The following is a 44,121-nucleotide window of genomic DNA, read 5'->3' as shown; positions in this document are numbered from 1 at the left end:
GCTGGCGATCGGCGCGGATCCGCAGCGGCGACCCCTTCCGCGGGCGTTGGCGGCGCATGACGCCGTGCTCGTGCGCTGGATGACCTATGAGACCGATCCCGTTCTGCTGCTCGCCTATCCGACGATGCGGGATGCGGGGGATCCATCGACGCACGCCTTCCTGACCGCGATGGCCGAGGCGCGTGACGCACGGCCCTCGCCGACCGCCCGGGTCACGCCGGCGGAATTCGGCGCCTACCGCGACGCCGTCGAGCGGCTCCGCCGCACCTTCGGCACGGCAGAGGCCGACGCGCGGGCACGGGCTGAGGGACGGGATCCGCTCAGCGAGCGCGAACGGGAGGCACGCGCGGGCGGATGGCGGGACGCGGCGCAGCAGATGATCGGGCTGTCGGCGGATGCGCTGGACCGGGCGACCGACGCGGCCGTCTCGTGGGTCGCCACGTGGAATGCACGCGGTCGCAGCCCGAAGCGGCGCGACGAGCGCGATTGAGATCCGGGCGGCGAGGAACCGCCGGTCCTTCGATCAGCGGCTCCGACCGAGGAGCGCGACGGAGCGCAGGGCGGCGACGTCCGCTTCGCCTGCTCCAGGGAGAGAGGACGACGGGGCTTCGATGGGGGAGGGGATTCGAAACCCCGCCGCCGATCACAGCGTACGCGTGTCGGGGGCGCGTCGGGGTGCAGAACCGGGCGTGCCGGTGCTCAGAAGCGGATCTCCGCGATGACCTCGGCGTACTCGGTCTCGCCGACCGGCGTGAAACCGACCCGCTGGAAGAACGCCTCAGGGCCGCCGGTGCCCGCCTCGTAGATCACGTTCAGGTGCTCGAAGCCGCGCGCGCGGGCCTCGGTGATCAGGCTCTCCACGGCGAAACGGCCGACGCCGCGTCCCTGGTCGTCGGCATCCACGTTGATGCGCCACAGGACGGAGCGGAAGTGCTCCTCGGGGGCATCGGGGTCGAAGTTCGCACTGACGAAGCCGACGACCTCGTCGCCGTCCAGGACGACGCGCTGCCAGCTGGTCTGCGGATTCATGACGGTCGCCGCGATCCCGTACGAGACGGGCGCGAGGTACTGCTCCTGCCCGGGCTTGAGGGAGAGGTTGTTGACGGCGACGATCGTCGCCGCGGACAGTTCGACCAGTCGCAGTTCCGTCATGGACAACAGGCTAAACCCTGGATGGGCCCCGTGACGGCTGGAGCCGAAACGTGGGGATAAGTTCATCTGCGCGGCACGCATCGCGGGGCCGGGCCGCGGCGGAGCCGCGCAGGAACCCGCGAACCTCGCTCGGGAAGCGCACGAAGGGCAGGTATCTTGGTATCGAGACAAATTCGCGCGATGCCCCGCGTGCGCATCCGCGCGAGGCCGCTGTCTGAAACCCTTCCTGCGTGAAACGGAGACCCCGGTGACCGACGACGCCATCATCTACACCTACACGGACGAGGCGCCGGCGCTGGCCACCGCCTCGCTGCTGCCGATCGTCCAGGCCTACGCCCACCAGGCGGGCGTCGACATCGAGACCCGCGACATCTCGCTCGCGGGCCGGATCCTCGCGACCTTCCCGGAGCGTCTGAGCTCCGGCCAGGCCGTGGGCGATGCGCTCGCAGAGCTCGGCGGCCTCGCCACGACACCCGAGGCGAACATCATCAAGCTGCCGAACATCTCGGCCTCCATCCCGCAGCTGAAGGCCGCCATCGCGGAACTGCAGCAGCAGGGCTTCGACGTCCCGGACTATCCGGACGACGCGTCCACGGTCGAGGAGAAGGACATCCGCGCCCGGTACGATCGCATCAAGGGCTCCGCCGTGAACCCGGTGCTGCGCGAGGGCAACAGCGACCGCCGTGCCCCACTCGCGGTGAAGAACTACGCGAAGAAGCACCCGCACCGCAACAAGGCTTTCGCCGCCGGGTCCAAGACCCGTGTCGCCACCCTCGGACACGACGACTTCAAGGCGAACGAGCGCAGCTGGGTCTCCCCGGGCGATGACGTGCTCACGATCCGGCACGTCTCCGCGGACGGGCAGGTCACCGTCCTGAAGGAGAACCTCAAGGTGCTCCCGGGTGAGATCGTCGACGCGACCTTCCTGAACGCCGCGGCCCTCGACACGTTCCTCGCCGAGACCCTCGCGGAGGCGAAGGCGGAGGACGTGCTGTACTCCGTGCACCTCAAGGCCACGATGATGAAGGTCTCGGATCCGATCATCTTCGGACACGTCGTGCGCGCCTACTTCGCCGATGTCTTCGCCCAGTACGGCGACAAGCTCGCCGCGGCCGGCCTCACCGCGAACGACGGACTCGGCTCCATCCTCGCCGGGCTCGCCGATCTCGAGGGCGGTGAGGAGATCGCCGAGGCGTTCTTCCGGGCCATGGAGAGCGGTCCGCGCCTCAGCTACGTGAACTCGGACAAGGGCATCACCAACCTGCACGTGCCGAGCGACGTGATCGTCGACGCCTCGATGCCCGCGCTGGTCCGCAACGGCGGCAAGCTCTGGGGCAAGGACGGCGGAGAGGACGACACTCTCGCCGTCATCCCGGACTCGTCGTACGCCGGCGTCTACCAGGCCACGATCGAGGACGTCATCGCGAACGGTCCGCTGGATCCGGCGACCATCGGCACCGTGCCGAACGTCGGCCTCATGGCCCAGGCGGCCGAGGAGTACGGCAGCCACGACAAGACCTTCGAGATCGCCGCCGACGGCCGCGTACAGGTCCTCACCTCGGCGGGCGAGGTCGTCCTGGAGCACGAGGTGCACGCCGGTGACATCTGGCGCGCCACGCAGACCAAGGACGTCCCGGTCCGCGACTGGGTGAAGCTGGCCGTGAGCCGCGCCCGCGCCACCGGCGCGCCCGCGGTGTTCTGGCTGAACCCGGCCCGCTCCCACGACGCCGCGCTGATCGCCAAGGTGACCGAGTACCTCAAGGACTACGACACCGACGGCCTCACGATCGAGATCCTCACCCCCGAGGAGGCGACCCGCTACTCCCTCGCGCGCATGCGCGCGGGCGAGGACACGATCTCGGTCACCGGCAACGTGCTGCGCGACTACCTCACCGACCTGTTCCCGATCCTCGAGGTCGGCACCAGCGCGAAGATGCTGAGCATCGTCCCGCTGCTCGCCGGCGGAGGCCTGTTCGAGACGGGCGCGGGCGGATCCGCCCCGAAGCACGTGCAGCAGCTCGTCGAGGAGAACTACCTGCGCTGGGACTCGCTGGGCGAGTTCTTCGCCCTGGCCGCGTCGTTCGAGCACTTCGCCGACCGCACCGGCAATGCGAAGGCCGCGATCCTGGCGAAGACGCTCGACGCCGCGACGGGGACGTTCCTGGAGAACGACCGCTCGCCGGGCCGAGCCCTCGGCACGATCGACAACCGCGGCAGCCACTTCTACCTCGCCTTGTACTGGGCGCAGGAGCTGGCCGCGCAGACCGAGGACGCCGAGCTCGCAGCGGCCTTCGCCCCGGTCGCCGCCGCGCTGGCCGCGGATGAGGAGCGCATCGTCTCCGAGCTCACCGCGGTGCAGGGCAAGCCCGTCGAGATCGGCGGCTACTACCGCCCCGACGGTGCCCTCGTGGCGAAGATCATGCGTCCGTCGGCCACGCTGAACGCGGTCATCGACGGCCTGAGCTGATCGGATCCACGAAGGGGCGGACGCGAGCTGCGTCCGCCCCTTCGTCGTCCCTCCGGAGAGAGGGGTATCGCGTCGGCACGCACGTCCGGACAGACGAAGAGGCCCGCCGCACGATGCGACGGGCCTCTCCGAAGCGGATCCTGTGAGATCCCTCGTTCAGTAGTGGACGTTGACCTCGGTGCCCTGCGGAGTCCAGTCGAACAGCCACTCGGCGCGCCACTCCGGCATGCCGACGCAGCCGTGGCTCATCGGGGTGCCCCAGTTGTCGTGCCAGTACACGCCGTGCAGCGCCTCGTCCCCGTTGAAGTACATGACCCACTTCACGTCGGGCTGGTAGTAGTACGGCGCCTTGGTGAGGTCGGTGTTGCCCATGTTCTGGCTGTCGAGCTTCCAGTTCACGGTGAAGGATCCGGTGTGCGTCGCGAAGTCGCCGCGGCCCGAGGAGATCAGCCACGAGTCGACGACGTTGCCGTTCTCGGTGACGGTCAGCGTCTCGGTGCTGAGGTTCACGTCGACCTTGCGCAGCAGCGAGGTCGAGGCGAAGGGGGTGTCCTTGACCGGCAGGGCGAAGGTGCCGTTGCCCTTCGCGATCTGTGCGGCGAACGCCGCCGCGGCTCCGGAGACGTCGCCGAGCTGACGGCCCGTGACGCCCGGAGTGATGTCGTCGAGCACCTCGCCCGAGGAGTTCACGACCGTCGTCGCGTTGACCGGTGCGCGGTTGACCGTCGCCGCGAGCGCGTCGACGCTCTTCTGGATCGCGGCCTGGTTCGCCGTGATCGCGAGCTTGCCGTCCTCGGGCGTGAGGGTGAGCCATCCGGCGGCCGTCGCCGCGTCCACGGGCACCGTGCGCTCGGCGCCGACGTAGAAGCCGATCGTGGAGAGCATGGTGTTGAGCTCGGTCACAGTGGCCGCGGCGGTCTTGTCGCTGATGGCCGGGGCCACCGGGGCCGCCTTCGCCTCGAACGTGAGGGAGCTCCGCCCCTTCTCCGCGGCAGACGCGATCGCCGCCGTGAGGGCCTTGAGGTCGATGCCGGATCCGTCCTTCGCGGGCGTCGCCGTGTAGCCGGTGCCATGGAAGGCGACGGTGGCGTCGGTCGCGTCCTGGTAGACCGTGGGCACCTGCGCGCGCAGCGCGTGTTCGGCGGCGCGGTCGTCGAGGGTGATCGTGCCGGCGATCGGGGCGGACATCCAGCTGGTGATGTTCCACATCGGCCGCTCGGCGAAGGCCTTGTCGGCGAGCTTCGTCGCGTCCACGTGCGCACCCAGGTCGGATCCGGTGACGCGCTTGCCGTCGCCCTCGCCCGCGAGCGTGATCTGCATGGCGCCGATGTGGTTGCTGACCGCCTCTGCCGCGGCGCCGGGCGTCATTCCGCCGACCGGCACTCCGGCGATCGTGGTGCCGGGCGCGATGAGGATCATCGACGCGGCGCCGAGTCCCAGCACGAGCGCGCCGAGGCCGATGCCCACCCAGCGCCCGACGTGGCGCTTCTTGCGCGCAGGCTCATCGGCGGGCGCCCACTCCACGGGTCGGTCGCCCGCGCCGTCTCCGGTCGCGGCCTCCGTGGTCGCGTCCGTGCCGTCGACGATCGTGTTCTCCTCGGTCGGAGCCCCCGCTGCCGTCACCAGATCCGTCACGTGCACACCCCCCTTGCCCTTGAGCGCTGTCAGTCTTTCAAGGATACGGGATGCCATATCACAAAACGGCAACGGAAGCACAAGGGCGGGCGGGCATGTGCGGGATCGGCGGTCCTCCCGCGCGGCCGTACGGCGCCGCGCGCGGGAAACACGCGGTGCTCGAACCCGGATCCGGTAACGTTCGGGTAACCCCGACTCGCGCCACGCGCGATAGGGCTTGATTTTCACCCCGTTCGTAAGGTGTACTAACAAACATGGTCCCACGGATGAGCAGCGTCGCCCGATGAACGCGGAGAGCGGCGAGAGCAGCCCGCACCGCTTCGGGTCCGCGGGCAAGCTGCGCACGAGCACCAAGGTGCTTCCCGAGCACGCCCGCGGGCACAATCGCGCGCTGGTGCTGCAGACGCTCTATCACTCCGGGGCGATGAGCCGGGCCGACCTCTCCCGGGAGACGGGCCTCACCCGCGTGACGATCTCCGACCTGGTCGGCGAGTTCATCCATGACGGCATCGTCGTGGAGAAGGGCATCCGCGAGACCACCGGTCCGGGGAAGCCGCCCATCCTCATCGACATCGATCGCGACGGCCACCGCATCGTCGGTCTCGACCTGTCCGGCCCCGGCGACTTCGAGGGGGCGCTCATGAGCCTGGACGGCGTGGTGCTCGAGCGCCGCGACCTGCCTCGTCCGAGCGGCGGTGCGGCCGCGTACGAAGCGGTCCGCTCCCTTGCCGCGGAGCTGGTCGAGCTGTCCACTGTGCCGGTGCTCGGCATCGGCGTCGGCGCTCCCGGGATCGTCCGCCCGGACGGGATGGTGCTGAACTCGCCCAACCTGGACTGGAGCGACTTCCCGCTCGAGCGCCTGCTCAGCGCAGCCCTGGATCTGCCGGTGCTGGTGCGCAACGACGCGAACGCCGCGGTGCTCGCCGAGTACACCTTCGGTCAGGCCCGTCCCGACATGCTGCTGATCAAGATCGGCCGCGGCGTGGGCGCAGGGCTGATCTCCGACAGTCAGCCCCTCGTGGGGAGCCGCTTCGCGGCGGGGGAGATCGGCCACGTCGTCGTCGGCACCGACGGCGGGCCGCGCTGCGCGTGCGGCAAGGACGGATGCCTGGAGGCCTGGCTGAGCGCGTCGCGGCTGCGCGCGCGCATCGCCGAGGACCCGGCATCCGAGGAGCAGGTGCTGCGTGAGGCCGGAACGCGGCTCGGCGTCGCCATCGCGCCCATCGTCGCCGCGCTCGACCTCTCGGAGATCGTGCTGTCCGGTCCGGCCGACCTGCTCGCCGGCACGCTCATCGAGGCCGCCACGCGCACCCTCACCGAGCGCACACTGGAGGGCGTGTTCGACGACGTCGCGATCCGGCTCACCGCACAGGATGACATCGTGCTGCGCGGGGCAGCGGTGATGGTCCTGTCCGGCCAGCTGGGCGTCTCGTGAGTGCGATCCGGGTCGGCCTCGACGTCGGCGGAACCAAGATCGACGCGCTCGCCCTCGCCTCGGACGGCGAGATCCTCGCCCGCACCCGCATTCCGACGGGGTGGGGCGATCACGCCGTCGTCGCCGCCGTGCACGACGCCGTCGCCGCTCTCGCCGACGCGGGTGGCTTCCCGGTCTCGGACGTGGCATCGGTCGGCATCGGGATCCCGGGCCTCATCGACGCCGATGCCGGCCGGGTGCTGCATGCGGTCAACCTCGGCGTGACCGAGCTGGACCTCGCCGACGCCGTGCGCGTCCGCCTGCCCGTCCCCGTCTCCGTGGAGAACGATGTGAAGGCCGCGGCGCTCGGCGCCGGATCGCTGCGCGGCGACGCGCACTCGATGGCCTACCTGAACCTCGGCACCGGGGTCGCCGCGGGGATCGTCATCGACGGGGCGCTGTGGCGCGGCGCGCGAGGCACGGCCGGCGAGGTCGGGCATCTTTCCGTCGACCCTCGCGGGCGCGTGTGCGGCTGCGGGCAGCGCGGCTGCATCGAGACCTTCTGCGGCGGCGGCGCCGTGAGCAAGGCCTGGGGGAGAGGCGGCGAGCTGCCCCTCCGCGACATCTTCGACCTCGCCGAGGACGGCGACGCGTTCGCCCTGGAGCTGCGCGAGGGCATCGCGTTCGGTGCGGCCTCCGCGGTCCGCAGCCTCGTGCTCGGGGCCGACATCGAGACGGTCGTGATCGGCGGCGGGGTCACCGCCCTCGGTGAACGCCTGCTGGACGACATCGTGCGACGGCTGCGCCAGGAGAGCGCGGAGTCGCCGTTCATCGGCTCGCTGCGGCTGGATGAGAGGATCGAGCTGCTGCCGATCGGATCCCCTGCCGCCGCGCTCGGAGCCGCGCTGGTGGGAGCCGCGCGGCTGCCCGCCGAACTCGTCTGAGCACGGCGTCAGGTCGACCCGCACTCAGAATCCACGCCACCGACACCTACGAGGGAGCACCCCATGGCCGAAGTCGTCATCGTCGAGAACTCCGCCGCTGCCGGCGAACTGGTCGCCGCCGAGATCGCACGGCTCATCGCCCGCCGCTCGGACGCGGTGCTCGGGCTCGCAACCGGATCCACCCCGCTGCCGGTCTACTCGGCCCTGCGCGCTCGGCTCGCCGACGCCGACGTCTCGCGCGTGCGCGGTTTCGCCCTGGACGAGTACGTCGGCATCGACCCCTCCCACCCGGAGAGCTACCGGTCCGTGATCACGCGCGAGGTCGTCGAGCCGCTCGGCCTGACTCCGGCGCTGGTCCATGTGCCGGACGGATCCGAGGATGGGATCGAGCACGCCGGCGCCGAGTACGACGCCAAGATCCGGGCGGCAGGCGGAGTCGACCTGCAGCTGCTCGGCATCGGCACCGACGGCCACATCGGGTTCAACGAGCCCGGCAGCTCGTTCGCGTCGCGCACCAGGGTCAAGACCCTCACGGAGCAGACCCGCGAGGACAACGCGCGCTTCTTCGACTCGCTCGCGCAGGTGCCGCGGCACTGCATCACCCAGGGCCTCGGCACGATCCTGGAGGCCCGCCACCTCGTGCTGCTCGCTTACGGCGAGGGCAAGGCGCAGGCCATCGCGGATGCCGTCGAGGGGCCGCTCTCCGCCTTCATGCCGGCCTCGGCGATCCAGCTGCATCCGCATGCGACGGTGGTCGTGGACGAGGCCGCGGCGTCGAAGCTGAAGCTCGCCGACTACTACCGCTACACCTTCGCGAACAAGCCGGCCTGGCAGGGGATCTGACCGGATCCGGCACGTCGACGCTCAGCGATCGGGGAGAAGCCCCGGCCAGGCCAGGGGGAGCAGGTGCTCCTCGCTGAGCGGCGCCAGCGGAAGCGACTCCGCATCGGCCGGGGTGATCCAGCGGAGCTCGGCGAGCTCGGCCTGCACCTGCACGTCGCCGGGCTCGGCGGATGTGGCGAACGCGGTCGCGACCACGCGGTGACCGGGCTCGTTCGCAGCGGCCGAGACGAACACGCCGAGCGGGCGCAGCGCGTCCTCATCGACGAGGAGCCCGAGCTCCTCGTGCAGTTCGCGAGCGAGGGTCTGCGCCGCGGTCTCACCGGCCTCCGGCTTGCCGCCGGGCTGCATGAACCGTTCGGTGCCCTGCTTGCGCACCACCAGTACGCGCCCTGCCGTGTCGGTGATGATCGCGGCCGAGACATGGATGTCAGGCATGGGACTCCTCCGTTCGGTCCGGCATCTCATCGTCCGGCGCCGCGGCGCCCGCTCCGGCGGGGCGAGGTGCGAAGACCCGGCCGGGCGCCAGGATGCCTGCCGGATCGAACGCGCGCACGATGTCGCGCTGCAGCTCCCACTGGTCCTCGCCGAGCTCCTCGGCGAGCCAGCGGCTCTTGAGGATCCCGATGCCGTGCTCGCCGGTGAGCGTGCCGCCCAGACGCATGGCGGCACGGAACAGGTCGTCCGCAGCCTGCCAGATCCGCTCGGGGATCTCCGGGCTCTGCACGATGAAGTTGGGATGCAGGTTGCCGTCGCCGGCGTGAGCGACCGTGGGGATCTCGATCGCGTACTCCTGCTCGATGCGCGCGATCTCGTCGAACATCGCGGGCAGTGCGCTGCGCGGCACGGAGACGTCCTCGATGAGGGTGGTGCCCAGGGCGGCCATCGCGGCGTGCATCGAACGACGGATCCGCAGCAGCTCCTCGCCCTGCGCGGGGTCGTCGGTCACCGTCACGGTCCCCCCGGATGCGCGCAGCACCGTGGCGATCTGCTCCGCCTCGACCGCGGCGGAGCGTCCGTCGGTCTGGATCGTCAGCTGCGCCACCCCGTCGGCCGGCGGATCCAGCTCGAGCAGCGCATGCACGGCGGCGAGGCAGCGCGCATCCATGAGCTCCATGATCGCGGGCTCCGCTCCCGAGGCCGTGACGGCTGCGGATCCGCGGGCGGCGTCGCGGACGGCCGGAAAGGTCGCGACGATCGTGCACGGGCTGCCGGGCACGATGCGGCGCAGTTTCAGGGTGGCGCCGACGATCACGCCGAGCCGCCCTTCGGATCCGATCACGAGCGAGGTGAGGTCGAGGCCCGTCACGCCCTTCACGCTGCGGTGCCCCAGGTGCAGCAGACGGCCGTCCGCGAGCACGAGGTCGATCGCGAGCACGGCGTCGCGCACCACGCCGTACTTGGCGCACAGCAGGCCGCCCGCGCCGGTGGCGATGTTGCCGCCGATCGTGGAGATGTCGCGGCTGGCGGGGTCGGGCGGCCACCACAGTCCGTGCTCGGCCAGGAGCGCGTCGAGCTCGGCGTTGAGGATCCCCGGTTCCACCACGGCGAGGAGGTTGTCGGGACGGATCTCGAGCACGCGGCGCATGCGCAGCGTGGACAGGACGATCTCCCCGGCGCCGGCGATCGCGGCGCCCGCCAGGCCGGTGCCTGCGCCGCGCACCACGACGGGCGTGCGGGTCTCCTGTGCGATGCGAAGCGTCGCCTGCACATCGGAGGTCGATTCGGCGTGCACCACCGCGAGGGGTGCGGTCGGTGAGGCATGCCCGGAGCGGTCGGCGCGGGCGGCGTCGAGAGCGGCGTCCGTGGTGTCGACGCGGTCGCCCAGCGCGGTGCGGAGCCGATCCAGGACGGTGACGTGCACCGGCGGCCTCAGGACAGCGCGCGGCGGCCGGCCATGAGCCCCGTGGCGATCGCGACGACGGCGAAGCCGAGCCCGATCCAGGCCTGTCCCATCGTCCACCAGGCGACGGTCACGGCGGCATAGAGGAGGAGTTCGACCGCGGCCCGCACGAACGGGTGGACGACCAGCACCGGGCGCGGGGAGAGGAACAGCGCCCACAGCAGCAGCGTGATCACCGGTGCGCCGATCGCTGCGACGAGGTTCCACGGCAGGGTCCACACGGCGAGGCCCCACAGTACGAGAGACGCGAGCGCGGCGACCAGGACGATCACGCGCACGATGTCGAGCGCGGTGGCGCGGGGGAGCACACCCTGCTGCAGGGGGAGCGATGCGGCCGCTCCAGGGGTCTGGGTAGGGGTGTCGGCGGACATGCCGACAATTCTACGCGCCGGGCGCGGGGGCGACCGCGGGCGCCGGCGGGTCGACAACGGTCGCCGGTGCGGTCGTCGGGGCGACCGATTCCGGAGCGGTCGGTGCGGGCGCGGTCTGGTCCGGAGCGGGCACGACAGTCTCGGCCGGTGCCGGTGCCGGTGCCGGTGCCGGTGCCGGTGCCGGCTCGACAGGTGCCGGGGCGGGCACGGGAACGGTCGGGGTCGACGCGGGCTGGGCGCCGGTCCCCGGCGTCTCGACCGGGGGCGTCGCGGGCGGGGCGGGCGTCGTCCCCGGGTCCGCCGGAGTGCCCGCCTGGTCGGACGTCGCGCCCGTCACGGCCAGCGCGGCCAGGGTCGTCGTCCGCCAGGCTCCCGGCGAGCCGTCGATCACGGAGCGCAGCTTCACGGTGGCGTTGAAGAGGATCTCGGCGGCAGTCGGGCGGATGTCCGCCGTGCCGGCGCCGGCGGCGTCCAGCACGACCTGAGCGCCGCGCGCGGGCCGTCCCTTGATCCAGACCTGGATGATCGTACCGGGCGTGCCCGTGAGCGGGATCAGGACGTGGGTGTGGAGGTTGTCGTCGATCACGAAGGTCGCCGTGCCCCACGAGAAGGCGGGACCGGTACCGGGATCGGTTCCGGGGTCCGTGCCGGGGTCTGTACCTGGGTCTGTACCCGGGTCTGTACCCGGGTCGGTGCCGGGGTCTGTACCGGGATCCGTTCCGGGGTCTGTGCCCGGGTCCGTACCGGGTTTGCCCGGCTCGACGGGAGTGGTCGGCTCCACCGGGACGGGTGCGGGGTCGCTCGCGGGCACGTTCTTCGGGACCTCGACCGGGACGCTCACGATCGGCTTCGGCTTCTCCGGCCGCGGGGCGGGGTCGGGCGCCGGATCCGCTGGGGCGGGCTGCGTGAGCGGACCGCTGGCCGGCGGCGACATCTGGGCCACGATGCTGGAGTCGCCCTGATCCGAGGCGGAGGGGGCCGAGGTGGAGGCGGGGTTCGCGGTGAGCCCGGGCACCACGGCCGCGGCGACGATCGCGCCGGCGATCACCAGTGCCGCCGACCCCGCGCCGACCAGGGCGCCGAAGCCGGCGACCGCGCCACCCGTGGAACCTGTGGTGCCTCCTGAGCCGGCCGCAGCCGATCCGGCGACGTGGGCAGCGGCTCCCGCCGCACCGGCGCCGGCGGATCCGGCGACGACGGCGCCCTGCACGACGCTCGACGGCATCGCCGCGAGGGCGACGACCGGAGCGGATCCGCTCTGCAGCATCGCGAGATAGGCGCCGGAGCCGCCGATGCCGAGCACCAGCGGAAGCAGCACGAACGCGAGACGGTGCGAGACCTCCTTGGCCTCGGCCGCGACGATCAGGCAGCGTGCGCACTCGCCGAGATGGTTCTCCAGCTTGGCGCGGTCGCGCGCGCCGAGGTTGCCGCGCGAATAGGCGCCCAGGCGCTCGATGGTCCACTCGCAGACCGATCCGGGCTCGGCGGTGCTCAGGTGCGCCTGGATCCAGGCCTCACGCAGGCCCTCGCGTGCCCGGAAGGCGAGCTGCGCGGTCGCTCCCGCGGTCATGCCGAGCAGCGGCGCGATCTCGGCCGGCTTCATCTGCTCGATCTCGGAGTACCAGAGCACCTCCTGCCAGCGCGACGGCAGGCTGCGGAAGGCCTTCGCGGACAGGCTGTGGTCGAGGGCGTCGTTCGCGGCCTGCTCGGTCGAGGAGGGATCGGCGACGGTGTCGAGCTCGTCGATCGGGGCCTCGCGCCGAGCACGGCCCCAGCCGGCCGCGGTGTTGCGGATGCTCGTGAACAGATAGGCGCGGAAGGAGCCGGTCGGCCCGCCGCCCTTCTGGATGGCCTGGTAGATCTTGGCGAAGGCCTCCTGCACGAGGTCGTCGGCGTCGAAGGTGCTGGTGACGGACCGCGCCACGGTGATGCCCGACGCGTAGTGCCGGCGCCACAGTTCGGCGAACGCGTCAGCATCGCCCGAGCGGCTGCGCAGCACGAGGTCGGCGTCGCTCCGCCCCGACGCGGGCGCGGCATCGTTCGGTGAAAGGGTGTGGTCGGTCATCTCTCGGTTCTCAGGTCGGAAGCGTTCTCATCAGAAGAGACGCAGACCCCTGGTTCTCATCACGCGGAATCTCCATTGTTCACCCTGAGGCGCGAACACGCCAGGGTGCGAACGAAATCGCCGGCCGTCATCAGAGGTCGAACGCATCGGACTCGGTCCCGATGCACGTGAGACAGCGTCTCAGAACTTTTCTGAAGAGATCTTGCGAAGTCGCGTAATGGATCCGCTTCGTCCCCATCTCTCCTGTCAGAGACAGTCTGCGTGGGCCACCGGGGGGCGGCGAGCACAGGCTCCGGCGGATGGGGATCCGTCGGCGGGGTCGGCCCGGCACCTCGGGGGAGGAGTTCCGGGCCGACCCGCTCTGACAAGGGGAGCCCTCTGATCGGGTACCAGAGGATCTGGGGAGATCACGGGAGGGGGACCGCCGCTGGGGAGCGGCGGCCCCGCCCTGATCGACGGCCCCGGCGTTCAGCGCCGCAATGCCGCACCGGTCCACACGGTCGTGACGTCGAGTCCGGCGGTCAGCAGCACCGCGTCCGCCAACAGCCCGGGCTCGAGCTCGCCCAGTTCGCCCGCGACCCCGATCGCGCGCGCGGGCGTGCGGGTCAGTGCGAGCACGGCGTCCGCGAGGGGGACGCCCGCCTCGACGGCACGGCGCAGCGCCACGTCCTGCGTGAGCGTGGAGCCGGCGATCGAGCCGCTGTCCACCCTCGCGACGCCGTCGAGGACGGTGACGTGCAGCGAGCCGAGCATGTAGTCGCCGTCCGCGGATCCGGCCGCCGCCATTGCATCGGTGACGAGCGCGACCCGTCCCGGCGCCTCGTCGAACACGAGCTTGATGATGTGCGGGTGCAGGTGGATGTTGTCCGCGATCGCCTCCAGCGTCACGCGCTCGTCGTGCGCGGCGGTGAGCACCGGCCCGGGATCGCGGTGGTGCACGGGGCGCATGGCGTTGAACGCATGGGTGAGGATCGTCGCGCCGGCGTCGAATGCGGCGCGCATCGTGTCGTCGTCCGCGTCGGTGTGGCCGACAGCAGCGGCGGCGCCTGCCGCGACGACGAGACGGATCGCCTCCAGCCCGCCCTCGAGCTCGGGGGCGAGGGTGACCTGGCGCACCGTGCCGCGGCCGGCATCGAGCAGCCGCTGCACATCGGCGGCGGCGGGAGCGCGCAGCAGTCCTGGATCGTGGGCTCCCATGTGGCCGGGATCGAGGAACGGGCCCTCCAGGTGCGAGCCGAGCAGGTCGTGCTCGGTCTGCATCAGGTCGGAGACCATGCCGACACGTTCGGAGAGCTCGTCGAGCGTCGCCGTGATCAGCGAGACGACCGCACGCGTGGTGCCGTGCGTGCGGTGCATCGCCCGGGCGGTGCGGATCGCGTCGGCGCCGTCGTCGAAGGCCGCGCTCGCTCCGCCGTGACCGTGGATGTCGACGAAGCCGGGCGTGAGGATCGCGCCGCGGCCGGCCGCCTCGCCCGCGTCCACGACGATGTCCGCCGACGCCCAGTCGGATCCGGTGCCGCGCGCAGCGACCGTTCCGTGCTCGAACCGCACCCAGCCGTCCTCGACGACGGACCCGCCCGAGACGATGCGGGCGGAGTGGATGACGAGGGACCCCTGCGCGGAGCTCTCGGTGCGGGCGGTCATGCGGTCTCCTCGATGCTCGGGGCGGTGCCGGGGCCCACGGCGGGCTCCGGGGTGTTCTCATCGTCCAGCGCGGCGCGGTCGACCGCGATGCCGGAAGCCTCCCACGCGGGGACGAGCTGCGCGACCCTCCCGCGGAACGACTCCCAGGTGCGCTCGGATCCATTCTGCGCCGACCAGCCGATCTCCGCGTGCGCGGCGATGCGCGGGAACGCCAGCCCATCGGCCTCGGCGAGCGTGGTGACGGACTCGGTCCACAGCGGCGCCTCGATGCCGAGGATGGACGCGGCGGGGACCTCGTCGAGCACTGCGGCGGGGTCCCAGTCGTACGCGTCCCGCAGCGGCACGATCCCCGCCCACGCGAGCCCCCGCGGATGGTCGGCGCGAGGCTTCATGTCGAGGTAGGCGCGATCGGAGGGCGAGAGGATGAGGGCGCCGCCGCGCTCAACGAAGCGACGGGCGTGCGCCGCGTGGCCGTCCTCTGGCACGACGGATCCCCAGTACTGCCCGATCATGCCCGGGACGAGGCCGTCGACGGCACCCGCCTCGTGCCAGGCGACGGGGGTCTTCCCGGTCGCCGCGGCGAGGCGTCCCGCGCGCTCGAAGAAGAGCGCGAAGTCGGCGGCGGACGTGCCGAGGCACTCGTCGCCCCCGATGTGCAGGTACGGGCCCGGCATCAGCTCGGCGACCTCGGCGAGCACATCGCGGATGAGGTCGTAGGTGCGCTCCTCGTGGATCTTCACCGACGAGTGCCCCACGCCCCACGCGGCGTAGTGCACGCCGTGCGCCGGCAGCGGCTGGCCCAGTGCGGCAGCCTCCGCGATGTTCGCCTCCGTGATCGCGGGCTCCTCGACGAGGTCGGGATAGCCGAGCCCGACCGCGTGGGTGTGCCCCGGCAGGTCGATCTCGGGAACGATCGTCATGTGCCGTGCGGCGGCGTACGAGACGATCTCGCGGATGTCGTCCTTCGTGTAGAAACCCCCGGGGCCGCCGGTCGCGTCGCCGCCGGATCCGGCGCCGGTGAGCTGCGGCCAGGCGTCGATGTGGATGCGCCAGCCCTGGTCGTCCGTGAGGTGCAGATGCAGGTGGTTGTACTTGAGCGCGACGGCGCGGTCGATCCAGCGCTCGACGTCGGCGACGCCGAAGAAATGCCGCGCGACGTCGAGCATGACGCCGCGGTAGCGGAAGCGCGGAGCGTCCTCGATGCGGACCTCCGGCACGGACCAGCCGCGCTCGCCGCGGCGCAGCAGCTGCAGCAGGGTGCGGGTGCCGTAGAAGAGGCCGGCGGCGTCATGCCCCGTGACCCGGATCCGGTCGGCGCCGGCGGTGAGCGTGTAGCCCTCGGCGGACCCGAGCGCGGGGTCGATCTCGAGCACGATCTCCGTCGTCCCCGCGTTGGTCAGCGCATCCGAGCCGAGCACGCCCTCGAGCTCCGGGCGCAGCAGGGCGATCGCGTCAGGGTCTCCGGCGAGGTGCGCGGATCCGAGCGGGACGGAACCCTCGCCGAGCTGCACGGAGGAGGGGAAGGGGATGAGCGACGGTGCATCATGCAGGACCATGAACAAAAACTACCGTGCTGCGCGGCGCACCGCGCGGACGGTCGGTCGTCACCGCCCTCCGGATCCTCATCGCGATCCGGTAGGCTCGTCCTGTCGCGACTGGCGTCTGGGTGGGTCACCACCGGGGAGCGACCGTCATGGATTCGACCGCGCGCCTGGGCCGATGAGCACCCTTCTCTTCGCTATGTCAAAGGAGCACGCCATGACCGACCGTTTCTTCAACGCGCCTCTCTCCGAGGTCGACCCCGAGATCGCCCAGGTCCTCGACCGGGAGCTCAAGCGCCAGCAGACCTTCCTCGAGATGATCGCCTCGGAGAACTTCGTCCCGGTCTCGGTCCTGCAGTCGCAGGGATCCGTCCTGACCAACAAGTACGCCGAGGGCTACCCCGGCCGCCGCTACTACGGCGGCTGCGAGGAGGTCGACGTCGCCGAGGAGCTCGCGATCGCCCGCGCGAAGGAGCTGTTCGGCGCCGAGTTCGCCAATGTCCAGCCGCACTCCGGCGCCACCGCGAACGCCGCGGTGCTGCACGCCATCGCGCGCCCCGGCGACACCCTGCTCGGTCTGTCGCTCGACCAGGGCGGCCACCTCACGCACGGCATGAAGATCAACTTCTCCGGGCGGCTCTACGACATCGTCGCCTACGGTGTGAACCCGGAGACCTCGACCATCGACATGGACGAGGTGCGCCGCCTCGCCATCGAGCACAAGCCGAAGGTCATCATCGCCGGCTGGTCCGCCTACCCGCGCACCCTCGACTTCGCCGCCTTCCGCGAGATCGCCGACGAGGTGGGCGCGCTGCTCTGGGTCGACATGGCCCACTTCGCCGGACTCGTCGCCGCGGGCCTGCACCCGAACCCGGTGCCGCACGCGCACGTCGTCTCCTCGACCGTGCACAAGACCATCGGCGGCCCCCGCTCCGGCTTCATCCTGACGAACGACGCGGAGATCGCGAAGAAGATCAACTCCGCGGTCTTCCCGGGCCAGCAGGGCGGCCCGCTCATGCACGTGATCGCCGCCAAGGCGACCGCGTTCAAGATCGCCGGCACCCCGGAGTTCAAGGAGCGCCAGGAGCGCGTGCTGCGCGGCGCCGCTCTCATCGCCGACCGTCTCTCGCAGCAGGACGTCACCGATGCGGGCATCGCGGTCCGCTCCGGTGGCACCGACGTGCACCTCGTGCTCGTCGACCTGCGTGACGCCGAGATCGACGGCAAGCAGGCCGAAGACCTGCTGCACGACATCCACATCACGGTGAACCGCAACGCCGTCCCGAACGACCCGCGTCCGCCCATGGTCACCTCGGGTCTGCGTATCGGCACGCCCGCGCTCGCGACCCGCGGCTTCGGCGACGCCGAGTTCACCGAGGTGGCGGATGTCATCGCCCTCGCGCTGCAGCCCGGCGCCGACGTGGAGGCGCTGCGCGCCCGCGTGGACGCGCTCGCAGCCGCGTTCCCGCTCTACCCGGACCTCGTGCAGTGACGGCTCGGATCCTCGACGGCAAGGCGGCCGCGGCCGAGATCAAGGCGGAGCTCGCCGAGCGCGTCGCCGCGCTGAGGGAGAAGGGCATCGTGCCCGGCATCGCCACGGTGCTGGTCGGAGCCGACCCGGCGTCGCAGCTGTACGTCGGCATGAAGCACCGGCAGTCCGAGGCGATCGGGATGAACTCGATCCAGCGCGAGCTGCCGGCCGACGCCACGCAGGCCGAGGTCGAGGCCGTGATCGATGAGCTCAACGCGGATCCGGCCTGCCACGGCTACATCGTGCAGCTGCCCCTGCCGAAGCACCTCGACACCGACGCGATCCTCGAGCGGATCGACCCGGCCAAGGATGCCGACGGACTGCACCCGACGAACCTCGGCCGGCTCGTACTCAACGTGAACGCACCGATCCGCACGCCGCTGCCGTGCACGCCGCGCGGAGTGATCGAGCTGCTGCTGCGCAACGACTACGACCTCAAGGGCAAGCACGTGGTCGTGGTGGGTCGCGGAGTCACGATCGGTCGCCCGATGGGCCTGCTGCTCACGCGGCGCGACATCAACGCCACCGTCACGCAGGTGCACACGGGGACGCCCGACATGTCGCCGTACCTGCGCGAGGCCGACGTGATCGTCGCCGGTGCCGGGGTCAAGCACCTCATCACCGCGGATGTCGTCAAGCCCGGCGCCGCGGTGCTGGACGTGGGCGTGACGCGCGAGGACGACCCGGAGACCGGCAAGAGCAAGGTCTACGGCGACGTGGATCCGGCGGTCGCCGAGGTCGCCGGGTGGATCTCGCCGAACCCCGGGGGCGTCGGCCCGATGACGGTCGCCCTGCTCATGACGAACGTGGTCGAGGCCGCGGAGCGCGCCGCCGCCTGAGCGCGGCGACGCACACGCACCGACCAACGACGGGCGGATCCGACACCGATCGGATCCGCCCGTTCCGTCTGCGGGCAGCGGGCGGGCTCAGCCGAGCTCGTCGAGCATGCGACGCTGCTCGGGCGTGAGACCGTCCTTGAGCTCCTCGCGCCCGGCGGCGGTCGCCTGAGACGACGCGACGGACCCGGCCGCAGGCGTGTCGCGCGCGGATCCGGCCCGGGATCCGGAGATCTTCGCTCCTGCTGCGTCGTAGAGCTCGCCGGCCTTGCGGGTGAGTGCGTCGTCGACCTGGTCGTAGATCACCCAGCCGATGAGCAGGATCACCGGCGGGAGGATCCAGCCCCAGAGGTTCCCCGCGCGCACGCCGCTCAGCCAGACCGTGAGCGCCCAGATGAGGAACTCGACCACGAACACGGCGAGGTACTGCACGAACTTGGTGCCGCCGGCGGACATCGACGATGCGGCCCTCTTCAGCAGCGGCTTGAGGAACAGCGTCGCCAGGGTCAGGATCACCGAGGCCCACAGCGCGTGCAGGCCGACCCGCGCCGGCGTGAGCCAGCCGATCACCAGCAGCACGACCACGTTGAAGACGTAGAGCGACGCGAACCGCACGATCAGATTCCTCATGCATCCAGACTGTCACGGGACACGGCAGGCGGGTAGGGGCGCCGCGCCGGGTCGCGGGCGAGGGTGCGTGGCGCGGCGGCGACCAATATGCTGGCCGCGTCCGCGACCTTCGAGGAGACGCACATGCAGATCGCCCTGTTCATCGCCGAACTGATCGTCGTGCTGGGCTGCATCGTGATGGGCACGCGCTCCAGCGGCGTGGGCCTGGGCCTGTGGGGAGGCGCGGGGGTCGCGATCCTGGTGTTCGTGTTCCGGGTCGTTCCCGGCTCGCCGCCCGTCGACGCGCTCCTCATCGTGCTCTCGGTGGTGCTCGCCTCCTCGATGATGCAGTCCGCCGGCGGCATCGACTGGATGGTGTCGGTCGCGGCGAAGCTCATCGCGCGCAACCCGAAGCAGATCACGCTCGTCGCACCGCTGATCTCGTTCCTGTTCTCGGTCGGCGCGGGGACGTCGAACATCCTGTACCCGCTGCTGCCCGTGATCCAGGACCTCTCGTACCGCAACGGCATCAGGCCGTCCCGTCCGCTGTCGCTGTCCGTCGTCGCGACCGGTGTCGCGCTCGCGTGCAGCCCGGTCTCGGCCGCGATGGCCGCGATGGTGACCCTCACCGACGTGGCGCCCTGGAACTTCGAGCTCATCGACATCCTCAAGGTGACGATCCCGGCCGCCGTCGTCGGCATCGTGGTGTCGAGCTTCGTGGTGAACAGGCTCGGCAAGGAGCTCGCCGACGACCCGGAGGTGCAGGCGAGGATCGCCCGCGGCGAGCTGGCGCCTCCGCGGACCGGGGCTGCCGAGGTCAAGGCGGACGTGACCGTGACCGCCGCGGGACGCAATGCGGCGATCATCTTCCTGCTCGGCGTCGCCGTGATCGTGCTGTTCGGGCTCTTCAAGGCGCTCCGGCCGCTCGACGCCGCCGGAGACCCGGTGAGCATGACCCCGATCATCGAGATCGTGATGTTCGTCGCAGGAACGGTGATCCTGCTCGTCTCGCGGCCCAAGGTCGGAGAGATCCCGACGATGTCCGTGTTCAAGGCCGGCATGGTCTCGGCGATCGCGCTGTTCGGCCTCGCCTGGCTCACGGACACCTTCCTCGGCGCGCACGCGAAGCTCATCTCCGAGGGCGTCGGCGGACTCGTCACCGCGGCCCCGTGGATCTTCGCGCTCGGCGTCTTCCTGGTCTGCGTGCTCACCACCAGCCAGTCCACGGCCACCCGCACGATCGTGCCGATCGGCCTCGCTGCGGGGATCCCGCTCGGGCTGCTCTCGGGCATGTGGGCGGGCGCGTTCGCGGGGATCTACCTGCTGCCGACGAACGGATCGCAGATCGCCGCGGCGAACTTCGACACCTCGGGCACGACCAAGCTCGGCACGAAGCTCGTGGACCATTCCTTCTTCGCACCCACGCTGATCCTGGCCGTCACGACCATCGCGTTCGGCGCCCTGTTCGGCGTGCTCTGGGGCGGGTGAGCCGTGCCGGTGGAGCGCACGTCGATCAGCGGGCGCGGTAGAGATCCCAGGAGCGCCGGCATGCTGCGGCGATGCGGTCGACCTGAGCGGGATCCTCGGTGATCCAGTCGGTGCCGGGCCGGTGCAGCTCGGCGGTCGCCGCGTCGCCGAGGAGGAACTCGCGGAGGAACTCGGCCTGCACGGCGTCGAACTGCGCGCCGGATGCGGCCGCCTCGTCCGCGACCGCCCTGAACCGCGCACCGGCGGCGAGGATCTCCTGGCTGCCGAGGTAGGGCTGATTCAACGCGACGTCGCCGGGATCGGCGACGTCGAAGCCGGCACGATGGGCCTCGGCGAGAGCCCGCAGACGTGCGGGATCCATGGTCGGGGGATCGGCCGGGTCCCGTTCCTCGCCGCGGGCGTCGCCCCGGTTCGAGAGCGCCACGATGCGTGGCAGCCGGTCCTTCTCGGCGCGAGGGACGTCGACGGCTCCGTCCCTCGTCGTGGTGGTGTTCATGGTGTCGTGGAAGGACAGACGGGTGAACGAGCCCCCGGTGCGCAGGCGCTCGGCGATGATCCGCTCGGTGAGTTCATCCCTGGTGCGTTCGTACACACCGAGGCCGCGTTCGGCGACCTCGACGAACGTGTCGACGAGGCGGTGCAGACCGGCGTCGGTGCCGGGCACCTCGATGATCGGGAAGAACGAGAACGTGACGGGGCGGATCGCGTCCACCCCGGTGAGATCCACCTTCTGCCAGGGCCCGGCGGTGCGCACGCGTTCGATCGCCGTCGTCAGATCGGCGGCGACGTCCGCAGGCCTGGCCCGGTTGGGGTCGCGCACGAGCCGGGGATGCGGGTTGATCACGGCGACGACCCGAGGATCCTGCGCTGCCCAGCGTCGCACGATCGCCGCCGTCGCGACGTCGGTGAAGTCGTACTGCAGCCGCCGCGTGAGCGCGGGGGAGAGGAATTCGGCGAGCTCCTCGGGGATGGCGGCCCCGGCATGCGGGCAGCTGACGAGCACATCGGCGTCCTGGAGCGCCTGGTCGAGGGAACGGCGCTGCGGATCCGCGTAGACGACGATGTCCTCGACGGTGAACGTGCGGCCGGCGGGGATCAGATCCAGGGCGCTCATGCGGCTCATGCTACCCAGCCGCGGAGTGCCCGCGGTGAGCCCGACCGCGTGCAGAGCGCCAGCACGCTCAGCGCCCGGGATGCACTGCGGCGATCGCGTCGAGGACCGTCTCGTAGACCGCTTCGGCATCGATCCAGGGCGGGGCGACCCCGGCGAGCTCGAGGCTCACCGCGCCATGCACCTGCGCCCACACGGACAGCGTGCTGCGCAGGTCGACGCCCTCATCGACCCGGTCCGCGCCGGTGAGAGTGCGGGCGAGGGGGAGGAGGGCGTCCAGCTCCGGATCGGACTCCGGATCACCGTGGCCTCCGGTAGCGCCGTGGGGCGCCCCGGCGATCGCGCCGCTGAACATGAGACGGTAGCGGTCGGGGTGCTGCAGCGCCCATGCACGATACGCCTCGCCGAGAGCGCGCAGCCCCCCTGGTTCCGCCTCGCGCTGAGCGCGCGCGAAGGACGCGAACGAGTCGGCGACCACGGCGGAGATGAGATCCGCCTTGCTGCCGAACAGCGAGTAGACGGCGGATGTCGAGGTGTCGGCGCCGAGTGCCACCTCGCGCACGGAGAAGCGCTCAGGGCCATCCCGGTCGATCATCGTCGAGGCGACCTCGATGAGCCGGGAACGCAGGTTCGCATCGTGCGTGATGGGTCTTGCCATGAGGCCGACTCTATCGTAACGTCGTTCTGTAACAGTGTTCTATAACGACGTTCGGAAGGAATGGCGATGAGTGCGAAGGTCTTTCCCGGCCGGTACACGGCGGCCGTGGACCGCAGCGACATCACGGTGTTCGTCATCGGGATGCGGGCGAACAAGTGGTGGCAGCTGGGTCGTGTGCAGCGCGTGGCGCGGCAGATGCCGAAGATGCTGCGCCATCTCGCGCAGCACCCGGAGGCGGGCATGCTCGGCTGCGAGAGCTGGCTGGGTCGTACGACGATCCTGCTCTCGTACTGGGAGAGCCCGGAGCATCTGCAACGCTTCGCGGCGGATCGGGACGCGCCGCACCTGCAGCCGTGGCGCGACTTCATGCGGACCCTGCTCGGATCCGGCAGCGTCGGCGTCTGGCACGAGACCTACCAGGTGCCCGCGGGGGAGATGGAGGCGATCTACGCCGACATGCCGCTGTTCGGCCTCGCCGCGGCCACGGCGCATGAACCCGTGGGCGCAGGTCGGAACACGGCACGCCAGCGGCTCGGCCGCTGAGAGGGGTGCGGGCGACCACGCAGGCGTTCCCTGCGGCCGCCGGGGACTCAGGGCGTGCCGGGCAGACCCAGGATCCGCATCGCGAACCAGAGCAGTCCGAACAGGAGGACCACGGCGGTGACGACCACGCCCAGGACGGTCGCGGTGCGGGGCATCCGACGGCGGAGCAGCAGAAGGGGCGGGAAGACCACCAGGATGATCGAGAGCTGCACCGCCTCGATCCCCAGATTGAAGACGAGCAGCGACCAGAGCAGCGTCCAGGACCACGGCTCCTCGATCTTCAGCGCGGTCGCGAAGCCGAGCCCGTGGATGAGGCCGAAGCCGAACACGATCCCGAGGCGCAGGAGAGCGGCTCGTCGGGACGGTGGCGGCGCCGGCCTTCCGCGACGCCGCGCGGCTCGACGGAGCCGCTCCTCCCAGAGGTGCCAGCCCGCGACGGCCGCGATCGACAGCGCGATCGCGGGCTCGACCACGTTCGCGCCGATGTGCACGAGGCCCAGGGCCGCGAGCAGGAAGGTGATCGAGTGCGCGACCGTGAAGCAGGTCGCGAGCTCGACCACGTCCCGCAGACGCCGCGAGCTGATGATGAGCGCGAGGAGGAACAGGATGTGGTCGATCCCGGTCAGCAGGTGCTCGGCGCCGAGCAGGAAGAACTCGGCGAAACGCGCGGTCCAGGGCTGCGCCGTGGAGAACTGCGGATGCGCGGCGTCGAGGGCCGCGCTGCCGCTGCGGCCGTCGACCGCGTATGTCACGATCGTCTTGGAGTCGGTGACCATGCCTTCGGAGTCGGGGAAAAGGGCGCTCCGCACGACGAAGGCCCCGCCGTGCCCGGCACTGCACGCGTATCGGACCGCGAAGCGCGCGTAGTCGGTCGCGTCCCTCGCGTGGAAGACCGCGGCGCCGTCGGGGTGCGGCGCACAGGCCGAGCCGCCCTCGACCGTGACGGTGAATCGTTTCGTGGTGTAGGCGAGGATCGCCGCGGCGTGGCCGGCGAGCACCCGGTTCTCGCCGCCCGACTGGGGGTGCTCGATGGCGTCGGCGAAGAGCGCGGGGTCGTTCTGCGTCTTGGCGGCGGAGGCGCTCAGCAGTTCGTACTGGAGGTCGAACTCGACGCGCACATCGTTCGTGCCTGCCGAGGTCAGATCGGCATAGGCGACCGTGGTGACATGCCCCCAGGCGGGACCCGCGGACAGCAGCAGCGCGGAGACGGCGAGGGCCAGAGCGACCGCGGCGCGCGGAACCGAGCGCATCGGCGGTCGCTTCGGATCGGCCGGATCAGGCCTGAGGGACCTGCCCGAGCTGCGACTCGATGCCGGCGATGCGCGCGTACTCGTCGAAGCGGAACGTGGCGCTGCCGCTCGCGTCGCTGACGACCGCTGCGGAGTAGGCCTCGTCGGCCCACTGCATGCTCCAGCCGGCGAGCCGTGCCAGATCCCACACGGAGGAGCGCGCGTCGGAGAGCGTCAGTTCGGACAGGATCCGAGGCAGGGCGACGACGGCATCGGCGACCGTGAGCGGAACGAGCGGCGCATCCAGCAGGAACACGGCCCGCGTGCCGCTGCCGACCGGGGCGGAGTAGTACGGCGAGCGTCCGGTGATCTCCTCGGCGATCGCGCCGACCTGATGCGCGGCGCCCGCGATCCACTCGTCCAGGTCCGCGTCGGCCTCGGCAGGGAAGGGCAGCTCCGCGTTCGACAGCGCGTCGATCGAGTACGTCGTGCCGTAGTCGCGGAGGCCGGCGACGGACGGATCGGATCCCCCCTGCGGGTGCGCCCAGGCCCACATCAGCGAACGGGGCCCCGGGGCGATCGTGGCGACGAGCGATGCGCGCGCGACGAGCTGGCGGCTCGGATCGGTCTCGGAGGTGAAGGTGAGGGTGCCCGCCGCGAGGTCGACGTCCCAGCGGTGCTCGCCCAGGGCGGCAGTCGCGGTGACCAGCTGGTCCTGGCGGAGGGCGGCGAAGAGCGCCGCGCGGTCGGCGAGGGGCGCGAGGGCGGGGAAGGTCATGCCCTCATCCTGCCGCGCAGGCCTATGAATGCGCCAGTCGCGCGGCCACGGAGCCGTCATCGGTGCACCGCTGTCGGCGCGACCCTCTAGGGTGGAGGGGTCCGCGGGAGCCCAGAGGGGCTGAGAGGGCCACGTGCCGACCGCCGAACCTGATACGGGTCATACCGTCGTAGGAAAGGGCACAGTCATGCGCATCATCGTCGTCGGCGCCGGGATCATCGGTCTCGCCAGCGCCTCCGAACTGCTTCGGCGCGGGCACGAGGTGACCGTGTTCGATCCCGACCCGGTTGCGGGGGCGAGCCGCGCCGCCGCCGGCATGCTCGCACCGACCACGGAGTTCGCCTGGGGGCAGGACGTCCTGCATCCGCTGCTGGCGGACGCGGCGGGGCGCTACCCCGCCTTCATCGCCGCCCTCGAGGGGCGCACGGGCCTCCGCACGGGCCACCGCCGCACCGCCACCCTGGCGCTCGGAGTCGACGCCGCCGATCGGGAGACCCTCGCCGAGCTCGCCGCACGGCGAGGCGCCGCGGTGCGGCGGATCACGGGTTCGCAGGCCAGGGAGCTCGAACCAGCGCTCGCTCCCGCCGTCTCCGGCGGGCTGCTCGTCCCCGACGATCATCAGGTCGACCCGCGCCGGGTCGCCGCCGCGCTGCTCGCCGAGCTCGGATCCCGGGTGCGTCTGGAGGCGGTGGCCGCCGTCGAACGGGAGGCGGGATCCGAACGTGCGACCGGGGTTCGGACGGTCTCCGGCGAACGCGCGGACGCGGACGAGGTGCTCGTGGCCGCGGGTCTGGGCGCGACGCGCATCGACGGAGTGCCGCCGCTGCCGCTGCGCCCGGTGTGGGGCGACATCCTGCGCCTGCGCGTGCCGGATGGGATCCGGCCGCTGCTCACGCACACCGTCCGCGGACTGGTGCGCGGCTCCGCCGTGTACCTCGTGCCGCGGGAGGACGGAGAGCTCGTGCTCGGCGCCACCGTGCGCGAGGGCGGCGTGGAGGGCGTGCAGGCCGGAGGCGTCCTCGCCCTGCTGCGCGACGCGGAGCGGATCCTGCCCGGCGTCGCGGAATGCGAGATCGCCGAGGTGCTCGCCCGTGCTCGCCCCGGCAGCCCCGACGCCGTGCCGCTGCTCGGCCGCGTCGCGCCAGGACTGGTGGTCGCCACCGGGTTCGACCGGCACGGTGTGCTGCTGACGCCGCTCGCCGCCGAGCTCGGCGCGGACCTCATCGAGGGGCGGGGCGTCGCCCCCGCCGTCTCGGCCGCGATGGACCCGTTCCGCTTCGACGGCACCGGCGACGCCACCGCTGAAGGCACCGCCACCGGTACTGGCACCGGCGCTGCGCGCGCCACCGGCGCCCCGGCTCTCAGCGTCGCCTGAACGCTCGGTCTGCCGGGTCGCACGCCGCTCGCTGCCCCGCGCGTTCCCTCGCTTCGCACCCCGGATCCCGCTTCCCGGCGCCCCCTGTCCCCTGAAGAAAGGCCGATGATGACCGACACCCCCACCGCCCCCACGATCCGGCTGAACGGCGCCCGCCATGACGTCGCGGCCGGGTCGTCCCTGCTCGATCTGGTGGCGCAGCTCACCGGGCGCGAACTCCGCACCGACGGAACCCGGGTCGACGGCGGGCGCCTCGGCGTCGCTGCGGCGATCGCCGGCTCCGTCGTGCCGCGCGGCGGCTGGGCCCTGCGCACTCTCGCCGACGGCGACGAGGTCGAGGTCGTCACCGCGGTGCAGGGCGGCTGAGCGTCATGACCGTGATCGACACGACTCCCGGGCATCCCGACGTCTCCGCGGAGGCGGATCCGTTCCTCGTCGCGGGGGAGCGGTTCTCATCCCGCCTCATCATGGGGACGGGCGGGGCGACCAGCCTCGCGCTGCTGGAGCAGGCGCTGCTGGCCTCCGGCACCGAGATCACCACCGTCGCGATCCGCCGGTTCTCCCCGGACGGGCGCGACTCCGTGTTCGCTCTGCTCGAGCGGCTCGGCGTGCGCGTGCTGCCGAACACGGCCGGGTGCTACACCGCGCGCGACGCGGTGCTGACCGCGCAGCTGGCCCGCGACGCGCTCGAGACCGACTGGGTGAAGCTCGAGGTGATCGCCGACGAGGAGACCCTGCTGCCGGATCCGGTCGAGCTGTTCCGCGCCGCGGAGGAGCTCACCGCCGATGGCTTCCGCGTGTTCGCCTACACGAACGACGACCCCGCGCTCGCCCGCCGTCTGGAGGATGTCGGCGTCGCCGCGGTGATGCCGGCCGGATCGCCGATCGGCAGCGGCCTGGGCATACTGAACCCGCACAACATCGCGACGATCGTGGATCGTGCCGCGGTGCCGGTCGTGCTCGACGCCGGTGTCGGCACCGCCTCGGACGCTGCGCTGGCCATGGAGCTCGGCGTGGACGCGGTGCTGCTCGCGAGCGCTGTCACCCGCGCACACGACCCCGCGACGATGGCGAGGGCGATGCGTGCCGCCGTCGAGGCGGGGCGGCTGGCGCGCGCGGCGGGGCGGATCCCGAAGCGGCCGCTCGCGCTCGCCTCGTCCGGCGGCGAGGGACTCATCGCGCCCCGCCCGTCGGAGGAGGACCTGTGACGCGGTCCGTCGTGGTGGAGGCGGTTCGCACGGTCTCGCTGCCTCCGCTCGTGGGGCAAGGCCCGGCGTTGCCGCCGGCGCGGGCCGCGCGCTTCGCCCGGCACATCGCCCTGCCGGGCGTCGGCGCGGCCGGTCAACGCCGTATCGCCGCCGCCCGGGTGCTGATGATCGGCGCCGGCGGACTGGGGGCGCCCGCGATCCAGTACCTCGCCGCGGCCGGCATCGGCCGGATCACCGTGGTCGACGACGACCGGGTGGAGCGCACGAACCTGCAGCGTCAGGTGCTGCACACCGAAGGCGATGTCGGCCGTCCCAAGGCCGAGTCGGCGCGCGACGCCGTAGCGGCCCGCGACGCCGCCCTGCATGTGGTGGCGAGGGTCGATCGGCTCGGTCCGGACAATGCGCTCGCGCTCTTCGCGGCGCACGACCTCGTGCTCGACGGCAGCGACAACTTCGCCACGCGGTACCTCTGCAGCGACGCCGCCGAGCTCACCGGCACCCCCGTGGTGTGGGGCGGCATCCTGCGCTTCGCCGGACAGCTCAGCGTGTTCTGGCCCGGCCGCGGGCCCATGCTCCGCGACCTCTTCCCCGAGCTCCCCGACGATGAGGCGCTGGACTGCGCGACCGGGGGCGTGTTCGGCGCGCTCTGCGGCGTGATCGGATCGGCGATGGCCGTGGAGGCACTCAAGCTCGTCTGCGGGATCGGGGAGCCGCTCGTGGGCCGGCTCGCCCGGTACGACGCGCTGACCGCGCGCTGGGACGAGCTGCGCTTCGACGTTGATGCGGACCGTCCGCCGGTGACGGGACTCGAGTCGATCGCGGACGCGTGTCGCGCGGCGGCGTCGGTGGGTCGCCCGGACGACATCTCCGCAGGGGAGGTGGCCGCGCGCCTGCGAGCCGGCACGGACGGACTCGTCGTGGTCGATGTGCGCACCTCCCGGGAGCGGGAGTCGGCGTCGATCCCCGGATCCGTGCATGTGCCGCTGGAGCGCATCCTGGCCGACGGCTGGCCCGTGCTCGCGGCGGAGCTGGGCGGGGCCGCCGTGGACGGACGGGACATCGTCCTCACCTGCCAGGCCGGGATCCGCTCGGCCCGCGCGATCGACGCGCTGCGCGCGAACGCGCCGGCGGGCACCCCGCTGCGCAACCTCGCCGGCGGAATGAGCGCGTGGGCGCACTGAGGCCGGGCGGGACGGGGCGCCCTCCGGTCAGGCCGCGGCGCCCTGCGCGCGTCCCATCCGCCAGATGCTCGGCACGACCATCGCAGTCAGCGCGACCACGGCGTAGACGATGGCGGCTCCCACCAGGAGCGATCCGACATCCATCCGCGCGATCAGCCAGCCGAACGCCAGGGTTCCGATCGGCATCGCCAGGAAGCTGCCCAGCATGTCGTAGCTCGACACGCGAGACAGCTTCTCGCCGGGGATCTGCTCCATCATCGTCACGTTCCAGCCGGTGCTGAACACCTCCACGCCCGCCCCGGCGATGAATGCCGTGATCATGAGCGGAAGCACGGCCGGGTGCACGCCGAGCAGGGCGAAAACGGCACGGCGAGGAGTGACATCCCGAGCATGCCCAGACGAAGCGGCCGCTGCAGCGGCAGCCAGAGCAGCACCAGGGTCATGACGATGACGCCCGCGCCCTCGGCCCCGACGACCCACCCCCAGCCGGTGATGCCCAGCAGCGGATCGTTCTTCGCGATGTACGGGCCGGCGACGCCCCACGCGCCCGCGTGGATGGCGTTGAGCACCATGAACGCCAGCACCACGATCCACAGCCACGGCCGGGACCAGAACTCGCGCCACCCGTCGTGCAGGTCGTGGAAGAGGCTCGTGCGCTCGCCGCGGACCGGCGGGGGAAGCTTCACCAGGGCGAGGAAGACGATCGCGAGGGCCCAGCCGACCGCCTGGAGCACCATCACCCAGGCAGGGCCGGCGAACGCGACCACGGCACCGGCGACGACCGGTCCGGCGATCGTGGTCGCCGCGCGCGCGAACGAGAGCAGGGCGTTGGCCTGCTGCAGATGCGCAGGCGTGGTGAGCTGCGGGATCAGCCCCTGCATCGCGGGCATGACGAACGCCGCAGAGGCGCCGTTCACGGCGGCGAGGAGGGCCAGCAGCGGAACCGTCGCCGTGTGGGTGAAGAGCAGTGCGGCCGTCGTGCCGATGGAGAGGATGTCGACGACGTAGCTGGTCTGGATGACGAGCGCGCGCGGCAGGCGATCGGCGACGACGCCGCCGAACAGCAGGAACACGATATTGGCGAGGGTGAACGCGGTGAGCACGATCGAGAGCGACCCCGCGTCGTTCGCGATCCCGAGCACCGCGAACGCCAGCGCGATCGACGACATCGAGCCGGTGACCAGCGTGATCGTCCGGGCCAGGAAGAACCAGCGGAACCCGCGGTCCGTCAATGCTGCGATGCCTGCTCTCACTCGTCCCATCCTGGCAGGCGGGGCGGATCGCCCGGCGACCCCTCTCGTTCAGGGAGCAATGTTTGTTGCAGAATCGGGGGTGTTAGGGGCAACAGCGCTCCTCGAAACGCTCGTGGTCACGCACCCAATGCCGCGCCGATCCGTCGGAGCAGCGTGGTCTCATCCTTCAGCAGAGCGGCGGTCACCTCGATCACCGTCCAACCGGCGGCCCGGAGAGCAGCTGCCCGCTCGACGTCCCTGCTCCACTGCGCCGAGTGCTGCAGACCGTGGTACTCGATCGCCACCTTCTGCGCGGGAAAGCTGAGATCCACACAGCCGAGGAAACGGCCGCTGTCATCGAAGGCGTCCTTGTTGAGCTCCGGTTCGGGAAGACCGGATGTCACGATCAGCCACCGCAGGTGCGACTCGCGCGCCGACCACGAATCCACACGGATGAGATCGAGCGCCGCACGCAGTTTGGCGATTCCACGGCGTCGACCCGCATCCATGACCTCCCGCATCTCGTCAATCGTGGTGAGAGGTGCTTTGCCGACGTCACGGCGCCCGATGCCTGACTTCCACTCGCGGCAAAAGTAGTCGCCTGCGACCACGAGGTCGACAGTACGAAGCTCGGCACCGAGCGATACCCACGTCGCCGCGGGTGTGGCGACGCGGAATCCGTCATGCTCGCAGACAGCGGTCATGCTGAGCCGGGAGCGGTGTCGCTCGATTCCGGTCATCCGCGGGAGTGGCACGTGACCGCGTGCGCAGACATGCAGCCCGAGTTCCGTGGCTCCCGCGGGGTCGCCGTGCACATCCAGGACGAGCGGTAGTGGAGCCTCCCAGATCGCGGCTGCCGTCTGGTGGCTGAAGAAGTGCCCTGTGTGCATCCGCGGGGCGTAGTCCGCGGCCCGGGCGACGCGGATCTGACGCTGTCGTTCGTACGGGTCGGTGATCGCTTCGACCTCGGCCGTCTCCCCCTGGACGCGCACACCGGGGAACGGAGCCCGCAGGTCGGATCCTCGCAGCCGCCCGTGACTGACCCCGTATCGGCGCGCGAGCGCGACAGAGAACGTGGATCCGAGTTCATCGGGCAGGTCTTCATGTCGACGCATGCTCGACACTTTGCCTGCCCTGCTGGATCCCCGCCGGACTTATCCACAAGCGCGGATCTGGCCCTCGCGCTCAAGGAGCAATGTTTGTCCTGAATTCGCCCGGAGAGAGCGAACATTGCTCCTCGAACGCGAGCGGGAACCGGCGTCGTGTCAGTAACTGGCGGTCGGCCCCGATGGGGGAGCCGGGACGAAGCGTGCCGTGAGGGCCTCCGAGGCGCGGGCGAGCAGAGCCACGTCGGCCCCGACCGCGACGAACGAGGCGCCCGCGGCGATGTAGGCATCGGCGGCGACCGGGTCGAACGCGTTCACGCCGACCGGCGTTCCTGCGGCCTTCACGGCCGTGAACACGTGCTCGACGGCGGCGACCACGTCGGGGTGCGTCTGCTGCCCGAGCAGCCCCATCGACGCGGACAGATCGGACGGGCCGACGAAGACGGCGTCCACGCCATCGACGGCGGCGATCTCGGCCGCCGCGTCCACACCGGCCGTGGTCTCGATCTGCACGGTCAGGGACACGTGCTGCGCGGCCTCGAGGAGGTAGCCCTCGACGCGGTTCCAGCGGGCGCTACGAGCCAGGGCGGATCCGACGCCGCGGATGCCCGCGGGCGGGTACCGGGTCGCCGCCACCGCGGCGCGGGCCTCGGCGGCGGACGAGACCATGGGCACGATGAGGTTCTGCGCACCGAGGTCGAGCACCTGCTTGATCGTCACGGGGTCGTTCCACGGCACGCGCACGAGCGGCGTGATCGGGTAGGCGGCGACGGCCTGCAGCTGCACCTGGAGCGAGTCCAGGGTGTTGGCGGAGTGCTCGCCGTCGATGAGCAGCCAGTCCAGCCCGGATCCGGCGGCGATCTCGGTCACGAGCGGGCTGCCCGTGCACGCCCACATGCCGATCAGGGCACGGTCGGCACCGGCCAGGTGCTCGCGGAAGGTCGGATTCAGACGAAGCGGCATTCGATCGTTCCCATCGGTCCGTAGTCGCACAGCACCTCGTCGCCGCGCGCCACCCACATCGGGCGCGTGAACGATCCTGCCAGGATGATCTCGCCCGCCTCGAGACGCGCGCCGTGCTGATGGAACTTGTTCGCCAGCCAGGCGACGCCCGTCGCCGGGTGACCGAGCACGCCGGCGGCGACGCCGGTCTCCTCGATCTCGCCGTTGCGCGACAGCACACCCGGCACCCAGCGCAGGTCGATCTCGTCGGGGCGCTTGTGCACGGTCCCGAGCACCATCGCGCCGTAGGCGGCGTTGTCGCTGATGGTGTCGACGATCGTCCGGCCCTCGAGCTCGATGTGCGAGTTCAGCACCTCGAGCGCGGGCACGGCGTAGTCGATCGCGGCGAGAGCGTCCTCGAGCGTGCAGTCGGGGCCGGACAGCGGCTCCTTCAGCACGAACGCGAGCTCCACCTCGATGCGCACGTTCGAGAAGTGATCGACGGGGATCTCGGATCCGGATGCGTACACGGTGTCGTCGAACATCACGCCGTAGTCGGGCTCCGTGATGCCGGTGGCCTGCTGCATGGCCTTCGAGGTGAGGCCGATCTTGCGCCCCACGAGCCGTCGCCCGGCGGCGACCTGCGCGTCGCGCCAGACGCCCTGGATCGCGTACGAGTCCTCGACCGTCGCCTCGGGGTGACGTGCCGTGATGCGCGGGATCACGCCGTGCGTGCGGTCCGCCTCGGCCAGCTCGGCGGCGAGTGCGGTGAGGGTGGATTCGGGGAGCATGGGTCGGTCCTTTCCTGGAACGGGTCGTTGAGCGAGCGCCGGCGGAGCCGGCGCGAGACGGAACGCGGTGATCTGCGAGTGCGCCGCGTTCCGTCTCGGTCGCTGCGCGTCCTCGCTCAACGACCCTGTATGGGCGCTACAGCTGGTGGCCGAGCTTGTACTCGCCCTGCTTCCACTCCGGCATGGCCTCCTCGTCGGCGGGCCGGGTGTAACTGAACCCGTCGGCGCCGATGGTGACGGCCATCTCGCTGGAGTCGGTGCGGGCGACGACCGGCTGCGGGTTGCCGTCCAGGTCGAGCACGAGCGACGCGTCGGTGTACCAGGACGGCACGACGGGGTTGCCCCACCAGTCGCGGCGCTGGTTGTCGTGCACGTCCCAGGTGATGACCGGGTTGTCGGGGTCGCCGGTGTAGTAATCCTGCGTGTAGACCTCGACGCGGTGGCCGTCGGGGTCGCGCAGGTACAGGTAGAACGCATTGCTCACGCCGTGGCGGCCGGGGCCGCGCTCGATCGCGTCGGAGCGGCGGAGCGCGCCGAGCTTGTCGCAGATGGCGAGGATGTTGTGCTTCTCGTGCGTGGCGAAGCACACGTGGTGCATGCGCGGGCCGTCGCCGCCGGTCATCGCGGTGTCGTGCACCGTGGGCTTGCGGCGCATCCAGGCGGCGTACACCGTGCCCTCCTCGTCCTGGATGTCCTCCGTGACGCGGAAGCCGAGGTCCTGCATGTACTTCACGGCGCGCGGCACGTCGGGGGTAACCTGGTTGAAGTGGTCCAGGCGCACGAGCTCGCCGGGGATGTGCAGGTCGTAGCGCCAGCTCATCCGCTCGACGTGGTCGGTCTGGTGGAAGAACTCGTAGGGGAAGCCGAGCGGATCCGTGACCCGCACCGAGTCGCCGATGCCCTTCACGAAGCCGGACGGGTTGCGGCGCACGTCGCAGCCGAGCTCGGTGTAGAACGCGACGGCGAGGTCGAGGTCCTCCGGCGTGCGCACCCGGTACGAGAACGCGGCGACCGCCGCGACCGGACCCTTGCGCAGGACGAGGTTGTGGTGGATGAACTCCTCGGTGGAGCGGAGGTAGATCGTCTCGTCGTCCTCCTCCGTCACGTACAGCCCGAGCACGTCGACGTAGAACACGCGCGAGGCGGCGAGGTCGGTGACGACGAGCTCCATGTAGGCGCAGCGCAGCACGTCCGGAGCGGGGGACGAGGGGGTCGGGATCGGGCGGTCGGTGGAGATGGGCGCCTCCTGGCTGGTGTAGAAGCCGGAGGAGGTGAGCGTCATGTCGGCGCGATTGGTCATGTCAGCGTCCTTGCTTTCAGGTGGTCGTTGAGCGAGCGAAGCGAGACGAAACGCCGTTTCCGGCGGATCACCGCGTTTCGTCTCGGTCGGCTTCGCCGTCCTCGCTCAACGACCAGTGGTGGGTTCCGGGTCAGCGGGGATCCGGGTCGTCGAGGTCCTGCTCGGCCGGCGGCGCCTGCTTGCCGAACACGGGGTTGTGCGGGGCGCCGAGCGTGATGTGCACGCTCTGCTGGTCGGTGTAGAAGTCGATCGAGCGGTAGCCGCCCTCGTGACCGAGGCCGGAGGCCTTCACACCGCCGAACGGGGTGCGCAGGTCCCGCACGTTGTTCGAGTTCAGCCAGACCATGCCCGCCTCGACGGCGCCGGCGAAGTTGTGCGCGCGCTTGAGGTCGTTGGTCCAGATGTACGCGGCGAGGCCGTAGCGCGTGTTGTTCGCGAGGGCGAGCGCCTCCTCGTCGGTGTCGAAGGGGGTGATCGCGACGACCGGTCCGAAGATCTCCTCCTGGAAGATCCGGGCGTCCGGGGCGACATCGGCGAACACGGTCGGGGCGACGTAGTTGCCCGTCGGGAAGCCCTCGGGGCGTCCACCGCCGGCGACGAGGCGTCCCTCGCCCTTGCCGATCTCGACGTAGCTCATGACCTTCTCGTAGTGCTCCGGGTGCACCAGCGCGCCGACCTCGGTGGTCGGGTCGTGCGGCAGGCCGACCTTGACGCGCTTCGCCTGTGCGGCGTAGCGCTCCACGAACTCGTCGTAGACGTCGCGCTGCACGAGGATGCGGGATCCGGCCGTGCATCGCTCGCCGTTCAGCGAGAACACGCCGAAGATGCAGGCGTCGATCGCGGTGTCGAGGTCGGCGTCGGCGAACACCACGGCGGGGCTCTTGCCGCCGAGCTCCATGGACAAGCCCTTCAGGAACGGCGCGGCGTTGCCGAAGATGATCTGGCCGGTGCGGCTCTCGCCGGTGAACGAGATGAGCGGAACGTCGGGGTGCTTGACGAGCGCGTCGCCGGCGTCTTCGCCGAGGCCGTTGACGAGGTTGAAGACGCCCTTCGGCAGCCCCGCCTCCTCGAAGATGCCCGCCCACAGGGACGCGGACAGCGGCGTGAACTCGGCGGGCTTCAGCACGACCGTGTTTCCGGTCGCGAGCGCGGGGCCGAGCTTCCACGACTCGAGCATGAACGGGGTGTTCCACGGCGTGATGAGGCCCGCGACGCCGATCGGCTTGCGGTTGACGTAGTTCATCTGCTTGCCGGGGACCTTGAAGGCGTCGTCGGCCTGAGCCACGATCAGGTCGGCGAAGAAGCGGAAGTTCTCTGCGGCGCGGCGGGCCTGGCCCAGCGCCTGCGTGATCGGAAGGCCCGAGTCGAAGGACTCCAGCTCGGCGAGGCGCGCGTCGCGGGACTCCACGATGTCGGCGATCCTGTGCAGCACGCGGGAGCGCTCGCGGGGGACCATGCGCGGCCAGGGGCCCTCGTCGAAGGCGCGCTTGGCGGCGGCGACGGCGCGCTCGATGTCGGCCTTCTTGCCGGCGGCGGCGTGCACGTAGGTCTCGTTGGTGACGGGGTTGAGCACCTCGAAGGTGTCGCCGTCGAGGGAGTCGACGAACTCGCCGTCGATGTAGTGCTGGATCTTCTCCGGCAGATCTGCCGGGGCGTAGGCGTCGGTCATCATCGTCCTTCCGGGGTGGTTCGGGGTGGCTTCGGGTGGTGCGGTCAGAGGATCTCGGGGTGCAGCGCCGCGAGGAACGCGTCGCGCGTGCGCCAGCGGTGGTTGCGTGCGGCGAGCTCGATCTCGAGCGGATCGGCCCCGGAGCGGATCAGCTCCACGATCTGGGTGTGCTCCTCGACGGAGTGCTCGGCGCGTCCGGGGACGAACGCGAAGGTCGATTCGCGGATGCCGCTGAGGCGAGCCCAGCCGCGCTGGACGAGGTCGAGGATGTGCGGGTTCGGGCACGGCTCGTAGAGCACGGAGTGGAACTGGCGGTTCAGCTCGGTGAACCGGTGCGCGTCGAAGTTGTCGAGCAGACGCGTCATGCGGTCGTTGACCTCGAGCGCCCGGTCCAGGGCTGCTGCGTCCAGGAGCGGGGCGGACAGCGACGTCGCGGCGCCCTCCACCAGGCCCAGGGTCTGCATCGTGTGCGCGTACTCGCTCTCGTCGACGAGGGTGACCCTGGCGCCGACGTTGCGCTCGAAGGTGACGAGGCCTTCGGCCTCGAGCCGCCGGATCGCCTCGCGCACCGGGACCACGCTCATGCCCAGCTCGTCCGCGATCGTGCCGAGCACGAGCCGGAACCCGGGCCCGAAAGCGTGCGAGGCGATGCGCGCGCGGATCCAGGCATACGCCTGCTCCGACTTACTGCCGGTGAGGACGTCGGCCATCAGGCGCCCGCAGACTCCGCGTCGGCCGAACGTGCGGCGTCGTACTCGGCGCGCCAGGCGGCGTTCATCGGGAACAGCCCATCGACCGGATGCCCGGCTTCGACCTGCTCGGCGATCCAGGCGTCCTCGTCCTCCTGGGCGAGGGTGGCGTCGACGACCTCCTCGACGAGGGCGGGCGGGATCACGATCACGCCGTCGCTGTCGCCGACGATGATGTCGCCCGGCTGGACCGTGGCCCCGCCGCAGGCGATCGTCACGTCGATGTCCCACGGCACGTGCTTGCGGCCGAGGACCGACGGGTGCGCGCCCTGCGAGAACACGGGCAGGCCGATCTCGGCGACCGCAGCGAAGTCGCGCACGCCGCCGTCGGTGACCACGCCGGCGGCGCGACGTGCCTTGGCCCGCAGGGCGAGGATGTCGCCGAGCGTGCCGGTGGTCGCGTCACCGCGGGCTTCGATCACGATGATCTCGCCCTCTTCGACGGCGTCGAAGGCGCGCTTCTGCGCGTTGTAGCCGCCGCCGTGGGTCTTGAACAGATCCTCGCGGGCCGGGACGAAGCGCAGCGTCTTCGCGGTGCCGACGATCTTGGCTCCCGGCAGGTTGGCAGAGACGCCGTCGATGAAGCAGGCGTGCAGGCCGCGCTTGCGCAGCTGGGCGCTGAGGCCGGCCGTCGGGGCGGCGACGAGCTTGGCGCGGAGCTGCGGGTCCAGGGCAGGCGTTGCGGCGGGCGCCTCGACCGGCTCAGCGATCGGTGCAAGCCCCGCCTCCTCCCGCGATCCCCACGCCTCGGCGCGCTGCAGGTCATCCACGGCGGGGAGCGAGCCGAGGGCGCCGTCGAAGTCGACGGTGCCCTGCGTGACGGTGGTGCGCAGCCCGCCGGAGGTGAGCGTCTTCGAGGAGTGCGGGGCGTCCACCTCGACGACCACGACATCGCCGGGCACGATCACACTGGATCCGGCCGGGGTGCCGGTCAGGATGATGTCGCCGGGCTCGAGGGTGAAGTGCTGGGAGAGGTCGGCGATGAGCTGCGGCAGCGGGAACAGCAGCCCGCTGGTCTCGTCGTCCTGGCGCAGATCTCCGTTCACCCAGGCGCGCACCCGCAGCTCGGCGGGGTCGACGTCGGCAGCCGGGATCAGGTCGGGACCGATCGGGGTGTAGCCGTCGCCGCCCTTGGAGCGGACGTTCGAGCCCTTGTCGTTCGCGCGCAGGTCGTACAGGCCCAGGTCGTTCGACGCGGTCACCCATGCCACGTGCGACCAGGCGTCCGCGACGCTCACCCGGTGCGCGGCGGTGCCGATGACGAGCGCGATCTCGCCCTCGAAGGCGAGCAGCTCGGTGCCGGCGGGGCGCTCCACGACACCGTCGGTGCCGGCCATGGAGGAGGACGGCTTGAAGAAGTAGGAGGGGGTCGCAGGGGTGCGGCCGCGCTGGTCGGCACGGGAGCGGTAGTTGAGGTGGATCGCGATGATCTTGCCGGGCCGGTCGATCGGTGCGGACATGGGCGCCTCCTCGCGCGGTGGGTGCCAGGGGGACCCTTGGCGTCGTATTCGAAATCGTATATCATCGTGTCGAGCCCGGCAAGCATGGGATCCGGATCCGTCCGCAGGATCCTGAATCCCCGTGTCGGGCACGACGACGATGTCGGCCAAGACGACGACGTCCCATGCAAAGGAGACAGCATGTCCGCAGAATCCTCCCCGGGTTTCACGCCCACCGGAACCATCGCCTCAGCCGCCGACCGGCGCCGGGTGGTCTTCGCCACCGTCATCGGCACCACGGTCGAGTGGTACGACTTCTTCATCTACGCCACCGCGGTGGGCCTGGTGTTCGGCCAGCTCTTCTTCAAGGACCTCGGGGCCAACAGCGCCCTGGTCGGATTCGCCACGGTCGGCGTGAGCTTCCTGTTCCGCCCCCTGGGTGCGTTCCTGGCGGGCCACTTCGGCGACAAGTTCGGTCGCAAGGCGGTCCTGATGTGGACCCTGATCCTGATGGGCGCGGCGACGGCGCTGATCGGCGTGCTGCCCGACGCGAACGCGATCGGCATCGCGGCTCCCATCCTGCTGGTGCTGCTGCGCATCCTGCAGGGGATCTCGGCCGGCGGCGAGTGGGGCGGGGCGGTGCTGATGGCCGTCGAGCACGCGCCCAAGGCCAAGCGCGGCATCTTCGGCGCGGCGCCGCAGATCGGCGTGCCGCTGGGACTGCTGATCGCCTCCGGCGTGATGGCGATCATGGCGCTGGTCGCGCCGGGTGACCAGTTCCTGTCCTGGGGCTGGCGGATCCCGTTCCTGCTCAGCGTCGTGCTGATCGTGGTCGGCTACTACGTGCGACGCCGGGTCGAGGAGAGCCCCGTGTTCACCGAGCTCGCCGAACGCAAGGAGGCCGCGAGCATGCCGATCGTGCAGCTGTTCCGCAAGCACCTGCTGCTGGTGATCATCGCCGCCCTCGTCTTCGCCGGCAACAACGCGGTCGGCTACATGACCACCGGCGGCTACATCCAGGGGTACGCGACCAACCCCGAGGGCGCGCTCAAGCTCGACCGCGGTCCCGTGCTCTGGGCCGTGGCCGGATCCGCCGTCACCTGGCTGCTGTCGACCTTGGTCGCCGGGTGGATCTCGGACCGGATCGGGCGCCGGACCACCTACATCATCGGCTGGATCCTGCAGCTGGTCGGCGTGTTCACGCTGTTCCCGCTGGTGAACACGGGGCAGGTCGGACTGCTGTTCGCTGCGCTCGCGATCCTCACGATCGGGCTCGGCTTCACCTACGGTCCGCAGGCGGCGCTGTACACCGAACTGTTCCCCGCCTCGATCCGGTTCTCCGGGGTCTCGATCTCCTACGCCATCGGGGCCATCGCCGGAGGCGCCTTCGCGCCGACCATCGCGACGGCGATCGTGCAGGCGACGGGCTCGACGCAGGCCGTGACCTGGTACCTCGCCGGGATGACCGTGATCGGCCTCATCGCGACGCTGCTGCTGCGCGACCGCAGCGGCATCCCGCTGGGTCCCGATCACGAGGCCGAGCAGTCGGTCAGCCCGATCCACGGGATGTCCCGGGCCTGACGGCCGAGCGACGCGCCTGATCGCGCCCTGCCCTGCGGCGGGGCGCGATCAGTGTTCCCCTCCCTCGAGCGTCTTTCCCTCCCCAGAGCTGCACCGCTCAGCGGGGGGGAAAGTCGCGCAGGGGAGGGGGACACGCGTATGCGGGCTGGGACCGGTGCGCCTCAGCCGCCGAGCGCCTCGCGGATCGTCGTCGCCGAGTGCTGCAGGCGCGCGGCGATCTCGGCGTCGGTGCGGTCCGTGGCGACGTGCACCACGGCGATCGCGGCCGGACGCTGCCCGCGCAGGGCCAGCGGCACGGCCACGGACTGCACGGTCGGGATCACCTCATCGTGGCTGGTGGCGAACCCGGCCGATCGTGACTGGGCGACCGTGTCGTGCAACGCGGCGAAAGAGCCCGCCGGCCACTCCGCCTCGGCCAGCTGGGCGAGGATCGCCTTGCCCGGGGCGCCCACGGTGACGGAGTGCCGTGCCCCGGGGCGCTGCGCGACGCTGGCCACGGCGTGCCGGGGTTCGACGCTCACGAGCGTGATGCACTCCTCGCCGTCGAGGACGGCCAGGAAGCAGGTCATGCCGAGCTCGTTGGCGACAGCGGTCAGCTCGGGAAGGGCCTCCGCCTGCAGGTCGTTGGCGACGCCGGCGGCGAGAGCGGCCATGCGCGCGCCCAGGAAGACGAGCCCCGAGGCGTCACGAGACACGAGGCCGTGATCTTCGAGCGTGCGCAGCAGTCGGTAGGCGATCGAGCGATGCACGCCGAGCTCGCCGGCGATCTCGTCGATCGAGAGCGCTCCGCGAGCGTCGGAGAGCACCTCCAGGATCCGGATGCCGCGGCTGAGGGTCTGCGAGGCGGGTGCGTCGGCCATGGATCCTCCTCGTCGTCTTGATCGCCCGGGCGACCTCGGATAGTCTGTGTTCAATAGTAGAACGTTGCGTTCGAATATAGAACACGGCGATGCGAGATGCAAGGCATTCTCGCGAGGCGCGAGAATCGCGCACCAGCCCGAACCGAGCCCGACGGCGCCGTCAGGAAGGAATCGACGACGATGCAGTTCCACCACCACGGATACGTCTCCCATGACCCCCGCGTGCTCCCCGCCGCAGGCACGGGCATCGACCGCCCCGCCGAACTCCCCGATGAGGTCGACGTGCTCATCGTCGGATCGGGCCCGGCGGGCATGCTGCTGGCCGCGCAGATGTCGCAGTACCCCGGCATCACGACCCGCATCATCGAGCGCCGCGGAGGCCGCCTCGAGCTCGGGCAGGCCGACGGGATCCAGCCGCGCAGCGTCGAGACGTTCCAGGCGTTCGGCTTCGCCGAGCGGATCGTCGCCGAGGCGTACAACATCGGCTGGATGAACTTCTGGGGCCCGGATCCGGAGAACCCGCAGAACATCGTCCGCACCGCGCGCACCGCCGACTACGCGTACGACATCTGCGAGTTCCCGCACCTCATCGTGAACCAGGCGCGCGTGCTCGACTACTTCGCCGAGGCAGCCGCCGACGGCCCGGGCCGGATCGTGCCCGACTACGGCGTGCAGTTCACCGGGCTCACCGTCCACCCTTCGACCGGCTCGGGGACCGACGGCGAGCACCCGGTCGAGGTGCAGGTGCGGTACGTCGCAGGTGCCCGCGAGGGCGAGGAGCGCACGATCCGCGCGAAGTACGTCGTGGGCTGCGACGGCGCGCGCAGCGGGGTGCGCGAGGCGATCGGACGCACGCACGTCGGCGCGATGGCCGCGCACGCCTGGGGCGTCATGGACGTGCTCGTGAACACCGACTTCCCGGACTGGCGCACCAAGTGCGCGATCAATGCCGAGGCGGGCAACATCCTGCACATCCCGCGCGAGGGCGGCTACCTGAGCCGCATGTACATCGACCTCGGTGAGGTCGCGACGGGGGACAACCGCCAGGTCAAGCACACGCCGATCGAGGCGATCATCGCCAAGGCGAACGAGATCCTGCACCCTTACGCCATCGACGTGAAGCAGGTCGCCTGGCACAGCGTCTACGAGGTGGGGCACCGGATCACGGACGGCTTCGACGACGTGGGGGAGGACAGCACCCGTCACCCGCGGGTCTTCCTCACCGGCGACGCCTGCCACACCCACAGTGCCAAGGCCGGCCAGGGCATGAACGTCTCGATGCAGGACGGGTTCAACCTCGGCTGGAAGCTGGGATCGGTGCTCACCGGCCGCAGCCCGCAGGAGCTGCTGTCGACGTACGGCGCCGAGCGGCACCCCGTGGCGCAGCAGCTCATCGACTTCGACCGCGAGTGGTCCTCGCTCATGGCGCGCAAGCCCGAGGAGATCTCCGACCCGCAGGAGCTGGCGAACTACTACCTGGCCACGGCCGAGTTCCCCTCGGGGTTCATGACGCAGTACACGAGCTCGATGATCACCGGATCCGACGCGCACCAGGCGCTGGCTGCAGGTTTCCCGCTCGGCAAGCGGTTCAAGAGCGCGGAGGTCGTGCGCGTGTCCGACGGCAACGTCGTGCACCTGGGTCACCACGCGAAGGCGGACGGCCGCTGGCGCGTGTACGCGTTCGGCGACGCGACCGGATCCGGCCTCGATGCCTGGGCCGACGCCGTGGCGCCGGTGCTGGCCAGGTTCACCCCGGCCGCCGGCGACGTGGATGCGGTGTTCGACGTGAAGGCCGTCTACCAGCAGTCCTCCGAGGACCTCGACGTCACGACCGCCCCCGAGCTGTTCCAGCCGAAGACCGGCCCGCTCGGGCTCACCGACTGGGAGAAGCTCTACGCTGCGGCGCCTTCGCACTGGTCGAAGGGTGACATCTTCGCCGAGCGCGAGCTGTCCCGCGACGGCGTCGTGGTCGTCGTCCGCCCCGACCAGTACGTCGCCGCGATCCTGCCGCTCGACGGCGTGGACGAGCTGGCGTCGTTCCTGGCGGGCGCCTTCCTGGAGGCGTGAGGACCGAGCCTCAGCCCGTGATCGGCTTGGCGCCGCCGGACACGACGATGCCGCCGGACTCGGGGATCGTGACGGTCAGCAGACTCGGCCGGCCGACGTGCGCGCCCTGGTGGATCCGCGCGACGCGGTCCTGGGGAACGCGGCCGATCGCGCGCAGGTAGGCGCCGGTCGCCGCGGCGGCGGATCCGGTTGCCGGGTCCTCGGTGATCCGCGCGACGGGGAAGATGTTGCGCGCGAGGAAGTCGCGATCGGACCGCGCGTGCAGCACGGTGATGGTGCCGGTCCATCCCTGCGCGCGCATGCGCTCCGCGACGGGGCCGGGCGCGAAGCGGAACTGGTGGAAGATCTCCGGATCCCGCAGCACCAGGACCGGGTGCCAGTTGCCGGCGAAGGACTCCCGTGCCGGATAGTCCGGATCCAGGTCGCCCGCCTGCAGCGAGAGCAGTGCGAGGGTTCGCTCGAGGACCTGCGGATCCAGCTCCCGCACGGTCGGCTCAACGCTCGTGAACGAGACCCGGATCCCGTCCTCCGCCGACTCCGCCATGATCGCGACCTCTCCGACAGGGGTGTCGAAGAGCATCGCTCCCGGCCCCTCGCGCTCGGCGAGCACCACTGCTGTGGCGACGGTCGCGTGTCCGCAGAACGGCACCTCCGCGGCCGGCGACCAGTACCGGATCCGATGGCGCCGGACGCCATCGACGGTCGCGGAGGACAACAGGAACGCGGTCTCCGGATAGCCGACCTCCGCGGCGATCCGCAGCATGTCCGCGTCGGACAGATCGCCGGCACCCAGGACGATCCCCGCCGGGTTGCCGCCCTCGGCGGTGGCGGCGAAAGCGGCGTAACGGAGGACCTCCGGACTGGTGCTCATGACGTCGAGCCTAAGGGCGGACCGTGGCCGCCCGCCGCGTCAGGAGTTCACGCGGATGATCTCCTCCTGGTACGGCGCGATCACGTCGCCCGAGATGCGCAGATCCAGTACGAGGAACGGGCGGCTCGCCGGATCCTCGGCCGTCCACGCGGCCAGCCGGTCGAGGTCGGCGAGCGTGCGCACCGCGACGCCCTCCGCGCCGACCGCCGCGGCGAACGCGGCGAAGTCGACCTGGGGGATGAGCATGGGCTCGCGCGCCAGGCCCTTGAGGCCGTACAGGTTGATCTCCGCGCCGTACGCCGCGTCGTTCCAGATCACGGCCATGCCGCGGCCGCCGGCGGAGCGCACGGCCGACTCCAGATCGGCGATCGCCATGAGTCCGCCGCCGTCACCGGACGTGAGCACGACCGTCGCCTCAGGGCGGGCGCGCGTGGCGCCCACGACGCTGGGCCACCCCTGACCGATCGCCTGGAACGCGGTGCCGATCATCATCATCCGATCCGGTGACGCCACGGGCCAGTACATGTTCGCCCAGCCGATGAAGTGCCCGCCGTCGGAGACGACGACGCGATCCTCGGGCAGCAGCTCGGCGATGCGGCGCGCGGCCGAGCGCGGGTCGAGCCGGCCGTCGGGCGCGGTCTCGTCCCCTGGCTCGTACGCGCGGGCCGCAGCGACGTCGACGCCCTCGCGCCAGCCCGAATCCGTCGCACCCTGCAGCCGGGCGACGAGCGCCTCGGCGGCGAGCCGCGCGTCGGCGCGCACGAATCCGCCCACGTGCGCATGCGTCGCGGCCGGGGCGACGTCGATCTGGAACACCTGCGTGCCCGGGGCGAACAGTGCGCCGAACCGCATGGTGAACTGGTTGAGCGAGGCACCGAACACCACCGCCACGTCGGCCTCGCGGATGAGCTCCATCGCGCCCTCGGCGCCGAAGCCGCCGGTCACGCCGAGGTCGTAGCGCTGGTCGCCGAAGACGCCGCGGCCGAGCGCG

Annotated in this window: 39 protein-coding genes, 1 pseudogene and 2 riboswitches; of the genes and pseudogenes, 15 read left to right on the top strand and 25 right to left on the bottom strand. The window is 71.2% G+C overall.

Translation table 11 applies throughout. The features are described 5' to 3' along the window. Nucleotides 1-490 (top strand): annotated as a pseudogene (locus tag LXM50_RS18295) (hypothetical protein); the annotation flags it as partial. 209 nt (nucleotides 491-699) lie between these two features. Here LXM50_RS18295 and LXM50_RS18290 read toward each other — a convergent pair. Beyond that, on the bottom strand, nucleotides 700-1,152 hold the full coding sequence (locus LXM50_RS18290) for a GNAT family N-acetyltransferase (protein WP_233312910.1): 453 nt from the start codon (nucleotides 1,150-1,152) through the stop codon (nucleotides 700-702). A gap of 247 nt (nucleotides 1,153-1,399) precedes the next feature. Between LXM50_RS18290 and LXM50_RS18285 the strand changes: the two genes are divergently transcribed. After that, entirely contained in the window at nucleotides 1,400-3,619 is a 2,220-nt protein-coding gene (locus LXM50_RS18285) for an NADP-dependent isocitrate dehydrogenase (RefSeq protein WP_233312909.1), read from the top strand. Between the two features lie 156 nt (nucleotides 3,620-3,775). On the opposite strand, the gene LXM50_RS18280 is transcribed toward LXM50_RS18285, so the two are convergent. Further along, nucleotides 3,776-5,254, bottom strand: a complete 1,479-nt coding sequence (locus tag LXM50_RS18280; protein WP_233312908.1) for a L,D-transpeptidase family protein — start codon at nucleotides 5,252-5,254, stop codon at nucleotides 3,776-3,778. A gap of 283 nt (nucleotides 5,255-5,537) precedes the next feature. Here LXM50_RS18280 and LXM50_RS18275 point away from each other — a divergent pair, with 283 nt between their 5' ends. The 3 genes from LXM50_RS18275 to nagB all read left to right on the top strand — a co-directional run bounded on the left by LXM50_RS18275 (nucleotide 5,538) and on the right by nagB (nucleotide 8,455). Then, entirely contained in the window at nucleotides 5,538-6,689 is a 1,152-nt protein-coding gene (locus tag LXM50_RS18275; RefSeq protein WP_233312907.1) for an ROK family transcriptional regulator, read from the top strand. After that, on the top strand, nucleotides 6,686-7,612 hold the full coding sequence (locus tag LXM50_RS18270) for an ROK family protein (RefSeq protein WP_374107849.1): 927 nt from the start codon (nucleotides 6,686-6,688) through the stop codon (nucleotides 7,610-7,612). The genes LXM50_RS18275 and LXM50_RS18270 overlap by 4 nt, the downstream gene beginning before the upstream one ends. A gap of 63 nt (nucleotides 7,613-7,675) precedes the next feature. After that, nucleotides 7,676-8,455 (top strand): glucosamine-6-phosphate deaminase, encoded by a 780-nt coding sequence (gene nagB / locus LXM50_RS18265; RefSeq protein WP_233312906.1) that lies wholly within the window; start codon nucleotides 7,676-7,678, stop codon nucleotides 8,453-8,455. A 21-nt stretch (nucleotides 8,456-8,476) separates the two neighbouring features. Here the strand turns inward: nagB and LXM50_RS18260 are convergent, their stop codons facing one another. The 6 genes from LXM50_RS18260 to LXM50_RS18235 all read right to left on the bottom strand — a co-directional run bounded on the left by LXM50_RS18260 (nucleotide 8,477) and on the right by LXM50_RS18235 (nucleotide 15,991). Next, nucleotides 8,477-8,890, bottom strand: coding sequence for an NUDIX domain-containing protein (locus tag LXM50_RS18260; RefSeq protein ID WP_233312905.1), 414 nt, complete (start codon nucleotides 8,888-8,890; stop codon nucleotides 8,477-8,479). Further along, nucleotides 8,883-10,316 carry an FAD-binding oxidoreductase gene (locus LXM50_RS18255; protein ID WP_233312904.1) on the bottom strand — a complete coding sequence of 478 codons (1,434 nt, stop codon included), beginning with the start codon at nucleotides 10,314-10,316 and terminating at the stop codon, nucleotides 8,883-8,885. Before LXM50_RS18255 ends, LXM50_RS18260 begins: the two co-directional genes overlap by 8 nt. A gap of 8 nt (nucleotides 10,317-10,324) precedes the next feature. After that, nucleotides 10,325-10,726, bottom strand: a complete 402-nt coding sequence (locus LXM50_RS18250; protein WP_233312903.1) for a YrdB family protein — start codon at nucleotides 10,724-10,726, stop codon at nucleotides 10,325-10,327. Nucleotides 10,727-10,736: 10 nt separating this feature from the next. After that, a complete protein-coding gene (locus LXM50_RS18645) occupies nucleotides 10,737-12,791 on the bottom strand; it encodes a sigma-70 family RNA polymerase sigma factor (RefSeq protein ID WP_267921074.1) in 2,055 nt (684 codons plus the stop codon). Nucleotides 12,792-13,259: 468 nt separating this feature from the next. Beyond that, the gene (gene nagA / locus LXM50_RS18240; RefSeq protein ID WP_233312902.1) at nucleotides 13,260-14,435 is read right to left on the bottom strand and encodes an N-acetylglucosamine-6-phosphate deacetylase; all 1,176 of its coding nucleotides are present in this window, start codon (nucleotides 14,433-14,435) and stop codon (nucleotides 13,260-13,262) included. Then, nucleotides 14,432-15,991: a beta-N-acetylhexosaminidase gene (locus LXM50_RS18235; RefSeq protein ID WP_233312901.1), complete on the bottom strand. Its 1,560-nt coding sequence runs from the start codon at nucleotides 15,989-15,991 to the stop codon at nucleotides 14,432-14,434. The genes nagA and LXM50_RS18235 overlap by 4 nt, the downstream gene beginning before the upstream one ends. An 85-nt stretch (nucleotides 15,992-16,076) precedes the next feature. Then, nucleotides 16,077-16,159, top strand: a riboswitch (ZMP/ZTP riboswitch). 34 nt (nucleotides 16,160-16,193) lie between these two features. Here LXM50_RS18235 and glyA point away from each other — a divergent pair. Both glyA and LXM50_RS18225 read left to right on the top strand, forming a co-directional pair. Next, complete coding sequence (glyA, locus tag LXM50_RS18230; RefSeq protein WP_233312900.1) at nucleotides 16,194-17,468, top strand: serine hydroxymethyltransferase; 1,275 nt, start codon at nucleotides 16,194-16,196, stop codon at nucleotides 17,466-17,468. After that, entirely contained in the window at nucleotides 17,465-18,346 is an 882-nt protein-coding gene (locus tag LXM50_RS18225) for a bifunctional methylenetetrahydrofolate dehydrogenase/methenyltetrahydrofolate cyclohydrolase (RefSeq protein WP_233312899.1), read from the top strand. Before glyA ends, LXM50_RS18225 begins: the two co-directional genes overlap by 4 nt. 87 nt (nucleotides 18,347-18,433) lie before the next feature. Here LXM50_RS18225 and LXM50_RS18220 read toward each other — a convergent pair whose 3' ends face one another. Then, entirely contained in the window at nucleotides 18,434-18,973 is a 540-nt protein-coding gene (locus LXM50_RS18220; protein WP_233312898.1) for a hypothetical protein, read from the bottom strand. Between the two features lie 123 nt (nucleotides 18,974-19,096). On the opposite strand from LXM50_RS18220, the gene LXM50_RS18215 reads away from it, so the two are divergent. Then, nucleotides 19,097-20,440, top strand: a complete 1,344-nt coding sequence (locus LXM50_RS18215) for an anaerobic C4-dicarboxylate transporter (RefSeq protein WP_233312897.1) — start codon at nucleotides 19,097-19,099, stop codon at nucleotides 20,438-20,440. 25 nt (nucleotides 20,441-20,465) lie between these two features. Here LXM50_RS18215 and LXM50_RS18210 read toward each other — a convergent pair whose 3' ends face one another. Then, complete coding sequence (locus LXM50_RS18210) at nucleotides 20,466-21,554, bottom strand: N-formylglutamate amidohydrolase (RefSeq protein ID WP_233312896.1); 1,089 nt, start codon at nucleotides 21,552-21,554, stop codon at nucleotides 20,466-20,468. Between the two features lie 67 nt (nucleotides 21,555-21,621). Beyond that, nucleotides 21,622-22,209, bottom strand: a complete 588-nt coding sequence (locus LXM50_RS18205; RefSeq protein WP_233312895.1) for a TetR/AcrR family transcriptional regulator — start codon at nucleotides 22,207-22,209, stop codon at nucleotides 21,622-21,624. 66 nt (nucleotides 22,210-22,275) lie between these two features. Here LXM50_RS18205 and LXM50_RS18200 point away from each other — a divergent pair, with 66 nt between their 5' ends. Continuing rightward, the gene (locus LXM50_RS18200) at nucleotides 22,276-22,752 is read left to right on the top strand and encodes a DUF4188 domain-containing protein (RefSeq protein ID WP_233312894.1); all 477 of its coding nucleotides are present in this window, start codon (nucleotides 22,276-22,278) and stop codon (nucleotides 22,750-22,752) included. A 47-nt stretch (nucleotides 22,753-22,799) separates the two neighbouring features. On the opposite strand, the gene LXM50_RS18195 is transcribed toward LXM50_RS18200, so the two are convergent. After that, the gene (locus LXM50_RS18195; RefSeq protein WP_233312893.1) at nucleotides 22,800-24,002 is read right to left on the bottom strand and encodes a HupE/UreJ family protein; all 1,203 of its coding nucleotides are present in this window, start codon (nucleotides 24,000-24,002) and stop codon (nucleotides 22,800-22,802) included. A 25-nt stretch (nucleotides 24,003-24,027) separates the two neighbouring features. Further along, the gene (locus tag LXM50_RS18190; protein WP_233312892.1) at nucleotides 24,028-24,759 is read right to left on the bottom strand and encodes a DUF6882 domain-containing protein; all 732 of its coding nucleotides are present in this window, start codon (nucleotides 24,757-24,759) and stop codon (nucleotides 24,028-24,030) included. A gap of 93 nt (nucleotides 24,760-24,852) precedes the next feature. After that, nucleotides 24,853-24,952, top strand: a riboswitch (TPP riboswitch). Here LXM50_RS18190 and thiO point away from each other — a divergent pair. The 4 genes from thiO to LXM50_RS18170 all read left to right on the top strand — a co-directional run bounded on the left by thiO (nucleotide 24,947) and on the right by LXM50_RS18170 (nucleotide 28,523). Beyond that, nucleotides 24,947-26,134, top strand: a complete 1,188-nt coding sequence (gene thiO, locus LXM50_RS18185; RefSeq protein WP_233312891.1) for a glycine oxidase ThiO — start codon at nucleotides 24,947-24,949, stop codon at nucleotides 26,132-26,134. Its footprint overlaps the riboswitch before it by 6 nt. A 108-nt stretch (nucleotides 26,135-26,242) precedes the next feature. Then, on the top strand, nucleotides 26,243-26,500 hold the full coding sequence (thiS, locus tag LXM50_RS18180; protein ID WP_233312890.1) for a sulfur carrier protein ThiS: 258 nt from the start codon (nucleotides 26,243-26,245) through the stop codon (nucleotides 26,498-26,500). Between the two features lie 5 nt (nucleotides 26,501-26,505). After that, nucleotides 26,506-27,342 (top strand): thiazole synthase, encoded by an 837-nt coding sequence (locus LXM50_RS18175; protein ID WP_267921073.1) that lies wholly within the window; start codon nucleotides 26,506-26,508, stop codon nucleotides 27,340-27,342. Continuing rightward, the gene (locus LXM50_RS18170) at nucleotides 27,339-28,523 is read left to right on the top strand and encodes a ThiF family adenylyltransferase (RefSeq protein WP_233312889.1); all 1,185 of its coding nucleotides are present in this window, start codon (nucleotides 27,339-27,341) and stop codon (nucleotides 28,521-28,523) included. Before LXM50_RS18175 ends, LXM50_RS18170 begins: the two co-directional genes overlap by 4 nt. A 27-nt stretch (nucleotides 28,524-28,550) precedes the next feature. On the opposite strand, the gene LXM50_RS18165 is transcribed toward LXM50_RS18170, so the two are convergent. The 9 genes from LXM50_RS18165 to LXM50_RS18125 all read right to left on the bottom strand — a co-directional run bounded on the left by LXM50_RS18165 (nucleotide 28,551) and on the right by LXM50_RS18125 (nucleotide 37,772). After that, complete coding sequence (locus LXM50_RS18165; RefSeq protein ID WP_233312888.1) at nucleotides 28,551-28,844, bottom strand: hypothetical protein; 294 nt, start codon at nucleotides 28,842-28,844, stop codon at nucleotides 28,551-28,553. Beyond that, complete coding sequence (locus tag LXM50_RS18160) at nucleotides 28,841-29,776, bottom strand: MFS transporter (RefSeq protein WP_233312887.1); 936 nt, start codon at nucleotides 29,774-29,776, stop codon at nucleotides 28,841-28,843. The genes LXM50_RS18165 and LXM50_RS18160 overlap by 4 nt, the downstream gene beginning before the upstream one ends. 116 nt (nucleotides 29,777-29,892) lie before the next feature. Then, complete coding sequence (locus LXM50_RS18155; protein WP_233312886.1) at nucleotides 29,893-30,870, bottom strand: DUF559 domain-containing protein; 978 nt, start codon at nucleotides 30,868-30,870, stop codon at nucleotides 29,893-29,895. 150 nt (nucleotides 30,871-31,020) lie between these two features. Then, nucleotides 31,021-31,824: an HpcH/HpaI aldolase/citrate lyase family protein gene (locus LXM50_RS18150; RefSeq protein WP_233312885.1), complete on the bottom strand. Its 804-nt coding sequence runs from the start codon at nucleotides 31,822-31,824 to the stop codon at nucleotides 31,021-31,023. Beyond that, nucleotides 31,809-32,594, bottom strand: coding sequence for a 2-keto-4-pentenoate hydratase (locus LXM50_RS18145; protein ID WP_233312884.1), 786 nt, complete (start codon nucleotides 32,592-32,594; stop codon nucleotides 31,809-31,811). Before LXM50_RS18145 ends, LXM50_RS18150 begins: the two co-directional genes overlap by 16 nt. A gap of 136 nt (nucleotides 32,595-32,730) precedes the next feature. Beyond that, the gene (gene hpaD / locus LXM50_RS18140) at nucleotides 32,731-33,894 is read right to left on the bottom strand and encodes a 3,4-dihydroxyphenylacetate 2,3-dioxygenase (RefSeq protein ID WP_233312883.1); all 1,164 of its coding nucleotides are present in this window, start codon (nucleotides 33,892-33,894) and stop codon (nucleotides 32,731-32,733) included. A 130-nt stretch (nucleotides 33,895-34,024) separates the two neighbouring features. Further along, nucleotides 34,025-35,563, bottom strand: coding sequence for a 5-carboxymethyl-2-hydroxymuconate semialdehyde dehydrogenase (hpaE, locus tag LXM50_RS18135; RefSeq protein ID WP_233312882.1), 1,539 nt, complete (start codon nucleotides 35,561-35,563; stop codon nucleotides 34,025-34,027). 44 nt (nucleotides 35,564-35,607) lie between these two features. Then, the gene (locus LXM50_RS18130) at nucleotides 35,608-36,273 is read right to left on the bottom strand and encodes a GntR family transcriptional regulator (RefSeq protein WP_233312881.1); all 666 of its coding nucleotides are present in this window, start codon (nucleotides 36,271-36,273) and stop codon (nucleotides 35,608-35,610) included. Beyond that, nucleotides 36,273-37,772, bottom strand: a complete 1,500-nt coding sequence (locus LXM50_RS18125) for a fumarylacetoacetate hydrolase family protein (protein ID WP_233312880.1) — start codon at nucleotides 37,770-37,772, stop codon at nucleotides 36,273-36,275. The genes LXM50_RS18130 and LXM50_RS18125 overlap by 1 nt, the downstream gene beginning before the upstream one ends. Nucleotides 37,773-37,952: 180 nt before the next feature. Between LXM50_RS18125 and LXM50_RS18120 the strand changes: the two genes are divergently transcribed. After that, nucleotides 37,953-39,332 (top strand): MFS transporter, encoded by a 1,380-nt coding sequence (locus LXM50_RS18120; RefSeq protein ID WP_233312879.1) that lies wholly within the window; start codon nucleotides 37,953-37,955, stop codon nucleotides 39,330-39,332. A gap of 161 nt (nucleotides 39,333-39,493) precedes the next feature. Here LXM50_RS18120 and LXM50_RS18115 read toward each other — a convergent pair whose 3' ends face one another. Next, the gene (locus LXM50_RS18115; protein WP_233312878.1) at nucleotides 39,494-40,192 is read right to left on the bottom strand and encodes an IclR family transcriptional regulator; all 699 of its coding nucleotides are present in this window, start codon (nucleotides 40,190-40,192) and stop codon (nucleotides 39,494-39,496) included. 180 nt (nucleotides 40,193-40,372) lie between these two features. Between LXM50_RS18115 and LXM50_RS18110 the strand changes: the two genes are divergently transcribed. Further along, nucleotides 40,373-42,259, top strand: coding sequence for an FAD-dependent monooxygenase (locus LXM50_RS18110; RefSeq protein ID WP_233312877.1), 1,887 nt, complete (start codon nucleotides 40,373-40,375; stop codon nucleotides 42,257-42,259). A 10-nt stretch (nucleotides 42,260-42,269) separates the two neighbouring features. Here the strand turns inward: LXM50_RS18110 and LXM50_RS18105 are convergent, their stop codons facing one another. Together LXM50_RS18105 and LXM50_RS18100 are read right to left on the bottom strand one after the other, a co-directional pair. After that, nucleotides 42,270-43,130 (bottom strand): PhzF family phenazine biosynthesis protein, encoded by an 861-nt coding sequence (locus LXM50_RS18105; protein WP_233312876.1) that lies wholly within the window; start codon nucleotides 43,128-43,130, stop codon nucleotides 42,270-42,272. 39 nt (nucleotides 43,131-43,169) lie between these two features. After that, nucleotides 43,170-44,121: thiamine pyrophosphate-dependent enzyme (locus LXM50_RS18100; protein ID WP_233312875.1), on the bottom strand; the 952-nt coding region annotated here is incomplete at its 5' end.

Source organism: Microbacterium sp. Au-Mic1 (assembly GCF_021341785.1).
Classification (GTDB): Bacteria; Actinomycetota; Actinomycetes; order Actinomycetales; family Microbacteriaceae; genus Microbacterium.
The sequence above is the reverse complement of the archived record's forward strand: the minus strand, read 5'-3'. Positions and strand labels throughout refer to the sequence as shown.

Excerpts from the sequence above, each read along its gene's own strand:
- LXM50_RS18290 (WP_233312910.1), bottom strand. The coding sequence starts at position 1,152 with ATGACGGAACTGCGACTGGTCGAACTGTCCGCGGCGACGATCGTCGCC.
- LXM50_RS18275 (WP_233312907.1), top strand. The coding sequence starts at position 5,538 with ATGAACGCGGAGAGCGGCGAGAGCAGCCCGCACCGCTTCGGGTCCGCG.
- nagB (WP_233312906.1), top strand. The coding sequence starts at position 7,676 with ATGGCCGAAGTCGTCATCGTCGAGAACTCCGCCGCTGCCGGCGAACTG.
- LXM50_RS18260 (WP_233312905.1), bottom strand. The coding sequence starts at position 8,890 with ATGCCTGACATCCATGTCTCGGCCGCGATCATCACCGACACGGCAGGG.
- LXM50_RS18250 (WP_233312903.1), bottom strand. The coding sequence starts at position 10,726 with ATGTCCGCCGACACCCCTACCCAGACCCCTGGAGCGGCCGCATCGCTC.
- LXM50_RS18645 (WP_267921074.1), bottom strand. The coding sequence starts at position 12,791 with ATGACCGACCACACCCTTTCACCGAACGATGCCGCGCCCGCGTCGGGG.
- nagA (WP_233312902.1), bottom strand. The coding sequence starts at position 14,435 with ATGACCGCCCGCACCGAGAGCTCCGCGCAGGGGTCCCTCGTCATCCAC.
- LXM50_RS18235 (WP_233312901.1), bottom strand. The coding sequence starts at position 15,991 with ATGGTCCTGCATGATGCACCGTCGCTCATCCCCTTCCCCTCCTCCGTG.
- glyA (WP_233312900.1), top strand. The coding sequence starts at position 16,194 with ATGACCGACCGTTTCTTCAACGCGCCTCTCTCCGAGGTCGACCCCGAG.
- LXM50_RS18220 (WP_233312898.1), bottom strand. The coding sequence starts at position 18,973 with ATGAGGAATCTGATCGTGCGGTTCGCGTCGCTCTACGTCTTCAACGTG.
- LXM50_RS18215 (WP_233312897.1), top strand. The coding sequence starts at position 19,097 with ATGCAGATCGCCCTGTTCATCGCCGAACTGATCGTCGTGCTGGGCTGC.
- LXM50_RS18210 (WP_233312896.1), bottom strand. The coding sequence starts at position 21,554 with ATGAGCGCCCTGGATCTGATCCCCGCCGGCCGCACGTTCACCGTCGAG.
- LXM50_RS18205 (WP_233312895.1), bottom strand. The coding sequence starts at position 22,209 with ATGGCAAGACCCATCACGCACGATGCGAACCTGCGTTCCCGGCTCATC.
- LXM50_RS18200 (WP_233312894.1), top strand. The coding sequence starts at position 22,276 with ATGAGTGCGAAGGTCTTTCCCGGCCGGTACACGGCGGCCGTGGACCGC.
- LXM50_RS18195 (WP_233312893.1), bottom strand. The coding sequence starts at position 24,002 with ATGCGCTCGGTTCCGCGCGCCGCGGTCGCTCTGGCCCTCGCCGTCTCC.
- LXM50_RS18190 (WP_233312892.1), bottom strand. The coding sequence starts at position 24,759 with ATGACCTTCCCCGCCCTCGCGCCCCTCGCCGACCGCGCGGCGCTCTTC.
- thiO (WP_233312891.1), top strand. The coding sequence starts at position 24,947 with ATGCGCATCATCGTCGTCGGCGCCGGGATCATCGGTCTCGCCAGCGCC.
- thiS (WP_233312890.1), top strand. The coding sequence starts at position 26,243 with ATGACCGACACCCCCACCGCCCCCACGATCCGGCTGAACGGCGCCCGC.
- LXM50_RS18175 (WP_267921073.1), top strand. The coding sequence starts at position 26,506 with ATGACCGTGATCGACACGACTCCCGGGCATCCCGACGTCTCCGCGGAG.
- LXM50_RS18165 (WP_233312888.1), bottom strand. The coding sequence starts at position 28,844 with ATGATCACGGCATTCATCGCCGGGGCGGGCGTGGAGGTGTTCAGCACC.
- LXM50_RS18155 (WP_233312886.1), bottom strand. The coding sequence starts at position 30,870 with ATGCGTCGACATGAAGACCTGCCCGATGAACTCGGATCCACGTTCTCT.
- LXM50_RS18150 (WP_233312885.1), bottom strand. The coding sequence starts at position 31,824 with ATGCCGCTTCGTCTGAATCCGACCTTCCGCGAGCACCTGGCCGGTGCC.
- LXM50_RS18145 (WP_233312884.1), bottom strand. The coding sequence starts at position 32,594 with ATGCTCCCCGAATCCACCCTCACCGCACTCGCCGCCGAGCTGGCCGAG.
- hpaD (WP_233312883.1), bottom strand. The coding sequence starts at position 33,894 with ATGACCAATCGCGCCGACATGACGCTCACCTCCTCCGGCTTCTACACC.
- hpaE (WP_233312882.1), bottom strand. The coding sequence starts at position 35,563 with ATGACCGACGCCTACGCCCCGGCAGATCTGCCGGAGAAGATCCAGCAC.
- LXM50_RS18130 (WP_233312881.1), bottom strand. The coding sequence starts at position 36,273 with ATGGCCGACGTCCTCACCGGCAGTAAGTCGGAGCAGGCGTATGCCTGG.
- LXM50_RS18125 (WP_233312880.1), bottom strand. The coding sequence starts at position 37,772 with ATGTCCGCACCGATCGACCGGCCCGGCAAGATCATCGCGATCCACCTC.
- LXM50_RS18120 (WP_233312879.1), top strand. The coding sequence starts at position 37,953 with ATGTCCGCAGAATCCTCCCCGGGTTTCACGCCCACCGGAACCATCGCC.
- LXM50_RS18115 (WP_233312878.1), bottom strand. The coding sequence starts at position 40,192 with ATGGCCGACGCACCCGCCTCGCAGACCCTCAGCCGCGGCATCCGGATC.
- LXM50_RS18110 (WP_233312877.1), top strand. The coding sequence starts at position 40,373 with ATGCAGTTCCACCACCACGGATACGTCTCCCATGACCCCCGCGTGCTC.
- LXM50_RS18105 (WP_233312876.1), bottom strand. The coding sequence starts at position 43,130 with ATGAGCACCAGTCCGGAGGTCCTCCGTTACGCCGCTTTCGCCGCCACC.